The sequence below is a fragment of the Absicoccus sp. genome (assembly GCF_034090965.1).
GTDB classification, from domain to species: domain Bacteria; phylum Bacillota_I; class Bacilli_A; order Erysipelotrichales; family Erysipelotrichaceae; genus Absicoccus; species Absicoccus intestinalis.
In genome coordinates this window covers 1-57,671 of sequence record NZ_JAXDRQ010000059.1, presented here as the reverse complement: position 1 = coordinate 57,671, position 57,671 = coordinate 1, and the positions used below count along the sequence as shown (strand labels likewise).

Genomic DNA, 57,671 nt, shown 5'->3' with positions numbered 1-57,671 from the left:
TCAAAACGTAAATTGATGGGATCACCTGTTTTACTATCGAGAAATACATTGCGATAGATCCAATAATCCGCTTTATGAAGATACCCATTTTCTTTTAGATGGGTTTCCAATTGTAACGATTTGTTTGGACTTTTGGAGATAACCGTGACCTTATTGAAATCCCCGTCAACTAGTTCTTTGAACTGATCCATGGACCATTCATTTTGTTTATATTCGGGATCCTGGATCACGGTCGCGAACGCTTTTTCTTGTTCCTTGGCATATGCATCATTGTACTGTTTTTGTTGTTGAATGGCTTGATTCAAGGCGTCGATCTGTGATTGATAATAATCATGCAGTTCTTGTTACGTTTTTGGCAGCTCTTGTTGATTGTTGATCGTTTGAATGTCGATACCCAAATCTTGTGCTTCCTTGATCTTCGTTTCCTATTCCGTTCGATTGTCCACTTCGACCGGTTGGATATCCTCATTTTCGTTTTGACTGGTTGTCTCTGTTGTTTGTGCGACAGGTTCTGGTTGTGTCGTAGGTTCCGCTGCTTTAACGGCGATATGGCCCAATGTAAACAGAGTTCCAGCAACTACAGGTACTTCTAAAAATCTTGTGATTTTGTTCATAGAATTCCCACTCTTCCGGTGATATATAATACGTCTATATTCAAATAAAGCACATTTAAAAAAGATGAAATAGTAAGAGAATATTTGATGTCCTTAGAAAAGGAGTACCGTGTCTAATACTCGGTCGTGATTCATTTCATGCATCGTCAAATCATCGATCATCAACCTAGATAAGTCGATAGACATAAAAAAGGCAGCTTAGGCTGCCTTCCATTGATTATTTTTCAAAAGGGAATTTGTAGTCCAAATGATACATATCTCGTACTGCTTTGAAATCGTTTTGCACACCTTCACCCATTGGGACACCTTTATCTTTGCGTACTTGCCAAACATCCCATTCTTTTTCACCCGCTGTATAGATACGATCTTCACCAGGTGCTTTTTGGCTGTTGCGTAAACCACGCAAGATATCACCAGCCGTTTTCTTGAAGGTATCCAGACCCATAAAGAATTCAGGGTTGATCACTAGGAAGAAATGACCCAAATGATAAGGTCGTTTCGTTCCATCGGGATTCTTATTCGTTAGATCTTTCATGAATAAACCACCCGTTAGGGCTGCCGATAAAATTTCTACAACTGCGGCATAGCCATAACCTTTATAACCTGCCATTTCTTCGCCAATACCACCCAATGGTGTTAGAGCGGCTGTGCCTTCTACTAATTTCTTTAGAATTTCTTCGGAATCCGTTAGTGCCGTACCATCATGCGCAATGACCATACCTTTTGGGGTTGGCTTGCCTGAACGCGCATAATATTCGATCTTACCGCGTTGTACGATCGAAGTAGCGCAATCTAAAATAAAGTCAAAATCTTCATCCGTTGGGAATGCGAAGGTGAGTGGATTGGTTCCCATCATATTTTCCACACCAAACGTAGGTGCAATCGATGGACGAGCATTGGTTCCGGTAATTCCTAACAATCCTTCTTTACTAGCCATGGTTGCCCAATAGCCGGCAATGCCATAATGCGAGGAATTCTTGATAGCACCCATTGCTAGGCCATATTTTTTCGCTTTTTCAATCAATGAAGTCATCATTTTATAACTTGCCACCATACCCATTCCATCATGCGCATCGGCTACACAAGTAGTGGGTGTATCCTTTAATATTTCATAATTTGTAACTGGATTTAAAATTCCATCATTGATGCGATCGATATAAATGGGTTTGAAACGGTTGGTTCCATGACTTTCAATTCCACGACGATCGCTTTCCATCAATACATCGGTACAAATTTTGGCATCTTCTTTCGGTACACCAGCTGCTTGAAACGCATCGATCATAAACGATTGAATGAGATCCCAGCTGACATAAGGACGTGTTTCTTCCATTTTCTTTACCTCCAAACCTATGTTCTATTGGTATCTTATCATAATTCCGCGTATAATAGAGGAAACTTAGGAGGATGCAACCATGATGAAACAACTTTCGGTTTTTGCCGAAAATAAGAAAGGCGCAATCAACGATATTACGAAAGAATTAGCCGATGCCAATATCAATTTATATGCGCTATTGACCAATGATAGTTCTGCTTTCGCGATTGTCCGTATGATCGTTTCCGACACAGAGAAAGCACAAGAAATCTTAAAGAAACGATACTTGACTCACTTGGATTCCGTTTTAGCCGTTCGTGTTTCCAATGAAGTGGGTAGCTTGAACCATTTATTGGAAGATGTCAAAGAATGCAACATCAATATTGATTATTTATATACAACGTTTGGTTGGGACACCTCACAACCCATTATGTTGATTCATTGTGAAGAAGAGGAAGAATTAGAAATCAGTCTAAAAAACAAAGGGTACGATCTTATGTGATCGTACCTTTACTTTTGTTTTTCAAAGAGGATCGTAGCTCCACTGTATTCAAGGATCAAATGGCCATCTTTGGCTTTGAAATCCATCGTATCTTTGGCATCTTTTAATTGGATCCCCTCTTTGATTTCTTCCCATTCTCCTTTGTATGTATCTTTATCGATGATTACTTTTGCACTACCATCTTCCTTTAGATCCATGGAGAATTCACCAATAACAGATTCCGTTGAAATCGATACACCATACGCTTCGGCTTGAGTAGCCTTCCATGTGCCAAGATATTTACTATTCGCATATTTGGCACTGCCACACCCCACCACCAAGAATAAGATAGTAAACAAGCTGATCAGCAAACGCTTTTTCATGGGATTTCCTCTCTTTCTATTTTATTTATACCATGATAAAAAACGTTCAAATAGTACCCCTAGGGTACTATTTGGCATATGAATAGAGATCCTGGATACGACCACATCGTTGAAAGAGATCCACATAAATCAATAATTCTTCTTTGGACTTGATGCCCAATTTCCGATAGATATTTTTGTTGTGCTTTTTGACCGTATTGGCACTAATACAAGCGATATCCGGAATTTCACGAATCTCATGACCATGGATGTATAAATCCGTAATGGATCGTTCCGCTGGAGTCAAGGTCGCAAAGCCATGAAGAAACGCATCCAAAGCTTCTTGCAACGCAAAGGGGATTTCCGGTCTTTGATGCGTCATGAATTCTTTTGACTCCCGTTCAAGATCTTCTACGGTTTGGAATACACATCCCTGTTCCGTATGAAAATACGGGATGTGCACCATTTGGCCAAAAGTATCCATGGAATGAATATCTTCACCAATTTGTACTGCCGTGATCTGAACCGAAAATTGGTAAGCGTATTGGCGATGCTGCCAGGGATTGGCCATACGATTTTGGATGATTTGACAAATGAATGTGGGATCATCATTGATAGTTAAGACATAGATGCCATATTCACAATCGTAACAATGTCCCTTTTCCACAAGATTGGCTAGCCAATCGGTGATCATTAAACGATAACTATGCGAAATATCATTTGTTTGAGAGAAAAACGATAAGACGTCCAATTGCGATATTTTTAGGATGATGGCATAGGTTGATCGTTGATTCACAAAATAGGGTGATAGATCGTTGATCATCGCTTGAAAATTTTTGATACGCGTAACCGGATGATAGTATTCATCAATGGGATCAATGAGTTGTAAAAAGCCATAGAAACCTAAAGCCTGAAAATACATTTCAATGAGTTGGTGAGGCATGAAAAGACTTTGGATCAAAACCGGTATGCCTGACAATAGAAATAAATACAATAAGGTACGATATTGCCGTTGTGTCAAACGCTCTCTTTTATGAATGATCAAACCCAGAGAAAGGGCCAGATACAAATACACAGCCCCATAGAGCATATACATCATGGATCCATGGACATACAGATTGGCTTTGTCATAATAGAAAACCGCGTGGGTCCAAGGATTAAGAAGCAAAGGAAAAAGAATGAAACAACACTCAGGGAAAAGGAGCAAGATCTTTGTATAACGATGGGTCGTATGCCCAATTTCTAAGTCAACGATCAAAAAGTATAGGAACACAAAAGCTTCACTGGAATGGATAGCTAAAAAAATAAAGTTCATCGCATCACGGAAAAAAGGTGATGTGAGAGTGGGATAGGAATTCGCAAAGGTACTCGCAATGTCGGTGATCAAAGCAACCATGTGCATCAACAATAAGATCAAAAAGATCCGACTGGAACGTGTATGGTGGTTGCGCCGATAAAAAAGGGTATAAATGGCCATCCATGTCAAAGCAATTGCACAGATATCAAAAGAAATATTATAAAGCATATATGTTAAGTTATCCTTTATCATTACTATACAAAACTTTTAGTGATTTGCCTAGGCAACCAAAGCCAAGTCGGTTTGTAGTATAATAAAAACCATGAATTGTATCAGTATCTCCTATAAAATAGCTCCCATTGAAATTCGCAATTTATTGGCCTTTGATTTCAATGAAAAAGCACAATTTTTTGACCAGATCGAAGGACAATGCGTTATCCTTTCTACTTGTAACCGTTTGGAAATCTATTTTGACATCGACATCAATGCGATGGAAGAACAACTCTGTCGTTTCAAAGCATTGGATCGCGATGCTTTGATGCCCTATATTGCGACCTATACATCGGCTGGTGCCATTCGTCATTTGGCACGCGTAGCCTGTGGCATGGACTCCATGGTCTTGGGGGAAGATGAAATCTATCGTCAAGTCAAAGAAGCCTATGAAGATGCGCGTCAATTAAAAAAGACCTCGTATACGTTTAATACGATCTTTCAAATGGTCATGAAAACGGTGAAACAAATCAAGACCCAGACCGGACTGTCTTCCACTTCCGTTTCCATAGGTACCTTGGCGGCCCATGCGGTGTTTGACTTTGGCGCTCATTCTGTATTGATCATTGGGATTAGTGGCAAGATTGGCAGCATCACCGCCAAAAACATCCTGGCCAAACCAAACATCGCGCTGATTGGTACGACCCGTCAACACAATGTTTCTTTGTTTGCGACCTATCCACAAGTAACGATGAAACCCTACAAAGAACGATATGACCTGATTCCACAAGCCGATGTCATCATCAGTGCTACATCCAGTCCTCATTATACGATCACCAAAGCAGAACTAGAAAAACATATCGATACGAAACCACGCTTGTTTATCGATCTAGCCGTTCCCAACGACATGGATCCACATCTACAAGAATTGCCCCATTGCACCTATTTGAATATCGATCATTTTCAACAACTGGCCAAAACCAATAATCAAAAGAAACTGGGCTATGCCCAAAGGGCACAAGTTACCATTGATCAAGGGGTATCGGACATTTTAAAAGAATTACGGATGCACGATCTGATTGCGTATTTGCCCCAAATCAAAGAAAAAACCATGGAATCTTTTGTCTATTCATTACGCAAGACTGACTCCTATGAACAGATGGATGCCATCGCTTCCTGGCTTGAAAAGTGGGTGACCAACCAATGAGTTACTTTCCCGTTATGATCGATCTCAATCAGAAACAAGTCTTGATCATTGGTGGGCAAAAGACAGCCTTACGAAAAGCCAATCAATTGAAACAATTTGGTGCCGATATCCATATCATTAGTGAAACGATTTGTGATTCCCTTCGATCCTATCCCTATGAGATCCGATCTGTGAAGCCGACAGATATCGACACACGATATGACTTGATCATTGCCGCTACCAATCAAAGAAAAGTCAATGCTTGGATTGCCCAAAAATGTAAACAAGAACGCATCTTGGTCAATGTGGTGGATGATCCCGCTTTATGTACTTTTATCTTTCCGGCTATCGTCAAACAAGACGATGTCATCATTGGCATCTCGAGCAGTGGAAAAAGCCCCTTGTTGACCCAATGGATCAAAGCGCAGATTCAAACGGTCTTACCCCCATCTTTGGGATCGATCAATACAGCCATGGGGATCTATCGTAAAAAACTACTTCGATCGATCCATGATCCATCCCAACGCAAAATAGCGCTTCAAACAAAACTAGCAGAATTATTCAGAGAGGCAAAAAATGACTAAATTACGAATTGGTACACGAACATCACCCCTAGCAACGATCCAGACACAAATGGTCGTGGATGCGCTACAAGTCCCCGTCCAAATCGTACCCATTATCTCCAAAGGTGATCAGATCCAAGATCGATCTTTGGCATCCATTGGTGGCAAAGGCTTATTTATTTCCGCGTTTGAACAAGCTTTATTGAATGATCAAATCGATATGGCTGTCCATAGTGGCAAGGACATGCCCAGTCAAATCAGAGATGGCTTTGCGGTACCTGCTGTATTAGCTCGAGCCAATCCGGCTGATTTATTAATTTCCAAGACCAAGATCCAACCCGGTGCGATCATTGGCACATCCAGCCCCCGACGCGCCCAGCTATATACTCGCATCGATCCCACTTGTCAGATCAAGACGATTCGTGGCAATGTAGAGACCCGCCTGCGAAAATTAGAAGAAGGCGATTATGACGGTCTCATTCTTGCCCAAGCCGGATTGGATCGCTTGCACATCGATTTGAGCTCTTATGTTGTTCAAGCTTTGGATATCCTGCCCGCTACGGCACAAGGAATCATTGCCATCGAAACCAAAGCGGGATTCACATTACCCAAAGACATTGACGATAAAAAGACCCATGTCCTATTTGATACCGAACGCAAATTGATGGCTTTGATGCATGCAGATTGTCACGATGCCGCCAGTGCCTATGCTCAATGGATCGATGATCAGACTCTCCAAATTCAAGCGTTTTATCAAGATTCGCCCATTCTTACACGCCAAACCAAGCTAGACCAGGTCGATGCTTGTATGCAAGAAATGGCAGGTATTCTCTATGGGTAAAGTCTATCTATGCGGAGCAGGACCCGGCAATCTAGATTTGATGAGCGTCCAAGTGCGACATCTGATCCAAATCTGTGATGTATTGATTTACGATGCCTTGGTGGATGCAACCATTCTCGAACAAACCAAGGCCGAAACCATGTATGTGGGCAAACGAGCCGGCCAACATGCACTATCCCAAGAAGCCATCAATCAATTATTGATTGAAAAAGGCAAGACCTCGATCGTTGTACGCTTAAAAGGCGGCGATCCCTTTGTGTTTGGCCGCGGCGGCGAAGAATGCATGGCCTTGGCCCAAGCAAAGATTCCCTACGAAGTGATTCCCGGCATTTCCAGTGCCATTGCCGTACCGGAAACCATGGGAATTCCCTTGACGCATCGATCGATCAGTCGTAGTTTTAGTGTGATTACTGGTCATACTCGAACCGGAAAAGTGGATGTGGCTCCATACGCCCAACTACCCGGCACCTTGGTCTTTTTGATGAGTGTTGGCAACGCCGCTCAAATTGCCGATGATCTGATCCAAAATGGAAAACCCGGCTCTACTCCGGTGGCGATCCTTTGCCGCGGTACGCGACACGATGCCTATCGCAAGAACTGTACCTTAGAAACGATCAAAGCGGCACTAAAAGATCCTCAAATCGGGACTCCAGCCATCCTTGTCATCGGACAAGTTGCTGCTTTGGATCTTCGCACAAAGGCCCCAAGCGTCGTGGTTTGTGGCACGGACCATTTTACCCGCACCTTTCAAGACCAATGCCCGATCCCATGTAGTCGACAAGCGTATGTACAAATTGTCTATCATAGCCCTAAGAAAATCGATTTTCATGCCTATAGTCATGTGGTCTTGACTGGAAAAGCAGTTATCGATGGTCTGTTCCAAATGGTGGATGATGTGCGTGAAATCAGCCATCTCCAATTTGTGACCATCGGCCCGAGCAGCGCCAAGTATTTATATGATACCTATCGAATCCATGCAGACCATATTCCATCGACCTATACATCCGATGGATTGGCGGATCTTTTATGTGAATGGCCCGATGCCAACCTATTGATCTTACGAGCCCAAAAAGGGAATTCGGTATTGTCTAGGCGATTGGATGCAGCCGGCATTGACTATACCCAGATTCCCATCTATGATACGACCATTGGTCCTGTGCAAGATATTCATGAAGACTTTGCGATTTTTGGTAGTGCTCAAGGGGTTCACGCTTTTTTTCAACACGACGGACAAATCGATTCACACACGCAAGTCTTGGCTATTGGACCCTATACACAAGCGGCTCTGGCTGCCCATCATATACAAAATATACAAGTTGCTCAACAAGCAACCATTTCAAGTTTGATACAGAAATTGGAGGAATGTTTATGAAACGATTTCGTCGTCTCCGTCAAAATGAGACCTTACGCAATTTAGTCTGTGAGACCCGACTGGATCCAAAAGATCTGATTTATCCCCTATTTGTGGTCGAAGGCACCAACGTCAAAGAACCCATTGACACGATGCCAGGCATTTATCGCTATTCCTTGGATCGCATCGATGAAGAATTAGAACGCGTACAAGCATCCGGTATCTCCGGTATCTTATTATTTGGCGTACCCGCTCATAAAGATGCCGTAGGATCTGCTGCCTACGATCCCCAGGGCATTTTGGCACAAGCCATTACCTATATCAAATCGAAGTTACCACATCAATTGGTGGTTGCGGATGTATGTTTATGTGAATATACCGATCATGGACATTGTGGCTTGGTACATGAACATACCATATTAAACGATGAGACCTTACCGTTATTGGCCAAGATGGCCGTGTGCTGTGTCCAAGCTGGTGCCGACATGGTTGCACCTAGCGATATGATGGATGGCGACATCACCGCCATTCGCCAAGCCTTGGATGCCCATGGTTTTTATCAAACACCGATCATGGGCTATAGCGCAAAATATGCATCGGGCTATTATTCACCTTTCCGAGATGCGGCTGGGTCTGCTCCTTGTTTCGGGGATCGTCGATCGTATCAAATGGATCCACGCAATGGAAAAGAAGGCGTTCGCGAAGTAGAGAATGATATCGATATGGGCGCTGACATTGTCATGGTCAAACCTGCATTGGCCTATTTGGATGTGGTCAAAGCCGTATCGGAACAATATGATGTACCTTTGGCTGTCTATAATGTCAGTGGGGAATATGCCATGGTCAAAGCCGCTGCCAAAGCTGGAATGATCGATGAAAAACGTATCGTATGTGAAAATTTGATGGCCATGAAACGAGCGGGTGCACAAATCATCATTACCTATCATGCCTTAGAGATGGCCCATTGGTTAGAAACGGGTGAAGTCTATGCATTTTGACCATTCCGAAAAAGCCTTTGCGCAGGCTTCTGAATTGATGCCAGGTGGAGTTAATTCACCCGTACGTGCGTTTCAATCCGTCGGTGGTACGCCTTTATTTATTGATCATGCGCAAGGGGACAAGGTGATGGATATCGATGGCAATACGTTTATTGATTATGTCTGTAGTTGGGGACCCGGCATTTTAGGACATGCCCATCCGCAAGTTATCCAAGCGGTACAAAAAGCATGTAGCCAAGGATTAACGTTTGGGGCCCCCACCCAAAAAGAAAGTGAATTGGCCCAATTGGTCCAACAGGCGTATCCAGCTGTTGAAAAATTACGCCTAGTCAGTAGTGGAACGGAAGCCTGTATGAGTGCGATTCGTGCCGCACGTGGGTATACCCACCGCGATTACATCATCAAATGTATAGGGTGTTATCATGGCCATTCCGATGGCTTATTGGTTAAAGCCGGTTCGGGTTTATTGACCCAAGCCGTAGCGAATAGCGATGGCGTACCCGAAGGATATACGAAAACAACGCTATTGGCGCCATACAATGATGAAAAAGCCATCCAACAATTGTTTGAACGATATCCCCATCAAATTGCCGCTCTGATCATTGAACCCGTAGCGGCCAATATGGGTGTAGTTCCACCCAAACCTGGCTATTTACAATTTTTACGAAAGATTACCCAAAGCTATGATACCGTTTTGATCTTTGATGAAGTAATCACCGGATTCCGATTAGCTCTAGGCGGTGCCAGTCAATATTATGGTATCCAACCCGATCTGGCAACCTTTGGAAAGATCATTGGGGGTGGTATGCCTTTGGCTGCCTATGGCGGCAAAAAAGAAATTATGGATGTGATCGCACCCATCGGCTCGGTCTATCAAGCAGGAACCTTATCGGGCAATCCCATTGCGACCACCGCTGGAATCGAGACCTTAAAGATATTAATGGCGGATCCAGATATCTATGAACGCATCGATCAAAAAACGAAGCAATTGGCCCAAGCCTATCGAAAGAAAGGCTATACAGTCAATCAGGTCGGATCATTGATGAGCGTCTTCTTTACGAATCAAGAAGTTGTCGATTATCAAAGTGCAAAAACCAGTGATACCCAAGCCTTTGCGAACTATTTCCATACCCTATTGGATCATGGCATTTATGTGGCACCCAGCCAATTTGAAGCGATGTTTATTTCCGATGCCCACGATCAAAAGGATATCCAAAAAACCATTCAAATCATTCAAGAATATGTATAAGACATCGAGCTTCGATGCCTTTTTTGGATGGTTGACGTGCATGGTACAATAAACAAGACAAACAGGAGGAACTGTTTCGATGACGAAAAAATACAAATGGATACTCGTGATTGCGTGTGTGATCAGTTTTGGGGCTGGCATGTTCCTGCCCCAAAAAGCAACCTCGACCGATGAGCAAAATAAATTTGATGCGATTTATTCCATCTTGACCAAAAAATGGTACTATGCCAATAAGACCAAGAATTTAGATCAGACCTTGATGGAACAAGCCATTACGGGAATGACTACCCTGGAAAAAGATCCTCACACTAATTATTTTAATTTGAAGCAATCCAAACAATTTGCCCAAACATTGGAAGGAAGTTCATCCGGACTTGGCTTTAGTTATTATGTCAATGGTGATGGCAACATCGTGATCCGATCGGTATTCATTGATTCCGCTGCTGATCAAGCGGGCCTGCAACAAGGCGATATCATTACGGCAGTCAATGATCAAGTTTGTGCAAAAAAAGGAGCAGATGCCGTTGTCAAATACATCAAGAAACAAACGAAGAAAGTCACGGTTCATTTGATTCGCAATGAAAAAAATAAGACCACCAAGATCAAACCGACCGATTTTGATGCGAGTGTCACTTATCGATTGAGTGGCCATGTCGCCATCATCGGGATATCCAGTTTTTCCTCTCATACCGGTTCCAGTTTTGAAAATGCCGTCGAACGCGCTCATAAACAAGGCGTGAGCTCGATCGTTTTGGATCTGCGCAACAATGGCGGTGGCTATTTAGTGGCTGCCCAAGAAGTGGCATCGGTTTTATTGCCGGCTCATTCCGTCGTATTTGAAGAAAAAGACAGTCAAGGAAAGATCACCAAGACGCGCACCAACGATCACTTTAAACAAATCAAGATGGATACGATCATCGTTCTCCAAAATGAAGATACGGCCAGTGCTTCGGAAGTTGTGATTGGGGCTTTAAAAGCCGGCTTGGGCAATAAAGTGACTACGGTCGGCACCACAACCTATGGCAAAGGCACGGAACAAACGCAAGTTTCTTTTGAAGATGGAACATCCATGAAATACACGGTTGCCGAATGGCTGGATCCAAATGGCGATTCCATCAATAATAAAGGATGGAAACCCGATGTAGAAGTACAACCTTTGGATGTGACAAAGGTAAATTATAAAGAAATGAAAAAAACAGCCACCATGAAAGCAGACCATGTTTACACCAATGCCAAAGCGCTTCAAACCTATTTAAAATATCTAGGCTATGATGTGGATCGGACCGATACGTATTTTAGTGAACAAAGTGCGCAAGCACTCAAACAATTTCAAAGGGATCATGATCTAGACGCAACTGGTATTTGTGACAAAACCACTTGGGATACCTTATTGGAAGTGATTTCCCAACAAGTCTATGCGAATGAATATAGTGAAGATCCACAATATGTGAAAGCTGTCCAATTGGCACAATAGGAGGGTTTATGAAGGATACATTTGAATTGGTTTCGGATTATCAACCCAGTGGTGATCAGCCCCAAGCCATTCAATCGCTGGTGGAAGGATTAAAAGAAAAAAAGAAGTACCAAGTTTTGATGGGTGCAACCGGTACCGGAAAGACATTTACTATTTCCAATGTGATTGCACAAGTCAATCGACCCACCCTCGTGTTTGCACACAATAAGACCTTGGCTGGCCAATTGTATTCGGAATTCAAGGAATTCTTTCCGCACAATCGGGTCGAATACTTTGTTTCCTATTTTGACTATTATCAACCCGAAGCGTATCTTCCCAAAACCGATACGTATATTGATAAAAGCACGAAGACCAATGAAGAATTGGACATGTTGCGCATGGCTGCAGTCAATAGTGTCTTGGAACGAAGAGATACCATCATTGTCGCTTCTGTCGCATCAATCTATGGTGCTTCCAACCCGGATCATTATCGTCATATGTTGTTTACGATCCATGTGGGTGATGAAATCGAACGAAATGATTTTATGATGCAGCTGGTCGGCCAACAATATAAGCGCAATGATACCGATCCACTGCCTGGTACCTTTCGGGTACGTGGCGATGTCATCGAAATTACCCCAGGACATACCGATAAATATTTGATTCGTGTGGAATTCTTTGGCGATGAAATTGACCGTATCAGTGAAGTGGATCCGATAACGGGAAAAGTCAATGAATCGTATCAATTGTATGTGATCTATCCAGCCCATGCCTATGCTTCCAGCATGGATGTGATCCACCATGCCGCCGATACGATCGAAGCCGAATTAGAAGATCGCTTGGACTATTTTGAGAAAGCCGATAAACCCTTAGAAAAAGAACGCTTGGAACAACGTTGTCGCTACGATATCGAAGCCTTACGCGAATTGGGATTTTGTCCCGGCATTGAGAATTATTCACGACATATCGATGGTCGAAAACCCGGTGAAAGACCGTATACTTTGTTTGATTACTTTCCCAAAGACTATTTATTGGTCGTGGATGAAAGTCATGTTTCTTTGCCACAAATACGAGGTATGTACAATGGCGATCAAGCCCGCAAAAAAGTATTGGTCGAATATGGTTTTCGTCTGCCCAGTGCCTTAGACAATCGTCCGTTACGTTTTGAAGAATTTACGTCTTTGATCAATCAAGCCATCTTTGTATCGGCCACACCCGGTGATTGGGAATTGGAACAAACCCATGGTCAATATGTGGAACAAATCATTCGGCCAACGGGCTTGTTGGATCCGGAAGTAGAAGTGCGCCCGATTGAAGGGCAAGTGGATGATCTGGTGGATGAAATCAAGATGCGAATTGCCAAGAAACAGCGCGTATTGATCACGACCTTGACAGTGCGTATGGCCGAAGATCTGACTTCGTATTTGAAGGAAATGGATCTAAAAGTAGCGTGGTTGCATCATGAAGTAAAGACCATAGAACGAACCGAGATCATTCATGATCTGCGAGCGGGCAAATATGATGTATTGGTTGGAATCAACTTGTTACGAGAAGGACTGGATATTCCAGAAGTGAGTTTGATTGCGATCTTGGATGCAGACAAAGAAGGATTCTTACGATCTCGTCGTTCACTGATCCAGATCATTGGGCGTGCGGCACGAAATGCCGAAGGAAAAGTCATAATGTATGCGGATACGATCACGGAATCCATGCAAGCAGCGATGGATGAAACGGCGCGTCGTCGTAAGATCCAGATGGCTTATAATGAAGCGCATGGAATCGTACCAAAAACGATCATCAAACCTATTCATGATGTAGTGCGTTCCAAAGAGACCAAGGAAATGACGGCGAAATATCTCAAGAGACGTCGTATTGGTAAGAAAGATAAAGAAAAGATGATCCAAAGCATCAGTGCAGAAATGAAAGAGGCAGCACGAACATTGGATTTTGAACGGGCTGCCCAATTGCGCGATATTTTATTTGAACTTCAAGAAGATAAATAACTACAAGTTGGATTCGGTCCAGTGAATCGGGGTTTGACCATGAGCCATCAGATATTCATTGGCTAATTTAAAATGATTATTGCCAAAGAAACCACGATTGGCACTGAATGGACTGGGATGCGGACTCATTAAGATCAAATGATCGGGGTTGGTCAAAAGCGGCAATACACTTTTGGCTTTGGCTCCCCATAATAAGAAGGCGACCGGGCCTTCTTTTTTATTGATCCAAGAAAGAGCTTCGTTGGTGAACTGTTGCCAGCCAATATTCTGATGTGACAAAGGCTTGCCCTGTTCTACTGTTAAAATGGTATTCAGAAGCAAGACACCTTGATCGGCCCAATCACTCAGATCTCCACTACGATGGATGGGTTGGCCATATTCATTTTCTAATTCTTTATAAATATTTTGCAGGGAAGGAGGCAAACGAAAATCGGCAGGCACACTAAAGCTAAATCCCTGGGCTTGGCCAGGACCATGATAGGGATCTTGACCAAGAATGACGACTTTCGTCTGTTCTAGAGATGTTCTTTGAAAGGCATGGAAGATGTTGGGCGCAGCAGGATAAATGTGTTTGGTTTTATATTCTTTGGCAAGGAAATAATCAATTTTCTTTAAATAGTCTTTTTGGATTTCTTGATCAAATAAAGCTTGCCAATCATTATTCATTTTCATAAAAGACCTCCGTTACATGTTATAATAACACCATGGATTATGAAGCAACAATAAAATATATAGAAACCAAAAAGGGATTGAATCATGATATTCATCAGTATCGACAATGGCTAAGTGAAGCAATGCCTCAACATACGCAATTGCCAAAGATCCAAGTCGGAGGAACCAATGGGAAGGGATCGACCGTTGCGTGGATGAATCAGCTCTTGTCGTATCAAGGAGTGAAGACCGGTGTATTTACTTCGCCGCATTTGGTTTCTCATCGTGAGCGGATCTGCATCAATGAGAAAATGATCAGTCAAGAAGATTGGTTGCGGATCTATCGGCAATATGAAACTTTTTTTGAAAAAGAAAACCTAACCATGTTTGAGATCGACTTATGGATGGCCATCGCTTATTTTTTAGAACAAAATGTGGCCATCGCTCTGATCGAAGTGGGGTTAGGAGGACGTTTGGATGCCACGACGGCCCTGGATTATAACTTGGTCATGATCACCAATGTAGGTTTGGAACATTGTGCAATCTTAGGGGATACCATCGAACAAATCAGTTATGAGAAAGCGGGCATCTTTAAACCGGGGTATGTGGCCTTAACCACGGAGACCAAGCCCAATGCCAAAAAGGTCATGGAACAAGTAGCTGGTTATATGGGGACGTTGCTTGGTTTTGTGGAAATTCCTTATAAAGAAACCGATGATCATCAAGTGCTTTTTGAATGGGAAAATCATACGTATGTGTTGCATCCACCAAAATACCAAATTTATAACATATCCCTCGCTTTAGAAGGTTTGAATTATTTGGGATATACATTGGATCCAGATTGTGTTCAATCGGTCATCGATCATTTTCATTGGGCGGGTCGATTTACCATTGCCCGAAAAGATCCATTGATCATTGTAGATGGAGCACATAATAAAGAAGGCATCGAAGCATTGGTTGCTTCCTTGGGCCATTTTGATGGACATATTTATTTCTCGGTCTTAAAAGATAAAAAGGCCAAAGAGATGTTGGCATTATTGGCAAAGTTGGATTGTCCGATCACTTTGGTGTCGATGGATACATCACGATTGTATGATCTGAAAACGTTGCCGTATCCGCTCATCAATGAAAAACAATTGATGGTCGAGTTGCGAAAAACCAAAGATCGAGCCTTAGTTTGTGGTTCTTTATATTTCGTTGGCGATTTTTACAAAGCTTTTACAAACAAATGATACACTGAGCCAAAGAGGGAGAATCTATGCGCGTACAACTGGACCAACAACTACAAAGTTTATATCGAGATTTAGTTTTAATGGGATCCTTATGTGAGACCATGTTGGCAAAGGCGGCTCATGCTTTGCCAACCGGCGATACAAGTTTTGCGTTAACGATGACGCAACAAGCCCAACAAATGAAAGAAAAAGAGGAAGATATTGAACAACGTTGTATGCGACTGGTATTATCGCAACAACCCGTGGCGAGTGATCTGAAACAAATTCATGAAGCGCAAAGTATGGCTGGCAACATTCGACGCATGGCCGATCATGCGTTGGATATTGTAGAAATCATGGCTTCCAGTCATTTGAAGACAAGAGATCTGGAAGATATGGCATTATCTACCATATATATGGTGAGCCATTGTATTGATGCGTTTGTGAATCAGGACATTCCATTGGCACGATCGGTCGTAAAGTATGATGATATTGTCGATGCTTGTTTTGATACGATCAAAGCGTCTTTGGTGCAACGACTACACGATCAAACCATCGATAGTGAGGATGCCTTGAATATTTTTATGATTGCGAAATACTTTGAACGAATTGGCGATCATGCCAGTCATATTGCGCAAGATTTGATAGATACAAAGAAAGAGGAATGTGTATGATTTATTTAGTGGAAGATGATGAAAGCATTCGTAATATGATGATGTATACTTTGGAAGCCAGTGGCTTTGAAGTCAAAGGATTTAAAGATGGTAAATCGTATTTTCAAGCCATGTTGATGAATCATCCCGATTTAGTGATGTTGGATATCATGTTGTCCGATATGGATGGAATCGAAATCTTAAAGAAGATGAAAAAAGATCCAGACATGAAAGATATTCCGGTCATCATGGCTTCGGCCAAAGGTACAGAATACGATAAGGTCATCGGGTTGGATCTAGGAGCGGATGATTATTTGGCCAAACCGTTTGGGATGATGGAAATGGTTTCTAGAGTGAAAGCGGTCTTGCGACGGACCAAACCCAATCCGGAACAAATGGTCTTACAAGCCGGAAATTTGGAATTGGATCTGGGCGCACACATTGTGAAAGTCCATGGTCAACGAGTACAGTTGACTTTGAAAGAATATGAGTTATTGCGCTTGTTCATGGAAAATATCAATCGTGTCTTTACGAGAGAACAATTATTATCCAATATCTGGGAATCGGATTATTTTGGTGAAACACGAACGGTAGATGTACATGTAGGAACTTTGCGTACGAAACTACAAGATTGTGGCTCTTACATTCGTACTGTACGTGGGGTTGGCTATCGGATGGAGATTCCTCAATGAAAAAACAGATTTTTCGTTCTATTTGTTTGGTGGCATTTGCGGTCCTTGTGGCCGTTTTTACGTTGATCATGGGACGACTTTATAATTATTTTACGACCGAAGAAGTGCAGCAACTGGCTGTACAAACGGAATTGGCCGCCAAAGCCGTCAATGATGAAGGTATGGAGTATTTTACTCATATGCGCAAGACCACGGATTATCGGATCACTTGGATCGATACCGATGGAACGGTCTTGTATGATAATCAAGAAGATGCCAAAACGATGGATAATCATGCCAATCGAACCGAGGTCAAACAAGCCTTAAAAAAAGGAGTGGGCCAAGCCAATCGGCGTTCCGATACGATCATGCAACAATCGTTATATTATGCCCAAAAGTTAAAGGATGGGACGATCCTTCGTTTATCCTGCGATCAAAAAACCATTTGGAGCTTAGCCTTTACCATGATGCAACCCATCTTTGGGATTTTGATCTTGATCATTTTATTATCGCTCTTTTTGGCAAGACGGGTATCCAATCGCATCGTGAAGCCATTGAATAATACCGATCTGGATAATCCTTTGGTCAATGATCATTATGAAGAATTGACACCATTCTTGACCAGAATTGACCAGCAACAAGTGCAATTGAAAGCGCAATCGCGAAAGTTGCATCAAAAAGAAGATGAGTTTGATGCCGTCACGAACAATATGAATGAAGGCTTGATCTTATTGAATCGGGAAGGCATCATTTTATCGATCAATCGCAAAGCCAAACAGTTGTTGGGTGGTACTTCAGCAAATATTGGTAAGGATATCTTAACGGTCAATCGCTCCTTAGAACTGAATGATTTATTGGATCGATGTCGTGAAGGGAAACAATCGGAAATGATTTATCCCATCAATCGGGAAGATTATCAATTGATTGCCAGTCCGATCTTTTATCATGATCACGTTTCTGGCATGGCTTTGTTGATGTTGAATGTGACGGAAAAAGAACAAGCCGAAAAATTGCGTCGGGAATTTACGGCCAATGTATCGCATGAATTGAAAACACCATTACATACGATTTCCGGTTGTGCCGAGTTGCTGCAAAGCGGTATGGTCAAACCGGAAGATCAAACCAAATTTGTGCATGAAATCTATCGGGAAGCGCAACGTATGATTGCCTTGGTAGAAGATATCATCAAATTGTCACATTTGGATGAAGGCACCACCGATATGCAGTATGAAGACATTGACTTATATGCATTCACGCAACAAATGTTGGATAGTTTAACGGATAAAGCCAATGGAGCCCAGGTGCATTTGGCGTTGCATGGCAAACAAGAAACGATCAATGCGATTCCGCAATTGTTGCAAAGTATTGTCTATAATATTTGTGACAATGCGATCAAATACAACCATCCAGGTGGTCATGTGGATGTGACCATCGATGATGATGAAAACTATGTGATCTTTCAAGTCAAAGATGATGGAATTGGCATTCCTTTGGAGCATCAAGCCCGTATCTTTGAGCGATTCTATCGCGTGGATAAATCCCATTCCAAAGCCGTGGGTGGTACGGGACTTGGCTTATCCATTGTCAAACATGCGGCGCAAACGTTGCATGCCAAACTCTTTGTGGATTCCAAGCCTCATCAGGGCACGACCATGACGGTTTGGTTCTTAAAGGATTAATCGCTTACATTTATTTGTGAAAATAATATCTTTATGGAAAGTCATCCATAGATGTTTTATACTTGATACGGAAAAGAGGTACATATCGATGATTCTTGATGAATTGAAACAAAAAGTACAAGGAAAAAAGATTCGTTTGGTTTTTACAGAAGGTAATGATTATCGAATTCAAGAGGCAGCTCAACATTTGGTAGCTGATGATATTTGTGTTCCAGTCTTATTAGGAAATAAAGAAGAAATTGCGAAAGTAGAAAAGGAACATGGTTTTGATTTGACGGGTTGTGAACAAATCGATCCTGCGACGTATGAAGATAATGGAGAAATGTTCAACTTGATGATGGAACTTCGTAAAGGGAAGTTAACTGAAGAACATGCGCATGAATTGTTGCTGCAAGCCAACTATTTTGGAACCATGTTGGTCAAGATGAAAAAAGCGGATGGTTTATTGGGTGGAGCCACGTATTCAACAGCAGATACTGTACGTCCAGCTTTACAATTAATCAAATGTGCACCTGGTAATAAGATCGTTTCCAGTTGTTTCTTATTGATCAAAGGTGATGATCAATTGGTATTTGGTGATTGTGGTATCAATATCAATCCAAGTGCCAGTCAATTGGTTGATATTACGCTTCAAACCGCTCGTTCCACAAAGAACTTTGGCAAAGATCCAGTGGTTGCGTTGTTGTCTTTCTCTACGCATGGTTCTGCCAAAGGCGATGATGTGACCAAGATGCAGGAGTGCTTGGCAAAATTAAAAGAAATGCCATTGGACTTCCCAGTGGATGGTGAAATGCAGTTTGACTGTGCGGTTGATGAAGAAGTAGCTAAGAAAAAATATCCAGAATCAAAAGTGGCTGGTCATGCCAATACATTCATCTTCCCTAATATTTCGGCTGGAAACATTGGTTACAAGATTGCTTCTCGTTTAGGTGGATATACAGCAATGGGACCATTGCTTCAAGGTTTGAATGCCCCAATCAATGACTTGTCTCGTGGTTGTACTTGGGAAGAAGTATACAATAACGCTATCATTACAGCTAACGAAACATTCAATATTTAATATGCAAGAACCTCTTTTGGGAGGTTCTTTTTTTCTTGCCAAATCGAAGGAAGACAATGTATGAGGAGTTGAGCGAACTGTTTTTCGGACATTTGACAGTTCGTATCGACCCAATGGCGCAAAGCCATCGTAAAGCCGGCTTGAAAATAGATCAAATAATAGGTCATTTCATCGGGATCTGTGATGCCATTTTGGATACATAAAGGTTGAATGACCTCTTTCCATAAAGGATCATAGCCTTGTTGTAAAGGAAAGATATGACGGGTATGCAGTGCGATGCGATAAAACGATTGGTGGTCTTTGATATAGTGTAAGAAAGTAGTAAACGAGGATGGCGAAAAGAGGGCATGATTGGTCGTATCAAAACGAGCCAATAGATCTTCATGCATATGAGCTTCCATTTTTTCAATCATGTCTTCGATATCGTAATAATGCGCATAAAACGTCGTACGATTGAGATGGGCTTGTTCGCAAAGTGCGCGTACAGTCATTTTTTGATAAGGCATTGTTTTGGATAATTGTAGTAAAGCTTGTTCAAAACGTTTTTCATTGTCTTTAAAGCGCTGATTGTTTTTGGTGTTCATACAGTCTCCATTTATTATCACAACACTTATGGTGATATTGATGATTGTACAAGAAATATACTATGGTATGCTTGAACTGTCAAATCAAAGGAGAACCTATGAAAGCAGCTAATTATCATGGCAAACAAGCCATAGAAATTCAACAGATACCTACACCTAAAGTGGGGCCCAAAGAAGTCTTGATTCGCAATCTTCGAAGTAGTATTTGTGGAACCGATGTGGCCGTCTATCAACATGGACCTGATGGTTCACATCGAATCACGGTGGGGCAAGAATTTGGTCATGAAACGGTTTCAGAAATTGTTGCCGTCGGTCATGAGATACAAGAGCAATTTCATGTAGGGCAGCGAGTCTATCCGTATCCACGACTGGCAAGAAACGATCCATCACGTGCAGGAACGTTGGGTGCTTTTTCTGAATATATATTGATTCCCCAACCAAAATGGAATCAGTCGCTTTATGCCGTGCCAGAAGCGATATCGAATGAGGAAGCTTGTATGATCGAACCCTTTAGTGTGGGCACACGAGCGGCACGAAGAGCCCAACCACAAGCCGGACAAACAGCTATAGTGTTTGGGGCGGGGACCATTGGCCTAGCGGCTGCGATTGCTTTGCAGTATTTTGGTCTGAAAAAAGTGATGGTCGTCGATCTGTCTAAAAAACGATTGGAAATCGCAAGATCTTTAGGTTTTCCAGTAACAACCTTTCAAGACATGCCCAAACAAGCACTTGCCTATTTTGGCCAAACCTCTTCACAGCGTGCCAATGTGGATATTTGGATCGATGCGGCCGGTGATGAAGCGGTATGGACCTGTTTTATGCAGCAAGGCAAAATTGAAAGTCGTTTTGTGGAAGTAGCGGTGGGTCCTCGCTATCGTAATGTCGATTTTCTCGCTTTATCCTTTGCCCAAAAAAGTCTAATTGGTTCGGGTGGTTATATGCCCGAAGATGTTGAAGATGTATTGGCGATGATGGCATCGCACCGTTGGCCCATCAAAAACTTGATCAGTCATACCTATCGATTGGATGATCTGGAACAAGCGCTACAAATGGCCAGTGATCCCGCAAGTTCTTTGAATGTACAAATTGTGTTAGAATAAGAAAAAAGGAGTTCTTATGATCAAAATTATACATGAACCAGACAAAAATCGAGTAGCGGCGTATGATGAGAAGACATGTATCGGAAAATGTGAGTATACAGTCAAAGATTCCATTTGGCAATTGATCCATACCGAAGTGGATCCAGCCTATGGAGGGCAGGGCATTGCTCGAAAATTGGTGGCACAAGTCGTGCAGGAAGCAAGAAATCGCGGTGTAAAAATAGATCCGATTTGTTCCTATGCCCAAAAAGAATTTCAACGAAATCCAGACTATCACGATGTCGATATAAATTTTTTATAAGATGGATATCATGAATTTATAGAATGAAAAGAAGGCATTCCCCCTTATAATTTCCTTACACATGTAAGGAGATTTTTTTATGGCAAAGAAACGCAATCCATTTAAAGATTATGATATTACGACACAGGCCATCCATACGGGAACGGATTATGATGAAGAAACCGGTGCCGTTCGTCGACCGTTGCATATGGCCAATAGCTATAAATTACCCGATGATCTATCGCAAGTGAATTATTCTTCGACAGATCTTTTGATGTATGCACGCAACGGCAATCCCAACCAACATTGGTTGGAAGAAAAAGTAGCGGCCTTATACCATGCCGATGATGCCATCGTTTTGGCAAGTGGGGTCGCTGCTTTGCATGCACTATTTTGGACCTTATTAAAAACCGGCGATCGCGTAGTCTATCCAAAAGTCAGTTATATGGCTGTGTATCGTTTGTTCCATGAATTATTTAATCAGAAATTTGGGGTAGAAACGGTCATGGTCGATATGACCGATCTAGAAGCGGTAAAAAAAGCAATCACGCCCAATACGAAATTGGTGCATATCGAAACGCCGGATAATCCAACGGTTGGACTCAGTGATATTGCCAAAATTGCGAAAATTGCTCATGAAAATGGGGCTGTTTTGTCGGTGGATAATACGTTTGCGTCGCCATTGAATCAACGACCATTGGAACTTGGTGCTGATTTTGTGGTCGATGCCTTGACCAAATTTATCAATGGACATGGGGATGCGCAAGGCGGAGCTATTCTCTCAAATGATCTGGAAACCATGGATCGCATTCGCTATGAAGCCCAAGTCAATGTGGGCTCGATCATCAGTCCATTCAATGCATGGCAAATCTTTCGTGGGTCGGTGACTTTCCCTTTGCGAATGGAACGGATCAATCAGTCGACTTTACAAATAGCGCAATGGCTAGAACAACGCGAGCATGTAACATTTGTATCTTACCCAGGCTTGAAATCGCATCCGCAGCATGAATTGGCCAAGCAACAAATGAAAGGGTTTGGTGGTGTGATTTCGTTTGGACTGCAAGCCGATGATAAGACTATTGAACAATTTTGCGCCCATCTGAAAGTGGTGACGTTTGCGGTTTCGTTGGGACATGATGAAAGTTTGATCTTTCCACAATCGAGTTATGATGAACGGATCCATTTGTATCCACCGCAGTTTCAAAAGGGCTTTATTCGCTTTAGTGTAGGTTTGGAAGATCCGCAAGATATCATCCAGGATTTGGATCAAGCCTTCCATGCGATAGGTTTATAAGAAAAGCTGTAGCGAGTAATCGTTACAGCTTTTTTGAAACGTTATGGAATTTTTTAGAGTTTTTCATGATGTTTGCTGATGAGGATCGTATCAAATACATTGGTGATATACGAATTGATATTTCCCGTCGAATCATCGGAATACACAGCGGTAATGATGGCCGAGCAATTTCCGCTCCATTGATCCGCTTTCCGTATCGATTCGATGCCCAATCGAATTTGTCGAGCCATCTTTCGTACGTCTTCCTTATTGTCAAAGTGCATCAATAAGTAGAAGATACTATCTTGGATGCGACCGACGACGCAACCTGTATGGATGCAGTTTTTCAGTACTAGACCAATTTTTTGTAACAAGCAGTCGCCTGAATGCTGTCCATAAAGTTTTACAACTTCATGATATTCCGGAATATATACCTTGACCATCGCAAAATCGGTTTCTGCGCGCCAGTATTCGCTGAGATAGAAATGGATACTGCTGGATAGACTGTTCGCATTGCCAAGGCCAGTAACCGGATCAATGGAAAATTGTTCATTTTGTTCATTAACGACATCTTTCATTTCATCGGCATCGATGGCGGTACCTAAGATGCCGATAATGTTGCCATCCTGGTAGACGGGAATCTTGCTGGCAAAGATATTCCGATTCACACCGTTAGCGATGCACTTTCCTTTTTTTAGATACGTTGGTTTTCCAGTCTTCAGTACTTCTTCTTCATCATTTTTAAAAGGTTCCGGCGTGATGTGCCACATCATATCTTCGTCTGTTTTTCCAATCAATTCTTTTTCAGAATGGATGCCATAATATTTGAGGAAGCTTTGGCTCACCCCAACAAATCGTCTTTGTTTGTCTTTCCAAAAATACATGGTTTTGGCATTCATAAGGATATTTTTCCAAAGGATCTCCCCGGTTATATTTGTATTCTTTTGTTGGTTATATACTAAACTACTCAGAGAAGAAGCAATCTTGACTAGATCGCATTCACGCAAACCCGCTTCTAGAGTGACATGTAGCGCTTTGTTGAAATTGGATCGTTGGATCGGAACAATGATATGAAGGAACCAGCGATAGGCACCCGATGCCGTGATACTTCGGAACCATCCGGTAAGCACCTGGTCTTTATTGTATTTTAAGCGGGTCTTGAGAGTGGCTATATTCATAAACTCCGCAAATCGTTCTTGATCAGGAAGGTAGCAGTAATTGACCTTCCAGGCATTGACGACCTTAGATAAATTAAGTTCCACACCCATTCCCATCGGTTGATCCGACAAAGAGGATTTGATGCCTTCCACTGTGTTGTTTTCCAAATCGTAGATGGCAATATCATTGCACATATAATACAGATTGCTAATGGTTTCCATTCGGATTGGATCCACATTTTCCGCTTTGATGTCCACATACTGGATATGAACGGTATAAAGATAACGATCCTCTTGCCTTGCTTCTACGGCACCGGTCAGCTGAATGTAATGATCCCCAGAAGGATAGGATGCAGTCTGCGGCCCTTTATGTTTTCGTAGTTGTTGATTCGCATATTGCCTGTGAAAAATCTGGATTGGATCACCAATCGTGTTGATTTTATTGACCCAGTCTTTTATACTATGCACATTATCTTTTTTCAGAACGTTCATGTAGGCTTCGTTGACGAAATACAAATGCATCTGAGTCCCATCATCTTCGATAACACAAAGCGGTTTATCCGTAAGATAATCAATCCGACTGAGTTTGGTTAAATAGGCTCGCCATTTTGCCTGTTCGACTATCAATTCTTTTTGCTTGTAAAACAAAGGCAATTGCGCCATTGGCATGGGCCGGCCAAAGTAAAATCCTTGTATCTTTTCACAACCAATCTTTTGTAGAAAAAGATATTGTTCTTCCGTCTCTACGCCTTCAGCCAGTGTAGAAATTTCCAGCTTTTTCGACATTCGTACGATGGCCGAGATAATGTTCTTGGTTTTTTCATTAAAGGTTTTGAGAAAGGACATATCCAGCTTTAATTCATCGAAAGAATAGTCTTTTAATACGCCTAAGGAAGAATATCCAGCACCGAAATCATCCATCCATACTTTGTAACCGAGTTGATGGAATCGTTGTATGCTTGGTTTCACATGATCGATGTTCTTTACAAAGGCACTTTCCGTGATTTCTATGTTGGTGAATTCTCTTGGCACACCGTATTTTTGTGAGATCTTGTCGATAACGTCAGGCAGATCATCGTGCATAAAATCTTTTCGCGAAAAGTTGATCGATACAGGAACGGCAGTATGTCCGTTTGTCTTCATTCGCCGATAGTCTTTACATGCCTGTTCAAAGACATAGAGGTCCAATTGATATATTTGATTGGTATCCTCAAGGATGGGAATAAATTGTCCGGGAGAAAGCATACCATAGGTTGGATCCATCCATCGAACTAAAGCTTCCTGGTTACAAATGGATTTGGTTATGGTACGAACGATGGGTTGATACCAAACTTGGATCCATCCCTTTTGGAGGGCTTTTTCAAAATTCCTTATGATATAGAATTCTAAGGAAGTTTTTTTCAGGATGCGCTTATCATACCAAACAAATTGGGATGCAGTTGTCGATGTGATTGAATCGCAGGCCAGTCTTGCGCGATCGCAAGCATCCGTCAGTCGCGTGCCATCGTTGTTAAATTTGAAAATGCCTACTTTTACCGCAAGATTGTTTTCATCATTTCCCTTTTTCATCGCGGAAAAAAGGGCATGGAGCTTGGATTCGATTTGATCGTTTTCTGCATAAACGACAAAATGGTCACTTTCAAAACGAGAACTCTTCTCTTTATCAAAGTATTTTCCAATTTGTTTCGCAAGATGGCAGATTTGTTTATCACCAGCCTTTAATCCATATTGACTGTTATATTTTTTTAGATTACATAAATCAAAATACAAAATAACCGGAATTTGACCTTTTTTCCAGATCTTTTCGATTCCAGTCATCGAATGATCAAGAAAATGGGTCATATTTTGCATTCCCGTTAGATGATCATAATATTTTGCGAATTCGATGCTATCCGATGAAGCATATTGCTTTGAGATCGTTGTAAGCACAGCTTTGATTTTTGAGTCATTGTCCCCGTTCACACTTTCATCGGTATACGTAATGAAAGCCAATTTGGCACCATCGACCAAAATGTATTTTCCTGTTCCGTGAATGAAATGATAGTCCGATTGATCTTCTCTTTTGTTTCGGAAAATAATATCATAACTTTCCTGTGTGGTACTAAACTGATACGAATATTTTTCCATTCTCGCAATATCTTCGGGATGCACATTTCGATACAGATTTGTACCTAGACTATACACCGCTTCTTGACAGCTATTGTATCCAAAAAGCTCGATATAGGCCTTGGATACCAATATTGGTTTGATCTGATCTTCTATATATTGATACACAGCCAATGGAATGGGAATATTTTCCAGAAAGGATCGAGTATCCGTTGAAATCGTATAGGTTTTCATATTATCTGCTCCTTCTGTCGATTTTCGCATTTTGGTAATAGCGACGTTTCACTTCAGACATTTCTTTGGCTGCCCTTTTTGTAAGCAGATGGATATCCATATCTTCTTTGTTCATGTTGGATATGCCTATAGATACCGAGATGCCCGATTGCCTGGTTTGTTCATAGATATGCTTTGTGATGGCTTGAATGTGATTCTTTTGGGTATCTGGCAGGAGGGCAATAAACTCATCTCCACCAATCCGAAATGTATTTTCTTGACCCAATGCTTGTTGAAAAATCGAAGCCGTCATTTGTAAAACACGATCACCCACATCGTATCCCTGATGGATATCAATTTCGTGAAGGCCATTCACATCTAAAAAAACACAAATCAAATTTTTCTTGCACGTTTTTGGATAACTGTTCAATCTTTGTTCATAAAGATTGCGGCTATGCAAACCAGTCATGAGGTCCGTTTCACTCGTTGTTTTCCATTTCTTCTCGAAATACAGACGTTGGATCTTGATTTTCGAAAGATAGGTGCTCGTTACGATGCTTACCGCTCCAAAAATCAGGGCATGAAAGATGTCCAATGGTAAGATGTGGCGGGCATCAAAGTGGATGGCACATAGAATGAATACGGCTGTACATGCACAAATATACAAACTAACGCGGATGGGTTGGTCGGTAAAAAGCATCGGAAGGGCTAGTATGAAGGCAATGTATTTTACGGCCATCATATCCGGATTCATGCGCGTACTCAATACGATGCTATAGCCAATCAAAATGCTGATAAAAATATATATTTGCAAGTTTGTATATTTGCTTTCTCGATGGGCTAAAAGGAAAGAAAGAAAAGTAAAGACAAAAAGCGACAGGTAGATCCAGAATCTAGGTTTGAGTCCTCCATAGAAGACATAAACAAAAATAAGACCAGGAACCATGAGTATGGTAAGGATCCTGGATAAAAAAATGAGATTCTTTTGATTCTTGCTGTTCAGGTTGATCTTTAGCTTTTCGTAATCCTCTTCAGAAATTCCCATTCTAAAAAAATGATTGATGATATCTAACACGGTTACGATCCTCGTTTAGTTGATGTTCTATACAAATATTTTAACTCGCACCTTTAACAAAGACAAATAGTTAAAGAAAATTATGCAATATAAAAAAACCATCAACCATAGGGTGATGGCTCGTTTCTCAACATGGATTTTGTTTTCGAAAGCGCGATAAATAAATTAGATTTAAGAGGACCCCAAAGGTTGAAGCCAAGGGAGAAGCCAGACCAATGAGGAATAATCCGGCATGTTGGATGGTCATGAAATAGGCAAATGGAATGCGGACCAGAAAGGTTTGCAGGATACCTTGACTCATGCTCCAAAGGGTACGTTCATGGCCATTAAAATAACCAAGCAAAGAAAATAAGATGGCTGTAACGATGGTCTCAAAAGAGAATCCCCGTAGATATTGAAAGGCGGCTTGGGTAATGATGGTTTCTTTGGTGAAAAGGGCACACATGCGATCTCCGGCAAACCAGACACATAAGAAAACCAAACAACCAAAGACCAAACCAACACAAATGGATATTTTGGTACCTTGACTGGCTCGATCTTCTCTTTTAGCACCGACATTCATCGAAACAAAAGCGGCATTGGATTGCATCAAGGCACTGGGTAAAAGCATCGCAAAGTTGATGAGCTTACAGGCAATGCCATATCCCGAAGAAGCTGTTAGTCCTAGACTGTTAACAAAGGCACAGACGACCACAAAGGAAATCTGGGTCAAAAGATCTTGTAAAGCCAAAGGAATGCCAATTTTTAAGATATGGATGGTTTCTTCATTGAAGCCAAAGTCGGTTCGTTTGAGTTCAATGCCCGATACGCGTTTTTTTAATAAACCAATCGCAAAGATCACACTGATGGCTTGGGCCAAAATCGTGGCTAAGGCGGCACCAGCTACATTCATATGCAAGATGGCTACAAAATACAAATCACCAATGATATTGATGATGCAGGCAATACCCACAAACAACAAAGGAGAACGACTATCTCCTAAACCACGAAAGATGGCGCTTAATAGATTATAGGCTACAATAAAAAAGATACCAGAGCCACAAATCCGAATATATTGTGCCGTTAGATCAACGGCTTGAGAGGGTGCTTGCATCAAATGGGTAATGGGCAGGGCACCAAAAAACAACAACAGAAACAATACCAGGGCCACCAAGGCATAGAGCGTAAAGGCGGATCCCAATAAACGATTGATCCGATCAGCACGATCTTCGCCTAAATACCGACTGATCAATACGGTTACGGCCATGGAAGATCCGGTGACGACTAAGGTGATCAAGTTTAAGATTTGCGAACCTGTGGATACACCGGATAATCCCGCGGTCGTACCAAATTGTCCAACCACAAGTAAGTCAACCGCCCCATATGCGGCTTGCAGGATCAAGGCACCCAAAACCGGCAACATAAAAGCTAAGATCTTTTTGGGAATATTGCCAACGGTAAAATCAGATAAACGATCATCTTCCATCCTGATTTTCCCCCTTACATAAAACTTGATAAATTTGTTCAATGGTTTGCGCCATTTGATGAATCGAAGTGTCAGGTATGTTCACTAACTTTTTTTCAATGGATCGAAAATAATCGGTCACATAGGTTTGGACCACGGCTTGTCCCAGTGAAGTAAGTTCAACTTGAACCATGCGATGATCCCGTTCATCGGCTTTCTTTTCCACATAACCCATTTGTGCTAATTGCCGAATGGACTTGGTGATGCCAGGACGTGGCAATTCTAAGAAGGTACTGACATCACTCACATAAACAAGCTTTTTTTGTTTTTTTAATTGATGGATACAATCCAAGATATGGATACTTTGCGAACTTAATCCAGCTGGCAATTCGGGTTGTAACTCCCAAATCCGTTTGGCTAGATAAAACGCATCAAACATTTCACGATCATTCATTTTGTGCTTCTAATTATCAAAAGTAATTACATTATATAACTAAATAGCCAAAAAACAAGGTCAGAAGACTCTGACCTATACATTGCCCACAAAAACATGATGCAAATGGGTTTGGGCAATTTCTTTCAAACGATACAATGTAGAGATATTGGTAGCAGGTGTATCCATCTGATATCTTGGAAAATAACGCGTTAAATGATAGGGGATATTGGGATCTTGTTGACTGATCCAGTGTGTCAGGGCATCGATTTCGGATTCGCTATCGTTCATGCCAGGAACAACTAAGGTTGTGATCTCAACATGGCAGGCAGGAATTGCCTTTTCGATAAAAGCCATGGTTTGATTTAGATCACCATGTAAGATCGATGCATAAGTTTGGGCATTCAAGCTTTTGAGATCAATATTCATGGCATCGATATATGGAAGAATCTCATCCAAAACGGCTAGACTAGCGGTTCCATTGGTCACCAAGACATTCAACAGATGGGCCTTATGGATCAATTGGGCACAATCACGCACATATTCCCAACTACACAACATTTCATTATAGGTATAAGCAACGCCGATCAGGTTGGATTGGGTTTGTTTGGCTTGCAAGGCCATATCCCGTATTTTCTCTGGTGAAACAAAGTTCGCATCCGATGACTTTGCCATGCGAGAAATTTGAAAGTTCTGACAAAATGGACAATCCAGGTTACAACCATAACTGCCAATTGAAAGCAAGGTACTGCCGGGATGAAACAGGGCTAAAGGCTTCTTTTCAATGGGATCTATGGCCATGGATGTTACATAACCATAATTTGCACAGATGATTTTACCGCCTTTATTTTGTCGAGCTCGACAAAAGCCGATTTGACCTTCTTGTAGCTGACAATGACGAAAACAAGTGGAACAAATCATACGATACCTCAAGTATGGCGAACGACTTCAAAGCGTTGCAGCTCGACGGGATCATCCTCCCAGATCCCGGCTTTTTGTTTGGCAATTTCAATTTGTTGGGATATGGTATCGACCCCATCTAAATTCGGTAATAATAATCCACGTTTATGTCCCTGTGTAACAATGACACCATATCGATGCACATCCAATTGATCCGAAGAAGTGATGTTTTCGGGTGGGGAAAGGACATCTACACTATAAGAAAGATGGTTCAGTTCTTCTTTGCGAATCGCATCAAATCGTGGATCTTGTGTAGCTGCTGAAATGGCATTGGCGATGATTTCTTGGGCAATATTTTCCTTGGTTGGACCAATGGTACCAATACATCCTCGCAATCGTCCATCTTTATGAATCGAACAGAAAACCCCTGCTCTTTGAGAGAGCATGTCTTGGGGAAGGCCTTCTATCGAAGGAACGGTTCGATGGGTGATATAGGATTCGACGGTTTTTCGTGCTAAAGCAGCATAGGCATCTTCGGCATCTCGTTGGGCTTGAATGCGTTTCTTTTCTTCGCTTTCAAATTGGTCCAGAAAATTACGTTTTGGATCTTTTCCCAATACTTTAAAAGTCGCAACGCCATAGCCAACACCGGTTACATCTTGATGACTTAAGACATGTGCTTCGACTTGGCACCGATCCAGCGCACCAGCCATGATCACAAAGGAGCGATGACCACATTCGGCCGCTTTTTGAAGCAAGAGGGGATCGAATGTCAACAATTCATCAAAAGCAGCTTTTCGACATACATCCATGACTTTTTCATCATAGATAGGGCCATGGGAATCAAAACCATAAGGCCCATCGGCTTTTAATTTATGAGAAAGATCACCACTCGCAATATAAACGATTCTTCGATCGAGTTCTTTGGCGGCTTGTTGGATCAATAGACCAATATGATAGTGTTCAGCCAAAGAAATACCGGAAATACCTAAACGAACCAATTGAAAGTGCGGATATTTTTGTTTGACAAAATACAAGGGAACCATCGTTCCATGATCGAGGGACGGATCGCGTTGACCGAGATAGCCAGCCGGCAAATGATTTTCTTCGGCCAGATCACAAATTCGTTGACTCAATGCTTGATCGTAGTCACATTCGATCTGGACATTAGGAGCCCGAAATGAAGCCATATCACCTTGCGCATGGGTGCCAGGGGAAATATGTAGATAATCGGTATACATGATGCTGTGAGGCGAGGAAAGCACAATGGTTTCTGGATGCAAATGAGCGACAAAATTTGCTGCTTGTTTGTAGGCTTGGATCGTCGGTTCAATGATCTTTTCTTCACCACGACCGACTTCGGGCAAGATCAATGGTGGATGTGGAACCAGGATTGCACCAACAATAGACATAAGACCACCTCATTTCTACTTTCAGTATATCACTTTGGATTGGGCCGTATAGATGGAATGGTTTCCATTGACTACATAAGCCAGGATGCAAACCAACGCAAACGGAATCATATTGGCTCCACCAAAAACTTCCAAACCAATAAAGATGGGGGCAAATAACGTATTGGTGGCACTACCAAATACGGCGGCATAACCCAAAGCTGCACAAAGCAGGGGATCCAAACCAAGAAGTTGACCCAAAAGGGCACCCAAACTAGCACCTATGGAAAATAAAGGAGTGACTTCACCACCTTGAAAGCCAATCGAGAGAGTAAGAATGGTAAAGAATAGTTTTAAGATCCAGTCCCATGCATAGATGGTTTGATGGGTAAAACTATTGGTGATCAAGTTTGTCCCCAAACCACAGTAGCGACCACCAAAGAAAAGCATCAAAGCAATGGCCAAAGGAATGGAAACCAGACCAATCCGCTGATATGGATCGGGAATGGATCGTTTCATCCAGGATTTCGCTTTTGCCAACATCGTAGCAAAGAGCCGTCCTGTTAAGCCAAAGGCAATGCCTAATAAAACAATCGAGCCCATCGTAGATAGAGAATGGAGAGGCAGGCTTGTTGGAAGCGTAACGGCAAATTTTGGCAAGCCCAAGAAACGAGATGTGAAACAAGCCACATAACTGGCCAGAATGGCAGGTAATAAGGCATAGACATCCAAGTAGCCCGCAATCACGACTTCCATCGCAAAGAAGGTGGCGGCTAATGGGGTTTGGAACAATCCAGCAAATCCAGCTGCCATACCCGTGATCAACAAAATCTTACTGTTATCGGGCAAGTGGCATTTTTTGCCCAACCAATGGGCCAGGGTCGCACCAATTTGTACGGCCACACCTTCACGTCCGGCACTCCCGCCAAATAAATGCGTGATCCATGTGCCCACCATCACCAGTGGAAGCAAGGCCAAAGGAATGTCTTTTCGTTGATCTAAACGGGTTTCAAAGATCAAGGTCATACCACCTAAACTTTCTTGACTGAAGGTATGATAAAGCCAAGTGATCAAGAGTCCTGCCAATGGTAAAAAAGGCAGTAACCATACATAATGAAGCGTACGGAAGGCCGTGATCCAAATCAGGACACGGCCAAATAAAGCATCGATGGCCCCAACAAGAAAGCCAACCAATACAGCTAATAAAAGGTGTTTATAGATTGTGTTCATATCTTCTCTCCTCACATAAAAAAAGACTGATGGCTTCTTTTCAGAAGTCATCAGCCAGAATGGCAGTTTCGAATCGATCGCGGGAGAACCTCATTCCCTTGTCTAAAATTTACCAACCAATGAAATGTTTGTCAAGCCTGATATCTACAAGCAATGATATAAATATTGTTTTCATCCAATCGATAAATTAATCGATCTTTACTATTGATTCTTCGACTCCAAAATCCCGCAAAGTCACCAATCAACGGTTCGGGCTTGCCGATACCAGCATTCCCATTTCTTTCGATATCTCTAATCAACTGATTGATTTTTTTTAAGGTTTTCTTGTCTTCCGTTTGCCAAAATGGATAATCGATCCATCCATTTTTGGTGAAAACTTTATTCATGTGTATCCTCAATTAGATCATGTATTTTTTGATTTCCCTCTTCCAATTGCTTCTTCGATTCCATGAGCCAATCATAATTTTCTTTATTTCCTAATACATGGATATTTTCCATTAGATTATTGTAGGTATCTTCCGATAAAACGACAACATTTTCATTGTTTTTACGAGTAACGACCATCGTTTCATATTCATTCACAACTTTGTCGAAATATGATTTCATATTCTTTCTAAGCGAGGTATAGTTAACAGCCAACATGATGTATGCCTCCTTTATTTACTTTTTTTATAATGTACAACATATTGTACGCCAATCAAATGGAATCAAAAACGCAACGTACCCGTTTCCATGTATAATAATATAGTAAAACAAAGAGAGGGACCCTATGGAAACAAAAGACTATTTAAGAATATTAGTGGAAGACATACACTCCTGTGTGGTCGCAACCATCGATGAGAATGGACATCCTATCACACGGGTAATCGATATGATGTTGTATGATGAAAAAGGTGTCTATTTTTTAACCGCCAAAGGAAAAGCTTTTTATGAGCAATTGATGGATCAAAAATATATCAGTCTTTCTGGGATCAAAGAGAAGAAATCCATTTCATTATCGGGTCATGTCCGGAATATTGGCCATGAAAAACTAGAAGAAATCTTTGAAAAGAATACCTATATGCAAAAAATCTATCCAGAAGGTACGCGAAACATCTTACAAGTGTTTATTTTGGATAAAGGAGCTGGGCAATATTTTGATATTAGTGATCCATCTCATGTAACTAGAGATTCATTTACATTGGGGGATGGTTCAATCAAACCCAGTGGATATTTCATTACATCGGCTTGTATCCAATGTGGTAAATGTTTAGAAGTGTGTCCTCAAAAATGCATCGATTGTACGATGGCGCCCGCTCAAATTGATCAAAATCGTTGTCTGCATTGTGGGCAATGCGAACCAATTTGTCCGGTGCAAGCTATCGTTCGGAGATAAACATGAAAATTGTGATCACAGGACGAAATTTTGATGAAAAAGCCAAACAAGTATTGAAAGGCAATGAAATTGTTGATTATTCCTATTTGAATCTAGGTTCAGGCGCGGATCCAAATCAAATGATCGAATGCATCCAAGATGCCCAAGCTGTTATTTGTGGACCTGAACCCATCAATGCGAAGATCATGGATGCCTGTTCCCATCTACAAGTGATTTCACGACGAGGCATTGGCTACGATAATATTGATGTATCTGCCTGTCAGAAACGCAACATTGCCGTATTACGAACTACCGGACTGGTTGAAGCCGCCGTGGCAGAACATGCCTTGGCCTTTTTATTGTATTTTGCGCGAAATATCAATCAAGAAAATAAAGAAATGCATCAAGGCCTATGGCATCGACAAAGGAGCATGGGTGCTAAGAATCGACGCTTAGGATTGATTGGTTTTGGGGGCATAGGTAAAGAAATTGCGAAAAGAGCCTATCCATTTGGGATGGATATTGTCTATTATTGCCGCCATCCCCATAAAGAATGGGACAATATGTATCATGTGCAGTATGTCGATTTGGATACTTTACTATCTAGCAGTGATTATATTTCCATTAATGTGCCATTGACCAATCAAACCAAAGGCATGATTGGCAAGGAAGAACTTGCAAAGATGAAACCAGAAAGTGTATTAATCAATATTGCCCGGGCTTCCATTGTGGATACGCAAGCTTTAAAAGCTGCATTGATGTCACATCAAATTCGTGGGGCTGCCATCGATGTATTTGATCATGAACCATGTACGGACTCACCTTTTATCGATTGTGATAATGCGATATTGACGCCACATGTAGCTCCATTCACAACCGAAAACTTTCAAGCTATGAATCAACAATCCGCACAAAATATCGTGGATTGGCAACAAAATAAATTGAATAGGAAGTATCAAGTCATATGAATAAAACCAAAATGAGTAAATTTATTTCTTTGATCTTGCGTCATCATCCCGAAGTTATTGGTATTTCCTTGGATGCGCATGGATGGGCCAATGTCCATGATTTATTGGCTGGGATCAATGCTGATAGCTATCGCTTTATCACCATGCCCATGTTAGAAGATATTGTGGCAAGTGATGAAAAAGGAAGATATAGCTTCAATGCAGACCATACCAAGATTCGAGCCAATTATGGTCATTCTCTTCCTATTGATTTGGAATTGGAAGCCGGTATTCCACCAAAAATCTTGTATCATGGGACTGCCCAAAAATCCGTGGCTTCCATTTCGAAACAAGGATTATTGCCGATGGAACGTTTATATGTGCATCTTTCCAACGATATTCCCACGGCTACAAAGGTGGCATCTCGTCATGGAAAACCCGTTATTTATCAAATCGATACGCAAAGAATGATCCAAGATGGCTATTGTTTCTATCAATCACCCAATGGCATCTGGCTAACGAAACAAGTGCCTGTCAAATATTTGGAAAAGATTTCGAAATAGTGTATGATGGTAGCGCTACGTTTTAGGGGTATAACATGATACAAACAATTATACAAATCAATCAAACGTTGAATACGTTTATCTGGGGAATTCCCGCGATGGTGGCAATCATTGGTGTGGGTCTCTTATTGACGATTCGTACGCGCTTTCTACAAGTACGTAAGTTTTCGGATGCCATGAAAAATACGATTGGGAAGGTCTTTGATCGAAAAAAAGCCCAAAAAGGTTCGATCTCTCCTTTTCAAGCCGTTTGTACAGCACTGGCCGGTACAGTCGGTACTGGAAATATTGCCGGTGTGGCCGGAGCCGTGGCAATTGGTGGACCCGGTGCCGTCTTCTGGATGTGGTGCTCTGCCTTTTTAGGCATGTGTACCAAATTTGCGGAAGTCACCTTGGCGGTTCGGTATCGTGAAAAAAGTAAAGATGGCGAATATGTGGGAGGTCCCATGTACTACATTAAAAATGGCCTATCGCATAAATGGCTCTTTTTAGCTTATGCCTATTCCATCTTAGGTATATTAACCGTATTTGGGACCGGAAATGCGACCCAGGTTAATACGATCGTTGCTGCCATCAATGAAGCTTTATTGAATATGCATGCGGTACAAGAAAGTCAACTATCATCCATTAATTTGATTTTAGGTATCATCATTATGGGATTGGTGGCTGTTGTCTTACTAGGTGGTATCAAACGAATTGGACGGGTATCCGAACGATTGGTGCCGTTCATGGCTATTTTATATATTGTGTTGGGACTGGGTGTGATACTGATTCATATCGATCGCGTGCCACATGTATTGGCTTCCATTATTGTGGGTGCTTTCAATCCCCAAGCTGTGACCGGGGGAACCATTGGTTCGATGATGATTGGCTTACGAAAAGGCGTATCCCGCGGGATCTTCTCCAATGAAGCTGGCTTAGGTACGGGTAGTATTGCGCATGCTTGTGCCGATACGGACGAACCCGTTCGTCAAGGCTTGTTTGGAATCTTTGAAGTCTTTGTCGATACGATCGTTATTTGTACTTTGACGGCATTGGTTATTCTATTAGGTAATGAAGCCATTACCTATGGGGCACCAGCCGGTGCCGAATTGACCATTGCAGGTTTTGTTTCCGTTTATGGCCATTGGGTATCAATCTTTACGGCCGTTGCGTTGTGTTGTTTTGCGTTTTCAACCACGATTGGTTGGGGACTGTATGGGTCTCGTTGTGTGGAATTTATTGGCAGTGAAAAGTGGGTCAAACCCTTCTTGGTAATTTATTCATTGGTTTCGATATTAGGTGCAACTGTCAACTTAGGTTTACTTTGGGATATTGCCGAAACCTTTAATGGTTTTATGATCATCCCGAACTTAATTGCTCTGTTCTTATTGTCAAATAAAGTGATTTCACTCGCCAAGGAATATTTTAAGGAATAATATGGAAATACAAATTTTAAATGCGATTCAAAATATACATACCTCTTGGTTAGATGCTTGTATGATTGGCATCACAAAATTAGGAAATCATGGTTTGATTTGGTTTGGATTGACGTTGGTATTATTAATCAATCCCAAAACACGAAAAATTGGTATTATGTGTACCCTTGCGTTGATCATTGATTTGATTGGTTGTAACTTGGTGTTAAAACATTTCTTTGCGCGGCCACGTCCATATATGGTCAATCCGAATGTCCACTTATTGATTCCAGAAGTGGGAGATCATTCTTCCTTTCCTTCGGGACACACGGCCATGGCCTTTACGATTGCGAGCGTGTTCTATCTCAACAAATTTAAAGGATGGCAAATCATTGGAATTTTTGCGATACTGATTGCCTTCTCAAGATTGTATTTATATGTGCATTTTCCGACCGACGTCTTAGCTGGTATTTTGATTGGCATCGGCTGTGGAATCTTAGGTGTTAAAATTTATCAATCAAAAAGACAAACCAATTAACGGTTTGTCTCTTTTATATTGGGGTAGGGAATGATGGGTTTTGGATGTTCTACCACATCTACGATTTTTTCCATCCAGATCATGTCATACCATCGATGAAATTTATATCCACAATGATGAAAATAGCCATTCTCTTTATAGCCTAGGTGTGCATGAAATTGGGCACTGTTTTTCGTTAGATAGGCATCGTCTTTTTGCGGATAGCCAATACACGCATAGAAATTGGTGATTCCCATTTTTTTACAGGCTTCTTCTAAAGCAAAATAGAGCTTTTTTCCATATCCCTTTTTACGAGCACTAGGATCTAAATAAATGGTCATTTCACAAGACCAATCATAGGCTTCTCGTACATTTAAATGACCGGCATACGCATATCCCATGATCGTATTGTTATCTACGATCACCAGATAGGGATACATTTCCATGGTCTTTTTCATACGTTGTTGAAAAGCAATAACGGATGGTGTCTGATATTCAAAAGTAATGGCCGTCTGTTGGACATAATAATCATAAATCTCAACCAGACGGGGGGCATCTTCCAAAGTTGCGTTACGAATGATCATATTATTCACTCTGTAATGCTGCGGCAATCCCTTTGGCTAATTGATCGGCACACGATGTATTTTTCATGCCACATGTATTTCCTTTTAAAATATCAACAGTTTTTTGGGCATCGGCACCTTCCAATAGTTTGGAAATGGCTAGCAAGTTACCGGGACAGCCATTGGTGAAGTGTACGTTGTGTAGGGTATGTCCATCCAAATCAAATTCAATTTGGGTGGAACAAGTTCCTTGTGGTTTATATGTATAATGTTTCATGATTTTCTCCTTTCCTTAAAGAATAGAAGAAAATAGATATTTGTCAACCGAAAAGAAAAGCACAGATTTCTCTGCACTTTACATCAATTGTCTAAACATCTCAATGACTTGTTCTTTGGTAGCTTCTCTTGGGTTTCCAGGATAACAAGCATCATTTAACGCATCGATGGCTAATTGATCCAGATCTTCTTCTTTGATGCGATCGTTTTTCGGATTGATGCCTACATCCTTGCTTAATTGTTTAACGGCATGGATGGCCGCATCACGATATTCTTCTTGACTCATGTCATCTACACCTTCAACACCCATGGCACGAGCAATCTCACGATATTTTTCACCCGTATGATCGCGATTAAATTCCATAGAAATTGGTAATAAAGAGGCACAAGCCACACCATGTGGCGTGTCATAATGCGCACTTAAGGTATGAGCCATCGAATGATCGATGCCTAAACCAACATTGGAAAATCCCATACCGGCAATGTATTGACCCAGTGCCATGCCTTCACGACCTTTTGGATCATTTTCAACAGCCGCTCTTAGATTTTCAGCAATTAAACGAATGGCTTCCAAATGAAACATATCAGTCATTTCCCAAGCCCCTTTTGTGGTATATCCTTCAATCGCATGCGTCAGGGCATCCATACCGGTTGCTGCGGTTAATCCCTTTGGCATCGAAGCCATCATATCGGGATCCACGATCGCAACAATAGGCATATCATGTGGGTCGACACATACGAATTTTCTTTCTTTTTCCACATCCGTAATGACATAGTTGATCGTTACTTCAGCAGCGGTACCCGCTGTGGTTGGAACAGCTAGGATCGGCACACATGGATTTTTCGTGGGTGCTACACCTTCCAAAGAACGAACATCTTCAAATTCAGGATTCGCAATGATGATACCAATGGCTTTGGATGTATCCATGGAAGAACCACCACCAATCGCAACGATGCAGTCGGCGCCACTTTGTTTAAAGGCTTCGACACCGGAAGTTACATTTTCAATGGTTGGATTGGGCTTGATATTACTATAAAGTACATAGGGAATGTTGGCGCTATCCAATAAATCCGTCACCTTGGCCGTTACACCAAATTGAACCAAGTCGGGATCGCTGGCGACAAAAGCTTTCGTGAATCCATGGGCTTGGATTTCCGTGATGATTTCTTGAATAGCTCCTTTTCCATGATAAGAAGTTGGATTTAATGAAATTCTGTTTGCCATAAATGATTCTCCTTTGTATTTCTATCTATACAATAATAGATTTGTGAAATAAAAAACAAGTTACATTTCATTGAAAATGTAACCTGTATCACTAATAGATTTCTAATTGTTTATACAAAGCCGATAAATCTTGTGGCATCGCTTGAATGAGAATATCCACCAATTCTTCGGGTGATTCTTTTGTGCCATGTAAGACCCATTTGACCGTGCGATAGACCGACCCAAAACAATAGATTTCTAAAATATCCATCATTTTGGCATCCAATGGATAGTTTTTCTTCTTGGTGATCAAATCGATGTAAAACGCATAGATCATCTCAAAATCATGTTGGCGTAAATTATTTTGGGTGTCCATGGAAAAGGCAGCATAAAAGAATAAATGTTCTTCTTGAATATATTGGAATTTTTTCAATAAACCATCGTGAATGGTTCTTCCTTGTCCCATGCGATCAAAGGAAATATGAAGAATACGATCAAAATACCAATTGATCAGATCATATTTGTCTTTGAAACAACGATAAAACGTTTGACGGGAACACTGCGCCGCAAAACAAATTTCTTTGATGGTGATATTTTCAACACTTGCTTTTTTCATGCATTGATTCATGGCATATGCAAGCCGTAATTTCATGGATTCGGACATATCCGTATTCTACCATGATTCCAACGATATGCAGAGCAAAAGGCATCTTTTACTTCAAAATCAAAAAAACCCGTGTTAGAATTTTGGACATAAAGGAAGGGACTCAAATTGAAAGAGAGAAGATCCATCGATCAAGCCATTGCGGACTATCTTCCTTTGGGATACCAAATTCTCGATTGGATGAATGAACATCCAGAACCTTCTGGAAATGAAAAAAAGACAGTGGCTTTTTTAGTAAAAACATTGAAAGAAAACGGGTATCAAGTCACTTCTCCGATCAAGCGAATCAAACATTCTTTTTGGGCTCGTAGAGCGACAGATCAAAATCAAAATAAACCAAAAGTAGCCATTCTCTGTGAATATGATGCCATCGAAGAGCAGGGGCATAGTCTCGGTCATTCGGCCAGTTGTGCGGCTTCCATTGTTTGTGCGCTAGCCTTAGAAGCGGCCTATGAAGATTTTCCCTTTCAAGTGGAACTCATTGGCACTCCCAATGAAGAAGTAGGCGGTGCCAAGATTGCGATGTTGGCCAAAGGCATGTTTGATTCCTATGCATTTGCGATCCTGACCCAGATGGGGCCGCATAATTATCCATGCTTTAAGACCGTGGCTGCCAGTGATTTGTATGTTCATTATTATGGCAAAAGTGCCCATGTATCCATCAATCCTTGGGAAGGCATCAACGCCTTGAATGGGGTCCAATTGTTTTTTCATGCCTTAGATATGTTACGTCCCCAATTGGAACCGGGCTGTCAGATCAGTGGCATCATTACCGAAGGCGGTAAGATCCCCAATGCGATTCCGGAACAAGCCAGTGCCTATGTTTATTTGCGAGCCAATCGCTATCAACAAATCTTAAAGCTCAAAGAAAGAGTAGAAAATTGTGCCAGAGGTTGTGCCATCGCAACGGAAAACCAATTCATGAATGAACAATTGAACCCAACCTATGCCGAAATCGTTCCCAATGCGGTCATGGAACAAATGGTCTTTGACATCATGACCCAATTGGGCCTAACACCCGATAAGCAACACGTTTTGACCTATTCCACTGATGTGGGCAATGTCAGTTTATCCATTCCGGTATTTTGCCCCATGATCTCGATTGGCAAAGCCGATGCCTTATATTCCCAAGAATTTGCGCAAGATATGAAAGCAGAAGGCGGACGTTTTGGAATGAAAAATGCGATCTTGGTGATGGTCCATATCCTGGTTACACTAGCTGATCATCCAAAACAACTCCAAAAGATCCAAGATGAACACGAAGCATATGTAAATAGGAAGTGATACCATGGCGAAAAATCTAGATGGGATCGATCGCAAAATATTGAATATTCTCCAAAAAGATGCTCGGAGTTCGATCAAAGAAATTGCGCAACAAGTCTTTTTATCTTCACCTGCCGTATTGGTTCGAATCAAACGATTGGAAGAAGAAGGCTATATTGAAGGCTATCATGCGCAATTGAATATGGAACAGTTGGGCATGAATATCAAAGCTTTCATCAAAGTGAACTTGCAGGCAAAATATCGATCCGAATTTTTAGCTTATATTGAGTCAGAGACCAATGTGGTTTCGAGTTATACAATTACAGGCGATTATGCTTATTTATTGGAAGTGATCTATGACTCCATGAAACAATTGGATGCATTTATCCAGAATCTGCAAATATATGGGCAGACCAAAACCGATATCGTATTTTTAACGTCGTTTGAAAATCGAAGCTTGGAGTTCGCAGAAGAAAAGTAGGTTTTTGAATCTCTTTTCTTTTTTTGTTGAAAAAATGATGTACAAAAATGAAACAAAACGGAAGAATATTAATATAAAATAGATATATACAAAATATAATTAATAAAATACAAAAAATATTTAAAATAAGGCCATATCACATTGACCATTTTTTTAATATAGTTTTATAATACCGACAAGACAAAGGTGTCAATCCCATCGTGGTTTGACGCCTTTTTTTGTTTTTGGTCACATGTACGAGATCTCAATGTGTTCCAAAAGAAAGAAAAGGAGACAAAATGGTAAAAGGTATTCGTAAATTCGCATACGATTGTGAAAAGTATGTATCTGGAAAAAGTATGGATGAAGTGATGGAGGAATATGGCTTAACGAGTGTCATTAAACTGGGTTCCAATGAGAATCAATATGGGCCGTATCCAGTGGCTGTGCAGGCGATGCAAGCCGAAATTGGCCGTATGAACATATATCCAGAAAAAAACTATATTCGCTTAAAAGAATTGGTTGGTGAAAAATTTGGTGTGGATGGCGACTGGGTCAGTCTTGGTCATGGGGCCGGCAATGTCTTGGATGAAGTAGCCAAGACCTTATTGGAAGACGGCGATGAAGTTTTGTTGCCAAAAGAATCCTATCGTTTGTATCGGGAAATTTCCAAGATCATGGGAGCGAAAGTGGTTGAGATTCCTTTGAATGAAGACTACACCATTGATCTTGCCGATTATAAGAAGGCATTGACCGACAAAACCAAAATCGTATGGATCTGTAATCCCAACAATCCAACGGGAACCGTCATTGATAAAGACACATTTGGTGCGTTCATTGATGCCTTACCAGAAAAATGCTGGTTGGTTGTCGATGAAGCCTATGCCGATTTTACCGATCCCGACTTATTACCGGATTTGATGCCCTATATCAAAGCCGGTAAGAATGTGATCAATATTCATACCTTCTCAAAATATTATGGTTTAGCAGGTGGTCGTATTGGTTATTTGGTTGCTAATCCTGCATTCATCAATTGGTACGATACGGTCAGTGAACCATTTAATGCGAATCGTATGGGCTTGGCTGGTGCTGTCGCTTTGATGGAACATCCAGAAGAACCAAAGAAATATGGCGATCTTATGATCAAAGATCGCACATGGATGAATGAAGAATTAACGAAGATGGGTTGTGCCCCGATTGATTCCCAAGCCAACTTTGTGTTCTTTCAATGTCCGTATCCAGCGGATGAAGTGGCTGAGATCTTGCTGCAAAATGGTGTCATTGTTCGTCCTTGTACAGGTTGGGGATTCGATCATTTTTTGCGTATTTCCATTGGCACAACGGAACAAAATAAAGTCGTATTGGCCAAACTTCAAGAGGCCTTTGACAAATTGGGGGACTAACGATGAAAATTGCGATTTGTGATTATAAGGAGCCTTTGAATCGAGACTTAAATATTGAAAAAAATATTTTCAAAAAGTTTCTTGGTGAAGATACCGAGATCTCTCTCTATGTGCATGAAGGCAATGAACAAGCCTTTAAAGAGGCGATTGCCGATGTCGATGGGATCTTGACTTCGTACTTGGAATTTCCCAAAGAGATCATTCAAAGCAATCCCCATTTAAAAGGAATTTCCATTGAAGCTACGGGATACAACTTTGTGGATGCGGATGCTGCGCAAGCACAAAACACGGCCGTTACTGTCATTGGTGAATATTGTACCCAAGAAGTTGCCGATCATTCGATGGCCTTGATGTTGGCCGTGGCTCGAAAATTAAAACACTACGATCGAGAAATTGAATACAAACATGTTTATGACTACAATTCCACTTCAGGCATGATTCGTTTGGAAGGATCGACCTTTGGGATCCTTGGCCTAGGCAAGATTGGTAAAGCGGTGGCACGAAGAGCCCAAGGCTTTGGCATGCATGTGATTGCCTATAGTCCGACTTGTAAGCCAGAAGTGGCCCAGGCTTTAGGGGTCAAGCTGGTGAGTAAAGAAGAGTTATTTGAAACTTCGGATGTGATCAGTGTGCATATGCGATTGACCGATAAAAATGTCAATATGTTGAATCGCGAAGCCTTTGCGATGATGAAAAAGAAACCCATCATCGTAAATGTATCGCGAGGTGCCATGATCGATGAAGATGCCTTATTGGAAGCATTAGATCATGGACAGATCTTTGGAGCTGGTCTGGATGTGTTGGTCGAAGAAACCAATGAAAACACGAAAAAGAGTCCTCTTGTGGGACGAGAAGATGTCATATTGACCCCACACATGGCCTTCTATTCGGATTTTTCATTGTATGAATGTCAACGAATTGCGGCCGAAAACTTATGTTATGTCTTGCTTGGACAACAAGATAAAGTATTTAAGATGGTCAATGATGTAGATGTAAGACAATTCGCAAAATAAAGGAGTGAGATCCATGCGAGAAGCATTGAAAGAAATGGACAAGGTCGTTTATTTTACGGCCATGGGACTGATTGCCCTGATCGTGCTCACATTGGCCTTTTGGCCCGAAGTGATCATTGGTTTTATTCAAGGTGCTTTTCAAATTGTCGTTGGCAAATTGGGGTGGATGTATGTCTTGGTCAATGTCATTTGTTTCGGTATGTTCTTTTATTTGTACTTTAGTAAATATGGCAACATCAAATTAGGCAAACCCGATGAAAAGCCCCGCTTTTCGACCTTCAGCTGGGCCGCGATGATCTTCACATCAGGGGCTGGATCCAGCACGGTCATTCTTGGGTTTGCGGAACCTTTGTATTATTTGACCGACACCCCTTTTCACATCAAAGCCATGTCCACCAAGGCCTATGAATATGCGCATATGTATGGCCAATTTCATTGGGGATTCAGTGCTTGGGCCTTTTATCTACCGGCCGTTGCAGCCATTTGTTATATGTTGTATATTCGCAATTCGAAAGATGTAAAAATTTCCAATACCATGACACCATTATTTGGTGAGCCATTCACCCATACAATATTTGCCAAGATCATTGATATTTGTGTGGTGTTAGGGATCGTTGCATCCATCACGACATCGCTAGGCTTGGGGGTTCCGGTCATGTCCAAATTGATAGCGGATCTAACGGGATTGCCAGCCAATATGGGAATGCAGATCTTTGTGTTTGCGGTCTGGTTTGCGATTTTTGGATGGAGCGTATTTCGCGGCTTAAATAATGGCATTCGTAAATTGACCAACTTGAATATGATCATTATTGGTGTCTTTCTTGCTGGCTTTGTTTGCGTCACCCCTTTGGGTGATTTGATCAGTATGGAATTAAATACCATTGGTTTGTATCTAGATAAATTGCCCCGATTGGTTTTTTATACCGATCCCTTTGGCGATAAAAAATTTGTGAGTGGATGGACCATGTTCTATTGGGGATGGTGGTTAACTTTTATTCCCATCATGGGGATCTTTATTGCCAAAGTCTCGCAAGGACGTACTCTAAAACAAGTGTTGTTGGGACAAATGGTCTATGGAACATTGGGTTGTTGTACGTTTTTAGGCTTGTTAGGTGGCTATTCATTGTATCTTCAAAGACATGGTGTTGTGAATCTGGTTTCCATTCTTGCCAAAGAAGGCAATGAAGGGGTTGTCTTGGCCATCCTTCATACCTTGCCATTTCCCAAGATCTTTATTGTCGTTACCATTGTATTGTGCTTTGTCTTTTTGGCAACAACGATTGATTCAACCGCTTTGGTGTTGGGAAATGCCACATCCAAACATTTAGATCCCAATCGAGATCCTCATTTATACAACCGCTTTAGCTGGGCGATAGCCATCTTTGTGTTGGCGATTGCTTTGACGTTGGTCGGCGGTTTGAGCCTGATCCAGAAATTTGCGATCGATATTGGTTTCTGGCTGATCTTTATCACCATCCTTCTCTCGATTTCTGTAGTTCATGCGATGAAAGAAGATCTTGGTGATAAGACCAAAGAAGAAATCATTGAAATTTTTCAAAAAGGAAGGAATTGAATGATGAGTAAAAACGCTAGAAAATATTTAACATTGATTATTTTAGGACTGGCGGGAGGTTCAATCTATATTTTCCCGTATTTAAAATATGTATTTTATGATCCACTGATCCATGTCTTACATATCAGTAATGCGCAATCGGGTTTATTGCTGACGATGTATGCGATTGGTTGTGTCATCTTATATATTCCTGGCGGTATCTTAGCCGATAAAGTCAATCCGAAAAAAGCTTTGATCTTATCTCTATTGGGAGAAACCATTCTTACGGTTTTGTTTGGGGTCTTGATCATGGCCAATCTTTCTCCTGCAACAACGTATCATTGTGCCTTGGTGATTTGGTTGTTGTTGGCCATCTGTTCTGGATTTGTGTTCTGGACCGCTATTTTAAAAGCCATTCGTATGATTGGTACCGATGCGGAACAAGGACGTATGTATGGCATCTATTATGCAGCCAATGGGACGACCGCAGCCATCGTCGCTGCCATCAACTTGTGGGCCTACAATGCCTTTGGTGGGGATGCCAATGAACAAATGGGCTTCTTTGCCGCTGTTATGTCTATGGCCGTATTTACTTTATTAGCTGCCATCTTGTTAGGCCTCTTTATGGAAGGATCCACGGATAAAGATCTATCAACAGCTGAAGCAGACAAGTTCCATTTCAGTGATGTCGGGGCCGTATTAAAGAACCCATCGATTTGGTTGGTTTCGATCATGTTCTTCTGTATTTATGGTGTTTATAGTTGCGCTTCGTATTTCACTCCCTATTTGACCGATATTGTTGGTCTCTCCAATACTATTGCCGGTATTTGTTCTATCTTACGAACCTACGTTGTCATGTTGGTGGCAGCCCCATTGGGAGGCATCTTAGCGGATAAACTCTTCCATTCTACGTTGAATTGGTTCCGTTTTGGCGGCGCTTTATTAGCCGTATCGATCTTGCTTGTGATCTTAGTAGGTACTGGCGCACCGAGTCTATTGATTGCCATCTTGACCTTGATTCCTGGTCTATTCAGTATGAGCTTATATGGGGTCATGTTTTCGACCATGCATGAAATCAATATTCCGGTCAAAGTAGCCGGTACGGCCATTGGTATTGCTTCCATTGTTGGGTATCTGCCAGATATGTTCTTAAGTACGGCCTTTGGTACGATCCTGGATCGCAGTTCTGGTGCATCGGGATACTTTCAGATCTTTACGGTCTTGACCATCTTCTGTGTAATCATTGTCGTGATCAGTGCGTATCTTTATCGCAAATATGTAAAGAAACAACCTGCATAATTTATCGTGAAAAAGACTTTCCATTCAAAATAAATTGTGTTATAAAAAGAGCAACAAAACCACAATGCGTTGGTGGACGCTTCATCCCCGAATGAAGGCCAACGTGTTGTGGTTTTTTTATGGAGGGATAAAATGGAAAAAAATAAGATGGCAACGATGCCGGTTCCCCAATTGCTCTTAAATATGGGGCTGCCCATGATGTTGTCGATGTTAGGACAAGCTTTATATAACGTGGTGGATACCTTTTATGTATCCTGAATACAAGGTATGGCCAATGCCGGCGAAATGGCCATCAACGCATTGACCATGGCCTTTCCCATTCAAATGTTGATCATTGCACTGGGTGTTGGGACGGGTGTAGGCATCAATGCATTGATTTCCCGTTTGTTAGGGATGAAAGAAATACGAAAAGCAGAAAATGCAGCAGGCAATGCGCTTTGTATGAGCTTGTTGTATTTTGTTGGCTTATTTCTTTTTGGAATTTTTGGTACCCAAGCGTTTATTTCTAGTCAAACAGAGAATGCGATCGTGGCCCAATTTGGAATCGATTATTTACGAATCATTGCGATCTTTTCCTTAGGAACATTGGTATATATGTGTTTGGAAAAAATAACAGTGGCTACCGGACGAACCAAGATTACGATGATGACCCAATTAGCCGGCGCCATCACCAATATTGTTTTAGATCCTATTTTGATCTATGGTTGGTTGGGTCTACCTGTCATGGGTGTAAAAGGCGCTGCCATTGCCACTGTAATTGGTCAATTTGTTTCTCTGATCAGCTTAGGTTTGTTTTATGTCAATAAACACCCCATCCTATCCATTCATGGGTCGGATTTTCATCTTCAGGCCGATATATTGCGAAATCTCTATCGTGTGGGGGTTCCTGCCATCATGATGCAACTGTTGGTTCCTATCATGTCCTATGCGATGAATTTGATTCTTGGAGGCATTTCCGAAGCCTCTATCACCGCTTATGGCATCTATTATAAACTACAAAACTTTGTATTTATGCCTGCCTATGGTCTGAATAATGCATCAATCCCAATTATTTCCTATAATTATGGAGCCGGTAAGCAAGATCGCATTCGCTCGACCATTCGTTGGGCATTGATCGATAGTATGGTCATCATGGGAATCGGGGTCATTCTATTGGAAGGATGGACCGAACCTATCGTATCCATTTTTGCGGTTTCCCAAGAGACCATGGCCCTTTGTGTATGGGCCTTACGCATCATTGTCTGGGGTTTCTTTTTTGCGGGGGCCAATATCATCTTACAAGGCGTTTGCCAAGCTTTAGGCAATGGCAAGTATTCCCTGATCATTTCTTTGATTCGCTTCCTTCTCATTCCGTTGCCTTTTGCGTTTTTGATCCATTCTCAACTTCATGTTTGGTTTGCGATTCCTTTGGGCGAAATGGTGGGAATGATCGTTGCCATCTTGTTGACGAAACATTTGTATAAAAACATGTAGGAAAGATATAATACATATATGCGATTGAACACCCAACGAACCATCTGCATTGGGCTAGCTTTTTTTTCGATTTGTGCCTTTTGGCAATTTTACGACAATGAAATTCCCAAAATATTAAAAAATAGCTTTGGCATGAAAGAAACCATGACCGGTCTAGTCATGTCACTGGATAATATTTTGGCCCTTTTTCTATTGCCCCTCTTTGGTCGCTGGTCCGATCATACCCATACAAGAATAGGCAAACGCATGCCCTTTATTTTGATTGGCAATTTGCTGGCGTGTATCTTTTTGCTTATTTTAGGACATCTTAGCCAGCTTGGTCCGTTCCTTTTCTGCTTGGTGTTGTTGCTTTTGGCTATGGGCATCTATCGATCACCGGCCGTTTCCTTAATGGCCGATTTGACCCCAGCCCCACTTCGTTCGCAAGGCAATGCCATCATCAATTTGATGGGTGCTTTCGGTTGTTTTTGTACATTGGTCTTGATCAAAGTGTTCTTAAAAAAGAATCAATATGGACCATTGATCCTATCCTTAGTGCTATTGATGATGGTCAGTATTTTGATTCTTTTTCTTACGGTTCCGGAAAAGAAGCTCATAGATGAAATGGGGACCCAACCCAAAACGGAAGAAGAAAAAGCGAAGGAAGCTTCTAAAGGCAAGAAGATGCCAAAAGCGATGCAACGATCGTTGATCCATGTATTGGTGGCTGTCTTTTTTTGGTACAGTGCCTATAATGCCGTTACCACAGCGTTTTCTCGATATGCGCAACAAGTTTGGCATCTACAAAATGGGGCCTATGCCGATTGTTTGATGATTGGCACGATCGTGGCGGTTTTATCCTATCTTCCGATTGGTCATGTTTCCCAAAAAATCGGGCGGAAATCAATGATCCTATTTGGCATTGGATCGATGACGTTGGCCTATGGCATGGCGACTATTATGGGTACCTATTCGCAGATCATGATGATATGGTTTGCGTGTGTCGGTATTGGTTGGGCAGCCATTAATGTCAACAGCTATCCCATGGTCGTAGAAATGAGCCAAGCTGGGGATATTGGCCTGTTTACCGGAATGTATTATACGTTTTCCATGGCAGCACAGGTATTTACCCCTATTGCCAGTGGCTTTTTATTAGAGCATGTTGGCTATCAAACCTTATTTCCTTATGCGTTTGTATGTATGATCTTAGCTGCCATCACGATGCTTGGTGTGCATCATGGAGATATAAAAAAACGATAAAAATTATCCAAATTGTAGCAATTCAAAATAAGATCCAAAAGTGGTTAAAAACGCATCCAGACGTTGGATATGAATCCATTTCCATCGAAAAAAAAAAGAACAAGTTGCACAAATGGGAATTCTTTCTGTGCCGCTGTTCTCGTATATCGGAATGAGTGTGAAATTATTCTTTAGTTTGGATGAACTCTTATCGACGTTAGATGCGTTCATAGGCTAAACGAGGTTGGTGATCGCGTACATAGATGATACCACAATATTGGAACTGATTCTTTCCAATCACATGCTGCATGATCGCATTATCGGCATGGGTATCGATCCGTAAATGTGCGATTTTGTTGGAAGCAAAGTCGATGACTTGTCCAAAGAAACCATGAATGGTGCCATCACTGGCAATGCGATGAATGGTGCCATAGGGCGAATCATCCAACCATTGACCTTGTTCGATATATGCATAGGTGGGATCTTCACCGATGATCAAGGCAAAGACACCATGAATTTGATTGGTTTCATACACATAGAGTTGTTGGCATTGAATGTCTTTTGCCAACAACTTTTTTTCTGGATAGCCATCCTTCCATTGATAAGGATTGCCCGTTTGGATCATAAATTGACGAGCAATGACATATAGATCGAAAATTTGATTTAGATCGATCATTTGTGCTTTACGAATCATGTTGGATCTCTTTCAAAAGTTGACACAGTGCATCGACATCTTTTTGTTGCGTGGCCCAACTGGTCGCAATGCGTACAATACAATGGGTCTTGTCTACTTGTTCCCAGAAACTTAAATTGACTTTTTGGCTTAATCGATTCCATAAGGTGTTATCCACAATAAAGAAAATTTGATTGGTTGGTGTTTCTAAATACAGTTGATAGCCATTTGTTTTTAGGGCATCGATGATTTGTTGGGCATATACATCGGCATCATATCCAATATGTAGATATAGATCCTCTTTGAATAATTCATCAAATTGGATGCCCAATAGTCTTCCTTTTGCCAATAAAGCACCATTTTGTTTGAGGATCGTGAAAAAATGCGGAATCAAATGGGGATGTGGCATGACGACAGCTTCACCAATCAAGGCTCCGCATTTTGTGCCACCAATATAGAAAATATCACACAATTGAGCCAATTCGGGCAAAGATATGTCATTTTGTTTCGATGCCAAGGCATAAGCCAAACGAGCTCCATCCATATACAAAGGCAGATGATATTTTTGACATACCCGATAGATCTCGCTTAATTCCGCTTTGGAATACAGCGTACCAAATTCAGTGGGTTGCGATAGATACACCATGCCGGGCATGACCATGTGTTCATGATTTAAGTCTTGTTCAAAATTTTGGAGATATTGTTCGATTTGATTAGCAGTAATTTTGCCCCATCTACTTGAAATTGGCAATACTTTGTGACCGCCAAATTCAATGGCACCCGCTTCATGGACACTGATATGACCAGAATCCGGTGCCATTACGCCTTGATAGGAAGGCAATAAAGCCGAAATGATCGTGGCATTGGTTTGGGTACCACCACTTAAAAAATAAATTTCGGCATCGCATTGACAAGCTGCCTGAATTCGTTTTTTAGCAGATGCACAAATCACATCGGTTCCATAACCAGGTGTTTGATCCATATTGGTTTGGACCAATCGGTGAATGATATGAGGATGGGCTCCTTCTTGATAATCGGAAGCAAATTGTAGTTTCATGGTTTCTCACTTTCTTGAATGATCTTGTACAAATTTGAAACAAGTATATTTGGGCTTGTTGTAAGAAAGGGTATATTCCACATGTTCTTTTTGTGGATCATAGCCATAATATTGAAATAAAAACAATTGATCATCGGTTTTCACATCCATGATCTTCTGATAAGCAGAAGGTAGGGAAGTGATTCGTAAAGTCGATGTTTGAGTAATGGTTGGATGGTGATGGTCGGCCATATATTCATATAACGAACAGGTTTGAAAATCAAATCGATCCATATCATGAAATAAAGGATAGGGCAGATATGTCTTTTGCAGTGCATACGGCTCATCATTGATCGTAAAGATGCGAATGAGTTCATAGACTTTGGTACAAGAAAAAAAGCTTTTTGCGGCGTCTGGGACATCGACCACCTGTAAAGAAATGACCTGACGAGAAGAACTCATGCCCTTTTGGCGAATCTGGACGGATAAAGAAATATTTTCGGCATCTCCCAGTTGCAGACGATCATGGACCGTAGGAATCTGCGTGACAAAGGTTCCCTTGCCTCGATAACTGGTGACAATTCCTTCTTTTTCTAAGTTTTTGATGGCATTGCGTACCGTCATGCGATTGATGCCATACATTTCCGACATCTTTCGTTCCGAATCTAATTTATCTCCCAATTGCAGTTCACCTTGAATGATCTTTTGTTTGATGCTTTGCATCAGTTGTTGATACAACGCTTGTGGATTGTTCATTGATGGATCACGCTCCTAAATCGGAAAAAAGATGGTATGGCTGCCATTTCATAGTATTCAAACGGCTTGCCGATATTTAAATACGAATTGCCCTTGATCAAAACAATGTCCTGTCCATGGGGTACATGGAGATAATGGGCTTCTTCTTCGTTGCAGGAAACGATCAAGATCTCTTCTTGATTGGATGCCAAGTGATAACCATATTTCTTCTCGATCACATCCAAAAAGGCCACATCATTGAGATCGACTTTGTCCAGTCCAGGCACAATATCCAAATTAATGTAGGTTTTTTCTAAAACTTTTGGTTGATCCTCCACCATGCGTAATCGTTTATAAAAAAATAATTTGGTTGCGAGCGGCACACCCAAGATATGCGAAATTGTATAGTTGGATTCAATGATCTTTTTTTCGATCACTCGATTTTCTACTTTGTAGCCCTTTTCTTTTAATAAATTCGTTAAGGAAGCGGGACTATCCATGCTTCGTTCAATATAAATCTCATTTGCCATATGTTTATTATAGCCTATTCATAAAAAAAGAGAGAAATCATTCTCCCTTTGGTACATCGGTTTCATAATATTTGAGGTCTTTTGGTAAAAAAAGATCCATGACCAAAGCCACCACAAATACACCGGCCACCATGTTGCCCGCAAAGATATCGCCCAATACATGAGGCAAGTGGGCAAAGAAACCATCGACCTGGGTCACACCAACGCCTAGACAAATGGAAGTAGCCGCAATCAATACGTTGCGATTATCCATGCCCGCATCATGCATCATGCGAATGCCCGACATGAAGATCGAACCAAACATGATGACGGTACAACCACCCAATACACAATCTGGCAATGTGGTCAAGAAAGCACCAATGGGTGGGAAGAGACCACCTAAGATCATCGCCAAAGCGCCAAATAGAATACAAAAACGATTGACGACATGGGTCATGGAAATCAAACCCACATTTTGGCTAAATGAAGTAATTGGGGAACAACCAAAAATGCCTCCAGAAACGGCAGAAATAAAACCATCGACACCTAAGGAACCCGAAATTTCTTTGGAGGTTACATCACGATGTAAGCCTTCTTTTGCGGTTGCGGTGGTATCGCCAATGGTTTCTACGGCGGAAACCACAAAGATCAAACAAAAAGAGAGGATATGGCTCAGATTGAATTTCGGCGTAAACGCACACAATTGCGGAATCGCAACGATTCCCATTTCCGAAATGGTCTTGCCCATAGCGGCAAAGTTCACCATCCCAAAACAGATCGACACGACATAGCCAACCATCATGCCAAGTAATACATACATTTGTTTAAAGATACCTTTTAATTTGATATGGAAGATCAAAGCTGAAATCAAAGTAATGGTGGCTACCAACAAGTTTTGCCATGATCCCATATCGTATTTGGCAGACGAACCAAAGGATTGTACGCCGACATTGAGGATGCTTAAGCCAATGGAAACAACCACGCAAGCAGCGACCATAGGAGAGATGAATTTTCGCCAATATTTGGCGGTTAATCCCAATAATCCTTCAAAAATACCACCAATAATGATGGCGCCGACCATATATCCATAATCTTGACTGGCTGCATTCATCGCCGCAGCTAAGAAAGTAAAGCTCAATCCCATCACGACCGGAAGTCCCGATCCAATAGGGCCCAATGGATACAATTGGATCAAAGTACCAATACCGGCAATCAACATACAATTTTGGATCAAGCGCGCCGTCTCTAGACTGGAAAAGGGTTTCCCATTATATACCGCAACTCCCGCAATTAAGATCAAGGGTGCGACATTGGCAATAAACATCGCTAAGACATGTTGGAGACCAAATGGAATGGCCTTGGCGATGGGGACATACCCATCCAACTTGTATACATTTTCAATTTTCGCATCTGCATAAGTTTCTTTCTTCATAAAATTTTCCTTCCTTAAACAATGAAAAGTATGCCATAAATAAAATGAAAACGCACGATATTTATACCGTGCGATCGAAACTATCTTGAATATAGGAAAGAATTTCTTCATCGGTCAACGTATCATCCAAACCAATAGAAATCCAATGTTGTTTGTTCATATGCCATGCAGGATAAATGCCCAATCGATGAAGGCATTGGGAAGCGTTTGCTTTCACATTGATAATTTCAATGGGTCCTTGGCCAATACCCAATTTTTCTTTATCGATACATTGGATGAGGGCATACCATTTTCCATGTCTTTTATAAGCACCATAAGAAGGATACTTTCGAAAAGGGAAAGTAGCTTGAGTGGGCATTTGGGCATCAATACGATTGGTTTGGGCAAAACGATAGGTTTCTACTATGCAGCAATGTTGAAAAAAATCATGCATTACCTGATCATATGCAGATCGTACGGATTGAACAAATCGTCCTTCGGGATGGGTCTTCCATACAATATAAGGCTCTTGTGTTTCATTATCCACGATCTGGCTTTTGATTTGTTGGTGGATGATTTGAATACAAACCGAAAACTGACGATCTAGGATGGGATAAACATACACATAGGAATGCTCTTGTTTGATAAAGCCATAGGGAATCAAACGGGTTTCTGCTATTTTCATTACATTCTTAATAATAATTCTTTCGATATGATTTTGCCACTTTGTAGATAGAATCTAGGTACTCGTTTACTCACGGCACAAACAATTTCATAGGGAATCGTGCCAGCTAAGGCGGCCCAATCATCCAAAGATCGATGGGGTCCAAATATTTCAATTTCACTGCCAACTTTGACATTCCATTTATCGGTCAAATCAATCATGGCCATATCCATACAAATGCGACCACACTGTTGGACAGGACCATCAACACTCATCAATTGGCAACGATTGGATAACGAACGCAAAAAACCATCAGCATATCCATAGGGAATCACGCCCATCCGCGTCTTTTTGTTGGTTGTGTAGATTCCTCCATAACTCACATGGGTACCTGGATCATAGACTTTAATGGTGCTGACCACTGTTTTTAAGGACATTAAAGGTTGGAGATGCCATTTTTTTGCATGGGTACCATATCCATACAACAATAAGCCAGGACGGACCATATCTAAATACGTTTCGGGATGATCGACGGTTGCTCCGGTATTGGCACAATGATGCAAAGAAAAGGTTTGGCCCCATTTTGTTTCTACTGCATGGATCACGTTTTGAAACAGGGCAAATTGTTTTTGGGTATAGGCTTGGCTCATTAAATCTTCTTCATCGGCCATCGCAAAATGGGTAAAGATTCCTTCTGCTTGTAAACCGGGTAATTGACAAGCTTCAACGATGCCTTCGATTCCGCTATCAAAATGTTCATCGTTACATAAATAGCCCAAACGAGACATGCCGGTGTCCACTTTGATGTGGACCTTTAAGGTACCACCATATTTTAACGCTTCGGCATTGTATTCATCGGCTTTGGCTTTACAAGTGACGGCTTGGGTAATATTGAAACAAATCAAACGATCCACTTGTTCTTTGGGGGTGTGACCCAAAATAAGGATTGGCATCGTGATTCCATTGAAACGCAATTCCATGGCTTCATCAATACTGCTGACGGCTAAATAATCAGCCCCTAATTCCTGTAGACGACTGGCAATCTGAACCGAACCATGACCATAAGCATCGGCTTTGACCACACCTAAGAATTTGGTCTTGGCACCAATGTGTGAACGAATGGTTTGATAATTGTAGTCAAGGGCATCGAGATCAATTTCCGCCCAAGTTCGTTTTAATGTTGATTTCATTTTATTCACCACCTAATAATTCAGCAATCGAATCGACAACTTGTGAAGCGTGTGCCTGGACATCTTTGCTTGCCCAGGAAACGGCAGCTCCATGAAGACCATATGTGATCAGGGGAATATCGTTGTTGCCATCGCCAAGCGTATATACATCTTGTTTCGCAATATGATGCCTTTCACAAATACGAGCAATACCAGTTGCTTTGGAAATATTTTTCGGGACCACATCGACGACATATTGATTGGCATAGGCTACGATTCCATCTGAAAAATGGGCATTGAGCCGTTTTTCTAATTGCAGGGCTTGTTCTTTTGTGTCCATGGACAAAACAATTTGTGCATATTTTCCTTGCGCATGGAGTTGTGCTTCACTCATATCGCAAGCTAAGTCGGGATATCGTTTATCTTCGAGTTGGTCATTGACAAGAATGCGATGGCGATAAAACCCATCATTGACAACATAACTGACAATGCCACCGACCATTTTGGCCATATACATGATATCAACGGCTAGGATCGGCTCTAAATATGTGGAGAAAATTTCATTCTTTTGGGCATCAAAAGCCATCCCACCATTATTGGTTATAAAATAATCAACAGGCAATAGATATTTTTGAACTTGTTCGAGTATGGATTCCATCGAACGGCCGGTATCGATCACAAATAAATGACCGTTGGCTTTCCATTGATCGATGCTGGAAAGATCCTCTGTTTTGATGTTTCCATCAACCAGTAGCGTTCCATCGTAATCAGTTGCGAATAATTTCATAGCGCTATTATACTACATCTCCACATATTCTTCTTTGGTTACTTTAAAATATAAAAGAATGACAGCCAAACCTGTAATGATCCAGGAAATGGGATAAATGATGACGACCTGAGAGAAATGGGCAAAGGCAGCATGAGCCAGACTGATATATACGATTCGTAAGACACAAGAACCAATCAAAGTAAAAATCGTGGGTTCTAAGGAATGGCCAATGCCTCGTAAGCTGCCACCGGGAATTTCATAGAGGGAAGTCAGTGGTTCCAATAAAGCAATATAGGCCATTCGAATATTGGCATAATAGATCACTTGAGCATCCGTGGTAAACAATCCAAGTAAGGGTCTTTTCAAAAGATAAATTATCATAATAAGTGCAACAGCCTATAAGAATTAAAAAAGTCCATGGGTTCAATGATAAAATGTGAGTGAGAAAACAAACATTTATCAAGGAGAATCCCATGAACTACAACCATCTTAACATAAATGAGAGAAC

60 protein-coding genes and 1 riboswitch (1 of these 61 running past the window's edge) are annotated in these 57,671 nt (G+C 41.4%); of the genes, 31 read left to right on the top strand and 29 right to left on the bottom strand.

What is annotated here, in order from left to right:
- The 3 genes from SOS22_RS08910 to SOS22_RS08900 form a co-directional block, all read right to left on the bottom strand.
- On the bottom strand, nucleotides 1-305 hold the start of the coding sequence (locus SOS22_RS08910; RefSeq protein WP_320596972.1) for a hypothetical protein. It extends 742 nt beyond the left edge of the window; only the first 305 of its 1,047 coding nucleotides appear in the window; its start codon is at nucleotides 303-305; its stop codon lies off the left edge, out of view.
- Nucleotides 306-425: 120 nt separating this feature from the next.
- Nucleotides 426-614: a hypothetical protein gene (locus SOS22_RS08905; RefSeq protein WP_320325564.1), complete on the bottom strand. Its 189-nt coding sequence runs from the start codon at nucleotides 612-614 to the stop codon at nucleotides 426-428.
- A gap of 217 nt (nucleotides 615-831) precedes the next feature.
- The gene (locus SOS22_RS08900) at nucleotides 832-1,944 is read right to left on the bottom strand and encodes an Ldh family oxidoreductase (RefSeq protein ID WP_320325563.1); all 1,113 of its coding nucleotides are present in this window, start codon (nucleotides 1,942-1,944) and stop codon (nucleotides 832-834) included.
- 82 nt (nucleotides 1,945-2,026) lie between these two features.
- Between SOS22_RS08900 and SOS22_RS08895 the strand changes: the two genes are divergently transcribed.
- A complete protein-coding gene (locus tag SOS22_RS08895; RefSeq protein WP_320596971.1) occupies nucleotides 2,027-2,428 on the top strand; it encodes an ACT domain-containing protein in 402 nt (133 codons plus the stop codon).
- 8 nt (nucleotides 2,429-2,436) lie between these two features.
- On the opposite strand, the gene SOS22_RS08890 is transcribed toward SOS22_RS08895, so the two are convergent.
- Together SOS22_RS08890 and SOS22_RS08885 are read right to left on the bottom strand one after the other, a co-directional pair.
- Entirely contained in the window at nucleotides 2,437-2,790 is a 354-nt protein-coding gene (locus tag SOS22_RS08890) for a hypothetical protein (RefSeq protein WP_320325561.1), read from the bottom strand.
- Nucleotides 2,791-2,857: 67 nt separating this feature from the next.
- Nucleotides 2,858-4,294, bottom strand: coding sequence for a LuxR C-terminal-related transcriptional regulator (locus SOS22_RS08885; protein WP_320596970.1), 1,437 nt, complete (start codon nucleotides 4,292-4,294; stop codon nucleotides 2,858-2,860).
- Between the two features lie 94 nt (nucleotides 4,295-4,388).
- Between SOS22_RS08885 and hemA the strand changes: the two genes are divergently transcribed.
- The 8 genes from hemA to uvrB all read left to right on the top strand — a co-directional run bounded on the left by hemA (nucleotide 4,389) and on the right by uvrB (nucleotide 13,920).
- On the top strand, nucleotides 4,389-5,483 hold the full coding sequence (hemA, locus tag SOS22_RS08880) for a glutamyl-tRNA reductase (protein WP_320325559.1): 1,095 nt from the start codon (nucleotides 4,389-4,391) through the stop codon (nucleotides 5,481-5,483).
- Nucleotides 5,480-6,046 (top strand): bifunctional precorrin-2 dehydrogenase/sirohydrochlorin ferrochelatase, encoded by a 567-nt coding sequence (locus SOS22_RS08875; protein WP_320325558.1) that lies wholly within the window; start codon nucleotides 5,480-5,482, stop codon nucleotides 6,044-6,046. The genes hemA and SOS22_RS08875 overlap by 4 nt, the downstream gene beginning before the upstream one ends.
- Entirely contained in the window at nucleotides 6,039-6,866 is an 828-nt protein-coding gene (gene hemC, locus SOS22_RS08870; protein WP_320325557.1) for a hydroxymethylbilane synthase, read from the top strand. Before SOS22_RS08875 ends, hemC begins: the two co-directional genes overlap by 8 nt.
- Nucleotides 6,859-8,238, top strand: a complete 1,380-nt coding sequence (gene cobA, locus SOS22_RS08865) for a uroporphyrinogen-III C-methyltransferase (RefSeq protein ID WP_320325556.1) — start codon at nucleotides 6,859-6,861, stop codon at nucleotides 8,236-8,238. The genes hemC and cobA overlap by 8 nt, the downstream gene beginning before the upstream one ends.
- A complete protein-coding gene (gene hemB, locus SOS22_RS08860) occupies nucleotides 8,235-9,215 on the top strand; it encodes a porphobilinogen synthase (RefSeq protein ID WP_320596969.1) in 981 nt (326 codons plus the stop codon). The genes cobA and hemB overlap by 4 nt, the downstream gene beginning before the upstream one ends.
- Nucleotides 9,205-10,464 carry a glutamate-1-semialdehyde 2,1-aminomutase gene (hemL, locus tag SOS22_RS08855; RefSeq protein ID WP_320596968.1) on the top strand — a complete coding sequence of 420 codons (1,260 nt, stop codon included), beginning with the start codon at nucleotides 9,205-9,207 and terminating at the stop codon, nucleotides 10,462-10,464. The genes hemB and hemL overlap by 11 nt, the downstream gene beginning before the upstream one ends.
- Nucleotides 10,465-10,543: 79 nt before the next feature.
- A complete protein-coding gene (locus SOS22_RS08850) occupies nucleotides 10,544-11,938 on the top strand; it encodes a S41 family peptidase (RefSeq protein ID WP_320596967.1) in 1,395 nt (464 codons plus the stop codon).
- An 8-nt stretch (nucleotides 11,939-11,946) separates the two neighbouring features.
- Complete coding sequence (gene uvrB, locus SOS22_RS08845; RefSeq protein WP_320325552.1) at nucleotides 11,947-13,920, top strand: excinuclease ABC subunit UvrB; 1,974 nt, start codon at nucleotides 11,947-11,949, stop codon at nucleotides 13,918-13,920.
- On the opposite strand, the gene SOS22_RS08840 is transcribed toward uvrB, so the two are convergent.
- On the bottom strand, nucleotides 13,921-14,592 hold the full coding sequence (locus SOS22_RS08840; protein WP_320596966.1) for a uracil-DNA glycosylase: 672 nt from the start codon (nucleotides 14,590-14,592) through the stop codon (nucleotides 13,921-13,923). It lies immediately after the preceding gene.
- A gap of 32 nt (nucleotides 14,593-14,624) precedes the next feature.
- On the opposite strand from SOS22_RS08840, the gene SOS22_RS08835 reads away from it, so the two are divergent.
- The 5 genes from SOS22_RS08835 (at nucleotide 14,625) to pta (ending at nucleotide 19,845) form a co-directional block, all read left to right on the top strand.
- Nucleotides 14,625-15,803: a bifunctional folylpolyglutamate synthase/dihydrofolate synthase gene (locus tag SOS22_RS08835; RefSeq protein WP_320596965.1), complete on the top strand. Its 1,179-nt coding sequence runs from the start codon at nucleotides 14,625-14,627 to the stop codon at nucleotides 15,801-15,803.
- A gap of 26 nt (nucleotides 15,804-15,829) precedes the next feature.
- On the top strand, nucleotides 15,830-16,456 hold the full coding sequence (gene phoU / locus SOS22_RS08830; RefSeq protein ID WP_320596964.1) for a phosphate signaling complex protein PhoU: 627 nt from the start codon (nucleotides 15,830-15,832) through the stop codon (nucleotides 16,454-16,456).
- Nucleotides 16,453-17,127, top strand: a complete 675-nt coding sequence (locus SOS22_RS08825) for a response regulator transcription factor (protein WP_320325548.1) — start codon at nucleotides 16,453-16,455, stop codon at nucleotides 17,125-17,127. The genes phoU and SOS22_RS08825 overlap by 4 nt, the downstream gene beginning before the upstream one ends.
- Nucleotides 17,124-18,785, top strand: a complete 1,662-nt coding sequence (locus SOS22_RS08820) for an ATP-binding protein (RefSeq protein WP_320596963.1) — start codon at nucleotides 17,124-17,126, stop codon at nucleotides 18,783-18,785. Before SOS22_RS08825 ends, SOS22_RS08820 begins: the two co-directional genes overlap by 4 nt.
- An 88-nt stretch (nucleotides 18,786-18,873) precedes the next feature.
- The gene (gene pta / locus SOS22_RS08815; protein ID WP_320325546.1) at nucleotides 18,874-19,845 is read left to right on the top strand and encodes a phosphate acetyltransferase; all 972 of its coding nucleotides are present in this window, start codon (nucleotides 18,874-18,876) and stop codon (nucleotides 19,843-19,845) included.
- On the opposite strand, the gene SOS22_RS08810 is transcribed toward pta, so the two are convergent.
- Entirely contained in the window at nucleotides 19,842-20,429 is a 588-nt protein-coding gene (locus SOS22_RS08810; protein ID WP_320596962.1) for a TetR-like C-terminal domain-containing protein, read from the bottom strand. The genes pta and SOS22_RS08810 overlap by 4 nt on opposite strands.
- A 98-nt stretch (nucleotides 20,430-20,527) precedes the next feature.
- On the opposite strand from SOS22_RS08810, the gene SOS22_RS08805 reads away from it, so the two are divergent.
- From SOS22_RS08805 to SOS22_RS08795, 3 genes are all read left to right on the top strand, one after another.
- Nucleotides 20,528-21,529, top strand: coding sequence for a zinc-dependent alcohol dehydrogenase (locus SOS22_RS08805; protein WP_320596961.1), 1,002 nt, complete (start codon nucleotides 20,528-20,530; stop codon nucleotides 21,527-21,529).
- A 16-nt stretch (nucleotides 21,530-21,545) separates the two neighbouring features.
- Nucleotides 21,546-21,830, top strand: coding sequence for a GNAT family N-acetyltransferase (locus SOS22_RS08800; protein ID WP_320596960.1), 285 nt, complete (start codon nucleotides 21,546-21,548; stop codon nucleotides 21,828-21,830).
- Nucleotides 21,831-21,909: 79 nt separating this feature from the next.
- Nucleotides 21,910-23,103, top strand: coding sequence for a PLP-dependent aspartate aminotransferase family protein (locus SOS22_RS08795; RefSeq protein WP_320596959.1), 1,194 nt, complete (start codon nucleotides 21,910-21,912; stop codon nucleotides 23,101-23,103).
- Nucleotides 23,104-23,156: 53 nt separating this feature from the next.
- Here SOS22_RS08795 and SOS22_RS08790 read toward each other — a convergent pair whose 3' ends face one another.
- The 9 genes from SOS22_RS08790 to SOS22_RS08750 all read right to left on the bottom strand — a co-directional run bounded on the left by SOS22_RS08790 (nucleotide 23,157) and on the right by SOS22_RS08750 (nucleotide 33,673).
- Complete coding sequence (locus tag SOS22_RS08790; protein ID WP_320596958.1) at nucleotides 23,157-26,579, bottom strand: EAL domain-containing protein; 3,423 nt, start codon at nucleotides 26,577-26,579, stop codon at nucleotides 23,157-23,159.
- Between the two features lies 1 nt (nucleotide 26,580).
- Nucleotides 26,581-27,372, bottom strand: a complete 792-nt coding sequence (locus tag SOS22_RS08785; protein WP_320325540.1) for a GGDEF domain-containing protein — start codon at nucleotides 27,370-27,372, stop codon at nucleotides 26,581-26,583.
- A 388-nt stretch (nucleotides 27,373-27,760) separates the two neighbouring features.
- Nucleotides 27,761-29,098 (bottom strand): MATE family efflux transporter, encoded by a 1,338-nt coding sequence (locus SOS22_RS08780; RefSeq protein ID WP_320596957.1) that lies wholly within the window; start codon nucleotides 29,096-29,098, stop codon nucleotides 27,761-27,763.
- A complete protein-coding gene (locus SOS22_RS08775; protein ID WP_320325538.1) occupies nucleotides 29,088-29,531 on the bottom strand; it encodes a MarR family winged helix-turn-helix transcriptional regulator in 444 nt (147 codons plus the stop codon). Before SOS22_RS08775 ends, SOS22_RS08780 begins: the two co-directional genes overlap by 11 nt.
- A 75-nt stretch (nucleotides 29,532-29,606) precedes the next feature.
- The gene (amrS, locus tag SOS22_RS08770; RefSeq protein WP_320596956.1) at nucleotides 29,607-30,431 is read right to left on the bottom strand and encodes an AmmeMemoRadiSam system radical SAM enzyme; all 825 of its coding nucleotides are present in this window, start codon (nucleotides 30,429-30,431) and stop codon (nucleotides 29,607-29,609) included.
- A gap of 8 nt (nucleotides 30,432-30,439) precedes the next feature.
- Complete coding sequence (amrA, locus tag SOS22_RS08765; RefSeq protein WP_320596955.1) at nucleotides 30,440-31,822, bottom strand: AmmeMemoRadiSam system protein A; 1,383 nt, start codon at nucleotides 31,820-31,822, stop codon at nucleotides 30,440-30,442.
- 21 nt (nucleotides 31,823-31,843) lie between these two features.
- The gene (locus SOS22_RS08760; RefSeq protein ID WP_320596954.1) at nucleotides 31,844-33,031 is read right to left on the bottom strand and encodes a chloride channel protein; all 1,188 of its coding nucleotides are present in this window, start codon (nucleotides 33,029-33,031) and stop codon (nucleotides 31,844-31,846) included.
- A gap of 34 nt (nucleotides 33,032-33,065) precedes the next feature.
- Nucleotides 33,066-33,138: riboswitch (Fluoride riboswitch) on the bottom strand.
- 24 nt (nucleotides 33,139-33,162) lie between these two features.
- Nucleotides 33,163-33,417 (bottom strand): Txe/YoeB family addiction module toxin, encoded by a 255-nt coding sequence (locus SOS22_RS08755; RefSeq protein ID WP_320596953.1) that lies wholly within the window; start codon nucleotides 33,415-33,417, stop codon nucleotides 33,163-33,165.
- The gene (locus tag SOS22_RS08750) at nucleotides 33,410-33,673 is read right to left on the bottom strand and encodes a type II toxin-antitoxin system Phd/YefM family antitoxin (RefSeq protein WP_320325533.1); all 264 of its coding nucleotides are present in this window, start codon (nucleotides 33,671-33,673) and stop codon (nucleotides 33,410-33,412) included. Before SOS22_RS08750 ends, SOS22_RS08755 begins: the two co-directional genes overlap by 8 nt.
- 127 nt (nucleotides 33,674-33,800) lie before the next feature.
- Here SOS22_RS08750 and SOS22_RS08745 point away from each other — a divergent pair, with 127 nt between their 5' ends.
- The 5 genes from SOS22_RS08745 to SOS22_RS08725 are packed head-to-tail and all read left to right on the top strand — an operon-like array spanning nucleotide 33,801 to nucleotide 37,830.
- Entirely contained in the window at nucleotides 33,801-34,406 is a 606-nt protein-coding gene (locus SOS22_RS08745) for a 4Fe-4S binding protein (RefSeq protein WP_320596952.1), read from the top strand.
- 2 nt (nucleotides 34,407-34,408) lie between these two features.
- Nucleotides 34,409-35,353, top strand: coding sequence for an NAD(P)-dependent oxidoreductase (locus SOS22_RS08740; RefSeq protein ID WP_320596951.1), 945 nt, complete (start codon nucleotides 34,409-34,411; stop codon nucleotides 35,351-35,353).
- A complete protein-coding gene (locus SOS22_RS08735; protein ID WP_128521045.1) occupies nucleotides 35,350-35,895 on the top strand; it encodes an RNA 2'-phosphotransferase in 546 nt (181 codons plus the stop codon). Before SOS22_RS08740 ends, SOS22_RS08735 begins: the two co-directional genes overlap by 4 nt.
- A 35-nt stretch (nucleotides 35,896-35,930) precedes the next feature.
- Nucleotides 35,931-37,313 carry a sodium:alanine symporter family protein gene (locus tag SOS22_RS08730; protein ID WP_320596950.1) on the top strand — a complete coding sequence of 461 codons (1,383 nt, stop codon included), beginning with the start codon at nucleotides 35,931-35,933 and terminating at the stop codon, nucleotides 37,311-37,313.
- Nucleotide 37,314: 1 nt separating this feature from the next.
- Entirely contained in the window at nucleotides 37,315-37,830 is a 516-nt protein-coding gene (locus SOS22_RS08725) for a phosphatase PAP2 family protein (protein WP_320325528.1), read from the top strand.
- Here SOS22_RS08725 and SOS22_RS08720 read toward each other — a convergent pair.
- The 4 genes from SOS22_RS08720 to SOS22_RS08705 all read right to left on the bottom strand — a co-directional run bounded on the left by SOS22_RS08720 (nucleotide 37,827) and on the right by SOS22_RS08705 (nucleotide 40,516).
- Nucleotides 37,827-38,393 (bottom strand): GNAT family N-acetyltransferase, encoded by a 567-nt coding sequence (locus SOS22_RS08720; RefSeq protein WP_320325527.1) that lies wholly within the window; start codon nucleotides 38,391-38,393, stop codon nucleotides 37,827-37,829. The genes SOS22_RS08725 and SOS22_RS08720 overlap by 4 nt on opposite strands.
- A 1-nt stretch (nucleotide 38,394) precedes the next feature.
- Entirely contained in the window at nucleotides 38,395-38,649 is a 255-nt protein-coding gene (locus tag SOS22_RS08715) for a TIGR03905 family TSCPD domain-containing protein (protein ID WP_128521041.1), read from the bottom strand.
- 78 nt (nucleotides 38,650-38,727) lie between these two features.
- Nucleotides 38,728-39,873, bottom strand: a complete 1,146-nt coding sequence (fucO, locus tag SOS22_RS08710; RefSeq protein WP_320596949.1) for a lactaldehyde reductase — start codon at nucleotides 39,871-39,873, stop codon at nucleotides 38,728-38,730.
- A gap of 91 nt (nucleotides 39,874-39,964) precedes the next feature.
- Nucleotides 39,965-40,516 (bottom strand): TetR/AcrR family transcriptional regulator, encoded by a 552-nt coding sequence (locus SOS22_RS08705; RefSeq protein WP_320325525.1) that lies wholly within the window; start codon nucleotides 40,514-40,516, stop codon nucleotides 39,965-39,967.
- Nucleotides 40,517-40,624: 108 nt separating this feature from the next.
- Here SOS22_RS08705 and SOS22_RS08700 point away from each other — a divergent pair, with 108 nt between their 5' ends.
- From SOS22_RS08700 to SOS22_RS08660, 9 genes are all read left to right on the top strand, one after another.
- Nucleotides 40,625-41,800 carry a peptidase dimerization domain-containing protein gene (locus SOS22_RS08700; protein ID WP_320325524.1) on the top strand — a complete coding sequence of 392 codons (1,176 nt, stop codon included), beginning with the start codon at nucleotides 40,625-40,627 and terminating at the stop codon, nucleotides 41,798-41,800.
- Between the two features lie 4 nt (nucleotides 41,801-41,804).
- Nucleotides 41,805-42,260 carry an Lrp/AsnC family transcriptional regulator gene (locus SOS22_RS08695; RefSeq protein ID WP_320325523.1) on the top strand — a complete coding sequence of 152 codons (456 nt, stop codon included), beginning with the start codon at nucleotides 41,805-41,807 and terminating at the stop codon, nucleotides 42,258-42,260.
- Between the two features lie 278 nt (nucleotides 42,261-42,538).
- On the top strand, nucleotides 42,539-43,642 hold the full coding sequence (gene hisC, locus SOS22_RS08690; protein ID WP_320325522.1) for a histidinol-phosphate transaminase: 1,104 nt from the start codon (nucleotides 42,539-42,541) through the stop codon (nucleotides 43,640-43,642).
- 2 nt (nucleotides 43,643-43,644) lie between these two features.
- Nucleotides 43,645-44,655, top strand: coding sequence for an NAD(P)-dependent oxidoreductase (locus SOS22_RS08685; RefSeq protein WP_320325521.1), 1,011 nt, complete (start codon nucleotides 43,645-43,647; stop codon nucleotides 44,653-44,655).
- A 13-nt stretch (nucleotides 44,656-44,668) separates the two neighbouring features.
- Entirely contained in the window at nucleotides 44,669-46,228 is a 1,560-nt protein-coding gene (locus SOS22_RS08680) for a BCCT family transporter (RefSeq protein ID WP_320596948.1), read from the top strand.
- Nucleotides 46,229-47,506 carry an MFS transporter gene (locus tag SOS22_RS08675; RefSeq protein WP_320325519.1) on the top strand — a complete coding sequence of 426 codons (1,278 nt, stop codon included), beginning with the start codon at nucleotides 46,229-46,231 and terminating at the stop codon, nucleotides 47,504-47,506.
- A 132-nt stretch (nucleotides 47,507-47,638) separates the two neighbouring features.
- Complete coding sequence (locus tag SOS22_RS08670) at nucleotides 47,639-47,764, top strand: hypothetical protein (RefSeq protein ID WP_320596947.1); 126 nt, start codon at nucleotides 47,639-47,641, stop codon at nucleotides 47,762-47,764.
- 9 nt (nucleotides 47,765-47,773) lie between these two features.
- Nucleotides 47,774-48,979: an MATE family efflux transporter gene (locus SOS22_RS08665; RefSeq protein ID WP_320596946.1), complete on the top strand. Its 1,206-nt coding sequence runs from the start codon at nucleotides 47,774-47,776 to the stop codon at nucleotides 48,977-48,979.
- 18 nt (nucleotides 48,980-48,997) lie between these two features.
- Entirely contained in the window at nucleotides 48,998-50,218 is a 1,221-nt protein-coding gene (locus tag SOS22_RS08660) for an MFS transporter (protein ID WP_320596945.1), read from the top strand.
- A gap of 196 nt (nucleotides 50,219-50,414) precedes the next feature.
- Here SOS22_RS08660 and SOS22_RS08655 read toward each other — a convergent pair whose 3' ends face one another.
- The 9 genes from SOS22_RS08655 to SOS22_RS08615 form a co-directional block, all read right to left on the bottom strand.
- The gene (locus tag SOS22_RS08655) at nucleotides 50,415-50,891 is read right to left on the bottom strand and encodes an N-acetyltransferase (RefSeq protein ID WP_320596944.1); all 477 of its coding nucleotides are present in this window, start codon (nucleotides 50,889-50,891) and stop codon (nucleotides 50,415-50,417) included.
- Complete coding sequence (locus SOS22_RS08650; RefSeq protein ID WP_320325515.1) at nucleotides 50,881-51,927, bottom strand: threonine aldolase family protein; 1,047 nt, start codon at nucleotides 51,925-51,927, stop codon at nucleotides 50,881-50,883. The genes SOS22_RS08655 and SOS22_RS08650 overlap by 11 nt, the downstream gene beginning before the upstream one ends.
- 6 nt (nucleotides 51,928-51,933) lie before the next feature.
- Complete coding sequence (locus SOS22_RS08645) at nucleotides 51,934-52,662, bottom strand: GntR family transcriptional regulator (protein WP_320325514.1); 729 nt, start codon at nucleotides 52,660-52,662, stop codon at nucleotides 51,934-51,936.
- Nucleotides 52,659-53,171, bottom strand: a complete 513-nt coding sequence (locus tag SOS22_RS08640) for a GntR family transcriptional regulator (protein WP_320325513.1) — start codon at nucleotides 53,169-53,171, stop codon at nucleotides 52,659-52,661. The genes SOS22_RS08645 and SOS22_RS08640 overlap by 4 nt, the downstream gene beginning before the upstream one ends.
- Nucleotides 53,172-53,208: 37 nt before the next feature.
- Nucleotides 53,209-54,582 carry a uracil-xanthine permease family protein gene (locus tag SOS22_RS08635; RefSeq protein ID WP_320596943.1) on the bottom strand — a complete coding sequence of 458 codons (1,374 nt, stop codon included), beginning with the start codon at nucleotides 54,580-54,582 and terminating at the stop codon, nucleotides 53,209-53,211.
- A 61-nt stretch (nucleotides 54,583-54,643) separates the two neighbouring features.
- Nucleotides 54,644-55,246 carry an MmcQ/YjbR family DNA-binding protein gene (locus tag SOS22_RS08630; protein ID WP_320596942.1) on the bottom strand — a complete coding sequence of 201 codons (603 nt, stop codon included), beginning with the start codon at nucleotides 55,244-55,246 and terminating at the stop codon, nucleotides 54,644-54,646.
- Nucleotides 55,246-56,415 (bottom strand): alanine racemase, encoded by a 1,170-nt coding sequence (gene alr, locus SOS22_RS08625; RefSeq protein WP_320596941.1) that lies wholly within the window; start codon nucleotides 56,413-56,415, stop codon nucleotides 55,246-55,248. The genes SOS22_RS08630 and alr overlap by 1 nt, the downstream gene beginning before the upstream one ends.
- Nucleotide 56,416: 1 nt before the next feature.
- Complete coding sequence (locus SOS22_RS08620) at nucleotides 56,417-57,181, bottom strand: HAD family hydrolase (RefSeq protein ID WP_320596940.1); 765 nt, start codon at nucleotides 57,179-57,181, stop codon at nucleotides 56,417-56,419.
- A 12-nt stretch (nucleotides 57,182-57,193) separates the two neighbouring features.
- Entirely contained in the window at nucleotides 57,194-57,544 is a 351-nt protein-coding gene (locus tag SOS22_RS08615; protein ID WP_320596939.1) for an MATE family efflux transporter, read from the bottom strand.
- Nucleotides 57,545-57,671 lie beyond the last annotated feature (127 nt).

Excerpts from the sequence above, each read along its gene's own strand:
- SOS22_RS08905 (WP_320325564.1), bottom strand. The coding sequence starts at position 614 with ATGAACAAAATCACAAGATTTTTAGAAGTACCTGTAGTTGCTGGAACT.
- SOS22_RS08900 (WP_320325563.1), bottom strand. The coding sequence starts at position 1,944 with ATGGAAGAAACACGTCCTTATGTCAGCTGGGATCTCATTCAATCGTTT.
- SOS22_RS08895 (WP_320596971.1), top strand. The coding sequence starts at position 2,027 with ATGATGAAACAACTTTCGGTTTTTGCCGAAAATAAGAAAGGCGCAATC.
- SOS22_RS08890 (WP_320325561.1), bottom strand. The coding sequence starts at position 2,790 with ATGAAAAAGCGTTTGCTGATCAGCTTGTTTACTATCTTATTCTTGGTG.
- SOS22_RS08885 (WP_320596970.1), bottom strand. The coding sequence starts at position 4,294 with ATGCTTTATAATATTTCTTTTGATATCTGTGCAATTGCTTTGACATGG.
- hemA (WP_320325559.1), top strand. The coding sequence starts at position 4,389 with ATGAATTGTATCAGTATCTCCTATAAAATAGCTCCCATTGAAATTCGC.
- SOS22_RS08875 (WP_320325558.1), top strand. The coding sequence starts at position 5,480 with ATGAGTTACTTTCCCGTTATGATCGATCTCAATCAGAAACAAGTCTTG.
- hemC (WP_320325557.1), top strand. The coding sequence starts at position 6,039 with ATGACTAAATTACGAATTGGTACACGAACATCACCCCTAGCAACGATC.
- cobA (WP_320325556.1), top strand. The coding sequence starts at position 6,859 with ATGGGTAAAGTCTATCTATGCGGAGCAGGACCCGGCAATCTAGATTTG.
- hemB (WP_320596969.1), top strand. The coding sequence starts at position 8,235 with ATGAAACGATTTCGTCGTCTCCGTCAAAATGAGACCTTACGCAATTTA.
- hemL (WP_320596968.1), top strand. The coding sequence starts at position 9,205 with ATGCATTTTGACCATTCCGAAAAAGCCTTTGCGCAGGCTTCTGAATTG.
- SOS22_RS08850 (WP_320596967.1), top strand. The coding sequence starts at position 10,544 with ATGACGAAAAAATACAAATGGATACTCGTGATTGCGTGTGTGATCAGT.
- uvrB (WP_320325552.1), top strand. The coding sequence starts at position 11,947 with ATGAAGGATACATTTGAATTGGTTTCGGATTATCAACCCAGTGGTGAT.
- SOS22_RS08840 (WP_320596966.1), bottom strand. The coding sequence starts at position 14,592 with ATGAAAATGAATAATGATTGGCAAGCTTTATTTGATCAAGAAATCCAA.
- SOS22_RS08835 (WP_320596965.1), top strand. The coding sequence starts at position 14,625 with ATGGATTATGAAGCAACAATAAAATATATAGAAACCAAAAAGGGATTG.
- phoU (WP_320596964.1), top strand. The coding sequence starts at position 15,830 with ATGCGCGTACAACTGGACCAACAACTACAAAGTTTATATCGAGATTTA.
- SOS22_RS08825 (WP_320325548.1), top strand. The coding sequence starts at position 16,453 with ATGATTTATTTAGTGGAAGATGATGAAAGCATTCGTAATATGATGATG.
- SOS22_RS08820 (WP_320596963.1), top strand. The coding sequence starts at position 17,124 with ATGAAAAAACAGATTTTTCGTTCTATTTGTTTGGTGGCATTTGCGGTC.
- pta (WP_320325546.1), top strand. The coding sequence starts at position 18,874 with ATGATTCTTGATGAATTGAAACAAAAAGTACAAGGAAAAAAGATTCGT.
- SOS22_RS08810 (WP_320596962.1), bottom strand. The coding sequence starts at position 20,429 with ATGAACACCAAAAACAATCAGCGCTTTAAAGACAATGAAAAACGTTTT.
- SOS22_RS08805 (WP_320596961.1), top strand. The coding sequence starts at position 20,528 with ATGAAAGCAGCTAATTATCATGGCAAACAAGCCATAGAAATTCAACAG.
- SOS22_RS08800 (WP_320596960.1), top strand. The coding sequence starts at position 21,546 with ATGATCAAAATTATACATGAACCAGACAAAAATCGAGTAGCGGCGTAT.
- SOS22_RS08795 (WP_320596959.1), top strand. The coding sequence starts at position 21,910 with ATGGCAAAGAAACGCAATCCATTTAAAGATTATGATATTACGACACAG.
- SOS22_RS08790 (WP_320596958.1), bottom strand. The coding sequence starts at position 26,579 with ATGAAAACCTATACGATTTCAACGGATACTCGATCCTTTCTGGAAAAT.
- SOS22_RS08780 (WP_320596957.1), bottom strand. The coding sequence starts at position 29,098 with ATGGAAGATGATCGTTTATCTGATTTTACCGTTGGCAATATTCCCAAA.
- SOS22_RS08775 (WP_320325538.1), bottom strand. The coding sequence starts at position 29,531 with ATGAATGATCGTGAAATGTTTGATGCGTTTTATCTAGCCAAACGGATT.
- amrS (WP_320596956.1), bottom strand. The coding sequence starts at position 30,431 with ATGATTTGTTCCACTTGTTTTCGTCATTGTCAGCTACAAGAAGGTCAA.
- amrA (WP_320596955.1), bottom strand. The coding sequence starts at position 31,822 with ATGTCTATTGTTGGTGCAATCCTGGTTCCACATCCACCATTGATCTTG.
- SOS22_RS08760 (WP_320596954.1), bottom strand. The coding sequence starts at position 33,031 with ATGAACACAATCTATAAACACCTTTTATTAGCTGTATTGGTTGGCTTT.
- SOS22_RS08755 (WP_320596953.1), bottom strand. The coding sequence starts at position 33,417 with ATGAATAAAGTTTTCACCAAAAATGGATGGATCGATTATCCATTTTGG.
- SOS22_RS08750 (WP_320325533.1), bottom strand. The coding sequence starts at position 33,673 with ATGTTGGCTGTTAACTATACCTCGCTTAGAAAGAATATGAAATCATAT.
- SOS22_RS08745 (WP_320596952.1), top strand. The coding sequence starts at position 33,801 with ATGGAAACAAAAGACTATTTAAGAATATTAGTGGAAGACATACACTCC.
- SOS22_RS08740 (WP_320596951.1), top strand. The coding sequence starts at position 34,409 with ATGAAAATTGTGATCACAGGACGAAATTTTGATGAAAAAGCCAAACAA.
- SOS22_RS08735 (WP_128521045.1), top strand. The coding sequence starts at position 35,350 with ATGAATAAAACCAAAATGAGTAAATTTATTTCTTTGATCTTGCGTCAT.
- SOS22_RS08730 (WP_320596950.1), top strand. The coding sequence starts at position 35,931 with ATGATACAAACAATTATACAAATCAATCAAACGTTGAATACGTTTATC.
- SOS22_RS08725 (WP_320325528.1), top strand. The coding sequence starts at position 37,315 with ATGGAAATACAAATTTTAAATGCGATTCAAAATATACATACCTCTTGG.
- SOS22_RS08720 (WP_320325527.1), bottom strand. The coding sequence starts at position 38,393 with ATGATCATTCGTAACGCAACTTTGGAAGATGCCCCCCGTCTGGTTGAG.
- SOS22_RS08715 (WP_128521041.1), bottom strand. The coding sequence starts at position 38,649 with ATGAAACATTATACATATAAACCACAAGGAACTTGTTCCACCCAAATT.
- fucO (WP_320596949.1), bottom strand. The coding sequence starts at position 39,873 with ATGGCAAACAGAATTTCATTAAATCCAACTTCTTATCATGGAAAAGGA.
- SOS22_RS08705 (WP_320325525.1), bottom strand. The coding sequence starts at position 40,516 with ATGTCCGAATCCATGAAATTACGGCTTGCATATGCCATGAATCAATGC.
- SOS22_RS08695 (WP_320325523.1), top strand. The coding sequence starts at position 41,805 with ATGGCGAAAAATCTAGATGGGATCGATCGCAAAATATTGAATATTCTC.
- hisC (WP_320325522.1), top strand. The coding sequence starts at position 42,539 with ATGGTAAAAGGTATTCGTAAATTCGCATACGATTGTGAAAAGTATGTA.
- SOS22_RS08685 (WP_320325521.1), top strand. The coding sequence starts at position 43,645 with ATGAAAATTGCGATTTGTGATTATAAGGAGCCTTTGAATCGAGACTTA.
- SOS22_RS08680 (WP_320596948.1), top strand. The coding sequence starts at position 44,669 with ATGCGAGAAGCATTGAAAGAAATGGACAAGGTCGTTTATTTTACGGCC.
- SOS22_RS08675 (WP_320325519.1), top strand. The coding sequence starts at position 46,229 with ATGATGAGTAAAAACGCTAGAAAATATTTAACATTGATTATTTTAGGA.
- SOS22_RS08670 (WP_320596947.1), top strand. The coding sequence starts at position 47,639 with ATGGAAAAAAATAAGATGGCAACGATGCCGGTTCCCCAATTGCTCTTA.
- SOS22_RS08665 (WP_320596946.1), top strand. The coding sequence starts at position 47,774 with ATGGCCAATGCCGGCGAAATGGCCATCAACGCATTGACCATGGCCTTT.
- SOS22_RS08660 (WP_320596945.1), top strand. The coding sequence starts at position 48,998 with ATGCGATTGAACACCCAACGAACCATCTGCATTGGGCTAGCTTTTTTT.
- SOS22_RS08655 (WP_320596944.1), bottom strand. The coding sequence starts at position 50,891 with ATGATTCGTAAAGCACAAATGATCGATCTAAATCAAATTTTCGATCTA.
- SOS22_RS08650 (WP_320325515.1), bottom strand. The coding sequence starts at position 51,927 with ATGAAACTACAATTTGCTTCCGATTATCAAGAAGGAGCCCATCCTCAT.
- SOS22_RS08645 (WP_320325514.1), bottom strand. The coding sequence starts at position 52,662 with ATGAACAATCCACAAGCGTTGTATCAACAACTGATGCAAAGCATCAAA.
- SOS22_RS08640 (WP_320325513.1), bottom strand. The coding sequence starts at position 53,171 with ATGGCAAATGAGATTTATATTGAACGAAGCATGGATAGTCCCGCTTCC.
- SOS22_RS08635 (WP_320596943.1), bottom strand. The coding sequence starts at position 54,582 with ATGAAGAAAGAAACTTATGCAGATGCGAAAATTGAAAATGTATACAAG.
- SOS22_RS08630 (WP_320596942.1), bottom strand. The coding sequence starts at position 55,246 with ATGAAAATAGCAGAAACCCGTTTGATTCCCTATGGCTTTATCAAACAA.
- alr (WP_320596941.1), bottom strand. The coding sequence starts at position 56,415 with ATGAAATCAACATTAAAACGAACTTGGGCGGAAATTGATCTCGATGCC.
- SOS22_RS08620 (WP_320596940.1), bottom strand. The coding sequence starts at position 57,181 with ATGAAATTATTCGCAACTGATTACGATGGAACGCTACTGGTTGATGGA.
- SOS22_RS08615 (WP_320596939.1), bottom strand. The coding sequence starts at position 57,544 with ATGATAATTTATCTTTTGAAAAGACCCTTACTTGGATTGTTTACCACG.